39 protein-coding genes, 2 tRNA genes and 4 rRNA genes (1 of these 45 running past the window's edge) are annotated in these 44,191 nt (G+C 57.6%); 41 read left to right on the top strand and 4 right to left on the bottom strand.

Annotated elements, in window-relative coordinates:
- The 15 genes from AC07OE_RS18900 to AC07OE_RS18830 form a co-directional block, all read left to right on the top strand.
- Positions 1–1,276 (top strand): SPM autocatalytic domain-containing protein (locus AC07OE_RS18900; RefSeq protein ID WP_495072112.1); only part of this gene is annotated, 1,276 nt, incomplete at its 5' end.
- 115 nt (positions 1,277–1,391) lie between these two features.
- Entirely contained in the window at positions 1,392–3,398 is a 2,007-nt protein-coding gene (locus tag AC07OE_RS18895; protein ID WP_495072111.1) for an SPM autocatalytic domain-containing protein, read from the top strand.
- A 146-nt stretch (positions 3,399–3,544) separates the two neighbouring features.
- Positions 3,545–5,626 (top strand): peptidase domain-containing ABC transporter, encoded by a 2,082-nt coding sequence (locus AC07OE_RS18890; RefSeq protein WP_495072110.1) that lies wholly within the window; start codon positions 3,545–3,547, stop codon positions 5,624–5,626.
- Positions 5,623–6,981: an HlyD family type I secretion periplasmic adaptor subunit gene (locus tag AC07OE_RS18885; protein ID WP_495072109.1), complete on the top strand. Its 1,359-nt coding sequence runs from the start codon at positions 5,623–5,625 to the stop codon at positions 6,979–6,981. The genes AC07OE_RS18890 and AC07OE_RS18885 overlap by 4 nt, the downstream gene beginning before the upstream one ends.
- A 221-nt stretch (positions 6,982–7,202) precedes the next feature.
- Positions 7,203–8,357 (top strand): glycosyltransferase family 4 protein, encoded by a 1,155-nt coding sequence (locus AC07OE_RS18880; protein ID WP_495072108.1) that lies wholly within the window; start codon positions 7,203–7,205, stop codon positions 8,355–8,357.
- 18 nt (positions 8,358–8,375) lie between these two features.
- Positions 8,376–9,242 carry an O-fucosyltransferase family protein gene (locus AC07OE_RS18875; RefSeq protein WP_495072107.1) on the top strand — a complete coding sequence of 289 codons (867 nt, stop codon included), beginning with the start codon at positions 8,376–8,378 and terminating at the stop codon, positions 9,240–9,242.
- A 23-nt stretch (positions 9,243–9,265) separates the two neighbouring features.
- Entirely contained in the window at positions 9,266–10,039 is a 774-nt protein-coding gene (gene rfbF / locus AC07OE_RS18870; RefSeq protein WP_495072106.1) for a glucose-1-phosphate cytidylyltransferase, read from the top strand.
- The gene (gene rfbG / locus AC07OE_RS18865; protein WP_495072105.1) at positions 10,036–11,118 is read left to right on the top strand and encodes a CDP-glucose 4,6-dehydratase; all 1,083 of its coding nucleotides are present in this window, start codon (positions 10,036–10,038) and stop codon (positions 11,116–11,118) included. Before rfbF ends, rfbG begins: the two co-directional genes overlap by 4 nt.
- Positions 11,115–11,675, top strand: a complete 561-nt coding sequence (locus AC07OE_RS18860) for a dTDP-4-dehydrorhamnose 3,5-epimerase family protein (RefSeq protein WP_495072104.1) — start codon at positions 11,115–11,117, stop codon at positions 11,673–11,675. The genes rfbG and AC07OE_RS18860 overlap by 4 nt, the downstream gene beginning before the upstream one ends.
- Positions 11,672–12,895 carry a class I SAM-dependent methyltransferase gene (locus AC07OE_RS18855; RefSeq protein WP_495072103.1) on the top strand — a complete coding sequence of 408 codons (1,224 nt, stop codon included), beginning with the start codon at positions 11,672–11,674 and terminating at the stop codon, positions 12,893–12,895. Before AC07OE_RS18860 ends, AC07OE_RS18855 begins: the two co-directional genes overlap by 4 nt.
- Positions 12,892–13,722, top strand: a complete 831-nt coding sequence (locus AC07OE_RS18850; protein ID WP_495072102.1) for an NAD-dependent epimerase/dehydratase family protein — start codon at positions 12,892–12,894, stop codon at positions 13,720–13,722. The genes AC07OE_RS18855 and AC07OE_RS18850 overlap by 4 nt, the downstream gene beginning before the upstream one ends.
- 23 nt (positions 13,723–13,745) lie before the next feature.
- Entirely contained in the window at positions 13,746–14,405 is a 660-nt protein-coding gene (locus AC07OE_RS18845; protein WP_495072101.1) for an FkbM family methyltransferase, read from the top strand.
- Positions 14,406–14,450: 45 nt separating this feature from the next.
- Entirely contained in the window at positions 14,451–15,218 is a 768-nt protein-coding gene (locus tag AC07OE_RS18840; protein ID WP_495072100.1) for a cephalosporin hydroxylase family protein, read from the top strand.
- A 9-nt stretch (positions 15,219–15,227) separates the two neighbouring features.
- The gene (locus tag AC07OE_RS18835) at positions 15,228–16,202 is read left to right on the top strand and encodes a glycosyltransferase family 2 protein (RefSeq protein WP_495072099.1); all 975 of its coding nucleotides are present in this window, start codon (positions 15,228–15,230) and stop codon (positions 16,200–16,202) included.
- Between the two features lie 12 nt (positions 16,203–16,214).
- Positions 16,215–17,174, top strand: coding sequence for a glycosyltransferase family A protein (locus tag AC07OE_RS18830; RefSeq protein WP_495072098.1), 960 nt, complete (start codon positions 16,215–16,217; stop codon positions 17,172–17,174).
- Here the strand turns inward: AC07OE_RS18830 and AC07OE_RS18825 are convergent.
- Both AC07OE_RS18825 and fliE read right to left on the bottom strand, forming a co-directional pair.
- Entirely contained in the window at positions 17,171–17,986 is an 816-nt protein-coding gene (locus AC07OE_RS18825) for a class I SAM-dependent methyltransferase (RefSeq protein ID WP_495072097.1), read from the bottom strand. The two genes, AC07OE_RS18830 and AC07OE_RS18825, sit on opposite strands and share 4 nt — an antisense overlap.
- A gap of 133 nt (positions 17,987–18,119) precedes the next feature.
- A complete protein-coding gene (gene fliE, locus AC07OE_RS18820; protein WP_495072096.1) occupies positions 18,120–18,437 on the bottom strand; it encodes a flagellar hook-basal body complex protein FliE in 318 nt (105 codons plus the stop codon).
- A gap of 177 nt (positions 18,438–18,614) precedes the next feature.
- Here fliE and fliF point away from each other — a divergent pair, with 177 nt between their 5' ends.
- The 13 genes from fliF to fliR all read left to right on the top strand — a co-directional run bounded on the left by fliF (position 18,615) and on the right by fliR (position 29,359).
- On the top strand, positions 18,615–20,309 hold the full coding sequence (gene fliF, locus AC07OE_RS18815) for a flagellar basal-body MS-ring/collar protein FliF (RefSeq protein ID WP_495072095.1): 1,695 nt from the start codon (positions 18,615–18,617) through the stop codon (positions 20,307–20,309).
- Positions 20,310–20,330: 21 nt separating this feature from the next.
- Complete coding sequence (fliG, locus tag AC07OE_RS18810; protein WP_310346910.1) at positions 20,331–21,332, top strand: flagellar motor switch protein FliG; 1,002 nt, start codon at positions 20,331–20,333, stop codon at positions 21,330–21,332.
- Entirely contained in the window at positions 21,332–22,033 is a 702-nt protein-coding gene (locus tag AC07OE_RS18805) for a FliH/SctL family protein (protein ID WP_495072094.1), read from the top strand. The genes fliG and AC07OE_RS18805 overlap by 1 nt, the downstream gene beginning before the upstream one ends.
- Positions 22,020–23,441: a flagellar protein export ATPase FliI gene (gene fliI / locus AC07OE_RS18800; protein ID WP_495072093.1), complete on the top strand. Its 1,422-nt coding sequence runs from the start codon at positions 22,020–22,022 to the stop codon at positions 23,439–23,441. The genes AC07OE_RS18805 and fliI overlap by 14 nt, the downstream gene beginning before the upstream one ends.
- A complete protein-coding gene (fliJ, locus tag AC07OE_RS18795) occupies positions 23,438–23,896 on the top strand; it encodes a flagellar export protein FliJ (RefSeq protein WP_495072092.1) in 459 nt (152 codons plus the stop codon). Before fliI ends, fliJ begins: the two co-directional genes overlap by 4 nt.
- On the top strand, positions 23,893–25,023 hold the full coding sequence (locus AC07OE_RS18790) for a flagellar hook-length control protein FliK (RefSeq protein ID WP_495072091.1): 1,131 nt from the start codon (positions 23,893–23,895) through the stop codon (positions 25,021–25,023). The genes fliJ and AC07OE_RS18790 overlap by 4 nt, the downstream gene beginning before the upstream one ends.
- Positions 25,024–25,194: 171 nt before the next feature.
- Positions 25,195–25,713, top strand: coding sequence for a flagellar basal body-associated FliL family protein (locus AC07OE_RS18785; RefSeq protein WP_495072090.1), 519 nt, complete (start codon positions 25,195–25,197; stop codon positions 25,711–25,713).
- An 18-nt stretch (positions 25,714–25,731) separates the two neighbouring features.
- On the top strand, positions 25,732–26,736 hold the full coding sequence (gene fliM / locus AC07OE_RS18780; RefSeq protein WP_495072089.1) for a flagellar motor switch protein FliM: 1,005 nt from the start codon (positions 25,732–25,734) through the stop codon (positions 26,734–26,736).
- Positions 26,726–27,175, top strand: a complete 450-nt coding sequence (gene fliN, locus AC07OE_RS18775; RefSeq protein ID WP_495072088.1) for a flagellar motor switch protein FliN — start codon at positions 26,726–26,728, stop codon at positions 27,173–27,175. Before fliM ends, fliN begins: the two co-directional genes overlap by 11 nt.
- Before the next feature lie 13 nt (positions 27,176–27,188).
- Positions 27,189–27,506, top strand: coding sequence for a FliO/MopB family protein (locus AC07OE_RS18770; protein ID WP_495072087.1), 318 nt, complete (start codon positions 27,189–27,191; stop codon positions 27,504–27,506).
- A gap of 45 nt (positions 27,507–27,551) precedes the next feature.
- Positions 27,552–28,298, top strand: a complete 747-nt coding sequence (gene fliP / locus AC07OE_RS18765; RefSeq protein ID WP_495072200.1) for a flagellar type III secretion system pore protein FliP — start codon at positions 27,552–27,554, stop codon at positions 28,296–28,298.
- 11 nt (positions 28,299–28,309) lie between these two features.
- On the top strand, positions 28,310–28,579 hold the full coding sequence (gene fliQ, locus AC07OE_RS18760) for a flagellar biosynthesis protein FliQ (RefSeq protein WP_495072086.1): 270 nt from the start codon (positions 28,310–28,312) through the stop codon (positions 28,577–28,579).
- A 12-nt stretch (positions 28,580–28,591) separates the two neighbouring features.
- Complete coding sequence (gene fliR / locus AC07OE_RS18755; protein ID WP_495072085.1) at positions 28,592–29,359, top strand: flagellar biosynthetic protein FliR; 768 nt, start codon at positions 28,592–28,594, stop codon at positions 29,357–29,359.
- A 15-nt stretch (positions 29,360–29,374) separates the two neighbouring features.
- Here fliR and AC07OE_RS18750 read toward each other — a convergent pair whose 3' ends face one another.
- Both AC07OE_RS18750 and AC07OE_RS18745 read right to left on the bottom strand, forming a co-directional pair.
- Positions 29,375–30,004: a response regulator gene (locus tag AC07OE_RS18750; RefSeq protein WP_495072084.1), complete on the bottom strand. Its 630-nt coding sequence runs from the start codon at positions 30,002–30,004 to the stop codon at positions 29,375–29,377.
- The gene (locus AC07OE_RS18745; RefSeq protein ID WP_495072199.1) at positions 30,001–31,125 is read right to left on the bottom strand and encodes a sensor histidine kinase; all 1,125 of its coding nucleotides are present in this window, start codon (positions 31,123–31,125) and stop codon (positions 30,001–30,003) included. The genes AC07OE_RS18750 and AC07OE_RS18745 overlap by 4 nt, the downstream gene beginning before the upstream one ends.
- A gap of 181 nt (positions 31,126–31,306) precedes the next feature.
- On the opposite strand from AC07OE_RS18745, the gene AC07OE_RS18740 reads away from it, so the two are divergent.
- The 13 genes from AC07OE_RS18740 to AC07OE_RS18680 all read left to right on the top strand — a co-directional run.
- A complete protein-coding gene (locus AC07OE_RS18740; protein ID WP_495072083.1) occupies positions 31,307–31,750 on the top strand; it encodes a hypothetical protein in 444 nt (147 codons plus the stop codon).
- Between the two features lie 52 nt (positions 31,751–31,802).
- Positions 31,803–32,165 carry a response regulator gene (locus AC07OE_RS18735; protein WP_310346949.1) on the top strand — a complete coding sequence of 121 codons (363 nt, stop codon included), beginning with the start codon at positions 31,803–31,805 and terminating at the stop codon, positions 32,163–32,165.
- 38 nt (positions 32,166–32,203) lie between these two features.
- On the top strand, positions 32,204–34,324 hold the full coding sequence (locus tag AC07OE_RS18730) for a chemotaxis protein CheW (RefSeq protein WP_495072082.1): 2,121 nt from the start codon (positions 32,204–32,206) through the stop codon (positions 34,322–34,324).
- 20 nt (positions 34,325–34,344) lie between these two features.
- Complete coding sequence (locus tag AC07OE_RS18725) at positions 34,345–34,833, top strand: chemotaxis protein CheW (protein WP_495072081.1); 489 nt, start codon at positions 34,345–34,347, stop codon at positions 34,831–34,833.
- A gap of 36 nt (positions 34,834–34,869) precedes the next feature.
- Positions 34,870–35,745 carry a CheR family methyltransferase gene (locus AC07OE_RS18720; RefSeq protein WP_495072080.1) on the top strand — a complete coding sequence of 292 codons (876 nt, stop codon included), beginning with the start codon at positions 34,870–34,872 and terminating at the stop codon, positions 35,743–35,745.
- Positions 35,746–35,871: 126 nt separating this feature from the next.
- Positions 35,872–36,507, top strand: coding sequence for a chemoreceptor glutamine deamidase CheD (cheD, locus tag AC07OE_RS18715; protein WP_495072198.1), 636 nt, complete (start codon positions 35,872–35,874; stop codon positions 36,505–36,507).
- A gap of 7 nt (positions 36,508–36,514) precedes the next feature.
- Entirely contained in the window at positions 36,515–37,600 is a 1,086-nt protein-coding gene (locus AC07OE_RS18710) for a protein-glutamate methylesterase/protein-glutamine glutaminase (protein ID WP_495072079.1), read from the top strand.
- A 375-nt stretch (positions 37,601–37,975) separates the two neighbouring features.
- Positions 37,976–39,510 (top strand): 16S ribosomal RNA (locus tag AC07OE_RS18705).
- Positions 39,511–39,606: 96 nt separating this feature from the next.
- Positions 39,607–39,683: transfer RNA gene (locus tag AC07OE_RS18700), tRNA-Ile, on the top strand.
- 23 nt (positions 39,684–39,706) lie between these two features.
- Positions 39,707–39,782 (top strand) — tRNA-Ala (locus AC07OE_RS18695).
- A gap of 365 nt (positions 39,783–40,147) precedes the next feature.
- Positions 40,148–43,025 (top strand): 23S ribosomal RNA (locus AC07OE_RS18690).
- A 159-nt stretch (positions 43,026–43,184) separates the two neighbouring features.
- Positions 43,185–43,297: ribosomal RNA gene (rrf, locus tag AC07OE_RS18685) — 5S ribosomal RNA — on the top strand.
- A 350-nt stretch (positions 43,298–43,647) separates the two neighbouring features.
- Positions 43,648–44,191 (top strand): 16S ribosomal RNA (locus AC07OE_RS18680); it runs 991 nt beyond the window's last position.
- Together the 16S, 23S and 5S rRNA genes with 2 tRNA genes alongside form the textbook arrangement of a ribosomal RNA operon.

The following is a 44,191-nucleotide window of genomic DNA, read 5'->3' as shown; positions in this document are numbered from 1 at the left end:
CCAAGCCTTGAAGACCAGCCAGTTGGCAGGGCTTGCGACGAGCACCGTACAGGCGCTGACCACAGACCAGGTGGTTGCTTTGAGCACCTACCAGATTCAGGCGATTTCGACCGCCGGAATGAAGGCATTGACAACGAATCAAATCGTGGCGATTGAGACGACGGATATTGCGGTGTTGACGACACAGCAGTTGAGTGCGTTGACAACGAATCAAACCTACTCGTTCACTACGACGCAGGTTGAAGCGTTGCAGTCCAGCCAGATTGCTGCGTTTGGAACGCAGGCCTATCAATACCTGACGACGGGCACGCCCATCATTCTGGACCTGAACGGAGATGGTGTCAGAACGCAGAGTATCAATGCGGGGGTCAAGTTCGATCTGTTTGACGACGGAGCGGCGATCAACACAGGTTGGGTCAGTGGTAGTGACGGCTTGCTGGTACTGGACCGCAACCACGATGGACAAATCAACGATGGCTCCGAACTCTTTGGTTCAGCCACCCGACTGTCCAATGGCCAGAAGGCCTCCGATGGTTACGCCGCGCTGCGAGAACTGGACTCCAATGGTGATGGTGTGATCAGCCGTGATGATGCCATCTACGGTGACCTGAGGGTCTGGGTTGATAGCAACTCGGATGGTGTGAGTAGTGCAGGTGAGCTCAAGACACTGGCCGAGTTGGGCATTGCCAAGATCAACCTCAATGCGGTTGCAGGCACCGGCACCGACAACGGTAACACCTTGGGACTGACGTCGAGCTACGAAACCACCGATGGGGTCACCCACGACGCGGCTGACGTCTGGTTCCAGGCCAACAGGACGCCCGTTGCAACAGCGGCATCCGTGGACAGCGCAATTGCGGCACTGAACACGACAACACCTGTTCCCACCTTGGTGGCGGATCCGGTGGCCGTGCCGCAGACACAGACTGTTGCGACCATCCAGGCGCAGCCGGCAGTGGAGCCGCCCGTGCCATTGACCAGTGTGATGCGCGCGCAAGTGAGCAGCATGGCGCAGGCGATGGGATCCTTTGTAGATGCGGGCCTGTCGCAACCGAATGTGGCGGCCGCGCCGGCCGATGGTGCTGCGCCTGCACCGACGCTGAGTCCGGTGGCGTTGGCGGTGACCAGTCTGGCCGATGCGATGAAGCAGTTCGATGTGAATGGAACTGCCATGGGTAGCCCGTCAACGGCTGTGCCGACGACGACGACCCTGAAGCTCACTGGCATTCAAAACCCACCAGCGGGCGACATACTGACCACAGGGGGAAAGACCTGATTTGAAGTCTATGTGGCAAACCATCGGCGCTCTGGGGAACGTAATGCAAAGGATGGCGAAAGCTCCTTTCATGGCCAATCCAGGGGCTGATGCGCCATGACTAGGTCCATGAACTATGTGGTTTCTAACGCTACTGTTTGGATCACTGTTCGGAGATAAGCTATTTGGATCTTGGTCGGATAAGTTCTCTGATTTAGGGCATTGGCTGGACGATCTGTTTGGTATTTCCAGTGGAAATGCTCAGACAGTCACTACGACTGCTCCTGCAGCGTGGTCGTTGACCACGGCCCAAATTGCTGCATTGACTACAGCCGAGGTGCAGGCGCTTACGACTGCCCAAATTGCAAGCCTCTCTACGGCCCAGATACAAGCATTTACGACCACCGGAATCAGCGTTTTCCTCACTTCGCAGTTGCTTGCGTTGAATACCAGTGATGTTGCAGCTCTGACGACGGATCAGATCGTGGCGCTCACGACCTCTCAAGTGCCAGCATTTTCGACTGCCAGCGTAGCTGCGCTGACGACCCGCCAGATCGCGGCCATGGAGACTGCAGATGTTGCCAGTCTTACGCAGAATCAAGTGGTGGCCCTGACCACGGCGCAAATCGTGGCGCTGACTACGGACCAATTTCCGACGCTGTCGACCAATGAAATTGCTGCGTTGTCGACCACGCAGATTCGAGCTATCGAAACGCAGGACATCGCTATCTTGACTACAGATCAAGTTTCTGCGTTGACCACGAGCGAGTTAAGGGCATTCACGACTGCGCAAGCCACCGCGCTTACTTCCGCTCAACTGGCCGCTCTATCTCCAGCGCAGCTCACTGCGTTGAATTCATATGTTTCTGGGTTCACCACAACCCAGGTCGCTGCGTGGGGTTCGGCTGATATTCTGGCCCTCACCCCGAGTGATATCGCTGCGCTGTCGACTGCTCAGGTCATGGCTTTACGCACGGATGCTGTGCGGGCATTGACCACGGCACAGATGGTCGCATTTGAAACCCAAGACCTCATTGTTCTGTCTACTTATCAACTCTCCGCGATTACATCATTTCAAGTTGAAGTTATGAGTACGACCCAGTTGGAGTCGTTTACTTCGGCTCAAATCCCGGGGTTCACCACAGAGGCTACCTCTGCGTGGACGATGGGCACGCCCATCATTCTGGACCTGAACGGAGATGGTGTCAGAACGCAGAGTATCAATGCGGGGGTCAAGTTCGATCTGTTTGACGACGGAGCGGCGATCAACACAGGTTGGGTCAGTGGTAGTGACGGCTTGCTGGTACTGGACCGCAACCACGATGGACAAATCAACGATGGCTCCGAACTCTTTGGTTCAGCCACCCGACTGTCCAATGGCCAGAAGGCCTCCGATGGTTACGCCGCGCTGCGAGAACTGGACTCCAATGGTGATGGTGTGATCAGCCGTGATGATGCCATCTACGGTGACCTGAGGGTCTGGGTTGATAGCAACTCGGATGGTGTGAGTAGTGCAGGTGAGCTCAAGACACTGGCCGAGTTGGGCATTGCCAAGATCAACCTCAATGCGGTTGCAGGCACCGGCACCGACAACGGTAACACCTTGGGACTGACGTCGAGCTACGAAACCACCGATGGGGTCACCCACGACGCGGCTGACGTCTGGTTCCAGGCCAACAGGACGCCCGTTGCAACAGCGGCATCCGTGGACAGCGCAATTGCGGCACTGAACACGACAACACCTGTTCCCACCTTGGTGGCGGATCCGGTGGCCGTGCCGCAGACACAGACTGTTGCGACCATCCAGGCGCAGCCGGCAGTGGAGCCGCCCGTGCCATTGACCAGTGTGATGCGCGCGCAAGTGAGCAGCATGGCGCAGGCGATGGGATCCTTTGTAGATGCGGGCCTGTCGCAACCGAATGTGGCGGCCGCGCCGGCCGATGGTGCTGCGCCTGCACCGACGCTGAGTCCGGTGGCGTTGGCGGTGACCAGTCTGGCCGATGCGATGAAGCAGTTCGATGTGAATGGAACTGCCATGGGTAGCCCGTCAACGGCTGTGCCGACGACGACGACCCTGAAGCTCACTGGCATTCAAAACCCACCAGCGGGCGGAATGTTGCTGGCGGACCGTGACGCGAAATAGGCGCCATTTTCGCCCCAATTGAGGGGTTTGCAACCGCAGTGCCATGTTGAAATAGTTGATCCCAAGTTGGGCTATCAACAACAATGGCAGAACGCTTTCCTCATACGACCATCCAGTGCTTGGCGGCAGTAGCGCAGCACCACCGGTTGCCAATCAACCCTGAGCGACTCATCGAAGACTACGCTCTGGTGGGGGAAGAGCCGTCCGTTGCAACGGTATTGCGCATTGCAGCAGACATTGGGCTGAAAGCACGCGTGGACACGCTGAGCTGGGATTCCCTGTTGGCGCAGGGCGGGGTTTTCCCCGTCATTGCGCGGATGGCTGATGGGAACTGCGTGATTGTCATGGCGGCTACTCCCAACGAGGGCGGACAGGTCGCCATCTTGAACCCGCTGGCGGACAACCCGACCGCGGTGCTGATGGTCGGGCGCGAACCCTTCTGCGCCCAGTGGCGGGGGGAAGTGTTCTTCATGAAGCGGATCTTCGCTGCATCCGAGACCAGCCAGCCGTTTGGTTTTCGATGGTTTCTCCCCGAGATACTGAAGCAAAAAACGGCATTTCGTGACATCGCACTCGCCGCCATGGCCATGCACATTCTTGCGTTGGCATCACCTATGTTCTTCCAGCTGGTGATTGACAAGGTGCTGGTGCACCAGAGCATCTCCACGCTTTGGGTGTTGGGCGTCGGTGTGGTCATTGCCTTGGTTTTTGATTCGTTGTTGGGCTTTTTGCGGCAAATCCTGACGGTCTCAGCCTCGAACAAAATAGACATGCGATTGACGCGGCGGACATTTGCACATCTTTTGTCGCTGCCCATTGACTACTTTGAGACGACCACCGCAGGCGTGGTCACCCGGTACATGCAGCAGGTGGAGCGGATCCGAGCCTTCTTGACGGGGCGGATGTTCTTCACCGCACTGGATGCCACGTCGTTGATCATCTTCTTGCCGATTCTGTTCGCCTATTCGGTCAAGCTGGCACTGGTTACTTTGGTGTTCACCTTGATGATTGCTGGCGTGGTCATGGCGATGGTTCCCATTTTTCAGCGCCGGCTGAATGACCTGAACATTGCCGAGGGGCAACGGCAATCGATGCTGGTGGAAACCATTCACGGCATGCGCACAGTGAAGGCCTTGGCCATTGAGCCTGCACAGCGCCGCTTGTGGGACCAACGGTCTGCCCAGGCGATCAATATGCATTTCCGGGTCGGTAAGGTGGCCATCACCGGAAACTCCATCACCGACTTTCTCGGGAAGTTGTTGCCCGTCGTGATCATCGTGATCGGAACGCAGCAGGTGTTTGACCAAACGTTGTCCGTCGGGGCCTTGATAGGATTCCAGATGATCTCGGGGCGTGTCATTTCACCGCTGCTGGCGATCGTGTCGCTGGTGAATGAGTACCAGGAAGTCGCGCTTTCCGTGCGCATGTTGGGTGAGGTGATGAACCGACCTTCCGAAGGGCGGGCAGGTGCCGGTGGATTGCGTCCTGAGCTTGCCGGGGAAATCTCGTTTGAGGATGTGACGTTCCGCTACCCCGGTTCCAGCGTCACGGCACTGGACCGCGCAAGCCTGACCATTCAGGCGGGAACGGTCGTGGGGATTGTGGGGCGCAGTGGCTCTGGTAAGACTACCCTGACCAAATTGATCCAGGGCTTGTACAGCGTCCAAGAGGGCATTGTGCGGTTTGACCGGACGGATGCGCGTGAGATTGAGCTGGCACATTTGCGTCGCCAGATCGGCGTTGTGTTGCAAGAGAACTTCCTGTTCCGCGGCACAGTGCGTGAAAACATTGCGGCGGCAAAGCCGGAGGCCCCGTTTGAAGAGATCGTGGCCGCCGCGGATGCCGCGGGCGCCGCAGAATTCATTGAGCGCCTGCCCCAGGGTTACAACACCATGCTGGAAGAGAACGCGTCCAACCTGTCCGGTGGACAGAAGCAGCGACTCTCCATTGCACGCACCTTGCTCACCAAGCCCCGCATTCTGATCCTGGACGAAGCCGCGAGCGCGCTGGATCCCGAGAGCGAATCGATCTTCATCAACAACTTGTCGCGTATTGCCGTTGGGCGCACCGTGATCATGATCTCCCACCGGCTCTCCACCTTGGTCAACGCCAATGCGATTCTGGTGATGCAGCATGGCAAGTTGATGGACAGTGGCCGTCATCAGGAATTGCTGACCCGTTGCCAGACCTACCAGCAGCTCTGGAACCAACAGACTAGCCACCTATGAGCAAGTGGTTCTCCCGCGACAAGCCCAAAGCCCCCAAAGGCAAAACGGCGATCGAATACCTGCCAGATGCCGATGAGCTGGAGCGCAGCCCGGTGCCTCGTTGGGCACAGGTGACTTTGCGGGTGCTGTTGTTGGGTGTGATTTCCTTTGCAGTCTGGGCTTCGGTGTCGGAGTTGGAGCAAGTTGTGGTCGCGCGGGGAAGCCTGGTGAATCCGCTGCCCAATGTCGTGGTCCAGCCGTTGGAAACATCCATCGTGCAGAGCGTGGATGTACGGATTGGCCAATTGGTGAAAAAGGGGGATGCCCTCGCAACCCTGGATGCCACGTTCATCCAGGCCGATGAAAACGTGCTGCAGCTGCGGCTGGATAGCCTGGAAACCCAAGCCAAGGGCCTGGAGGAAGAGCTTTCCGGCCAGGTCGCAGAACGGCCCAAAACGGGAAGCACCGCGGACGACCAATTGCAGGCCGATCTGCTGACCGAGCGTCGCGCCAACTACAAGGCCCAGCAATTGAAGATTGCCGAGTCGGTGGGCCGGCTACGGGCTGCACTGGCCACCAATCGCCGGGATCAAAAGCTGGCGGCTGCCCGGCTGGCCTCACTCAAAAACATTGAGGCCATGCAGGAAAAGATGGTGGCCCAGAAATTCGGTGCGCCCATCCAGCTCATGGAGGCGCAAATCAAGAGCAAAGAGGTGGAACGGGACTTGGAGTCCGTCGCCAACCGGGAGCAGGAGATCGTGCGCGAGCTGGCGGCCGCTGAAGCGGAGAAGACCGCTTTTGAGAAGGGCTGGCGCCAGAAGACCATGGAGGACTTGCTCAATGTCACGCGCGAGCGTGATGCGGTTCGTGAGCAAATCCAGAAAGCCGACAAGCGCCGCCGCCTGGTCACCTTGGTGGCGCCGGTGGATGGGGTTGTGCTGGATATTGCCAAGCTGTCACCCGGATCCATCGTGCGCGAGGCCGAGACCTTTTTCACCCTGGTGCCCTCGAATGCCAAGTTGGAAGCCGAAGTTCAAATCGATTCCACCGATATTGGGTACGTCAAGGTCGGTGATGATGCCAAGCTCAAGCTGGATGCCTTTCCGTTCCAACGCCACGGAACTTTGGGGGCAAAGATCCGGACGCTGAGTGAGGACGCCTTCAGGAGGGACAGCTCCGCCAAGAGCAATGGGGATGTCTATTACGTGGCACGCATCACGCTGGACGGGGCCGCCCTTAAAAACATGCTCGACAGCGCCAGGCTTTTGCCCGGGATGACGCTGACCGCAGAGGTGATCGTGGGCAAGCGCACGGTCATGTCCTACCTGGCCTGGCCGCTGACCAAGGGCCTGGGAGAGGCCGCACGCGAACCTTAAGTTCTGGCACGCTTTACAGCGTACTGGCGCCAGCAAGAGACTGCAGTCGGCCGAATAAGATTTGCTTTACCCGGTATATCTGTGCAGTGCGAGCAAGTGGGCGCAGTAGGATGGCCGCATGCAGTTTCCGGGTGACTGGTCGCTATTTGCTATACATTGCATAGCTGTTGGCGCATATTCGACGGGGGCTAGAGCCCAATTTCTTTACTAATTTGCAGCACATGAATGCATCGCGACAAAAACTGGTTGTAGAAGGCTGGCGTGGTATCAACCACTCGTTTGCCTTGGTCAACCAGTTTCAGCTGCTTGAAATGATCCGTCGGCAGGATACCGATTTGCGACATGTCGATGCTCCTTTCCATTACCCGCACTGGAATCGTACGGTGAATGGCGCCGGGTTTCATGCTGCTGATGAGGCAGAGCTATCAAGCATCCCCCTTGCCCAGGCTGGGGAGCTTGCAGACTGGCAGTTCCGCATCTTTTCGCCCGTGGACCTGCGTCCGGCCCAACAGGCGCGTAGGTTGGCCGTCTTCGCAGTGACCGAGTGCGGGCTAGACGCGAAGTACTTTGCCCCAGGCAGCGATATCGTGCAGTTTGAGGCAAACGGAGGGGTGGTCGTCACGCCAAGCCGGTGGTCGCGTGACCGCATTGTTGAATTCGGTTTCCAGTCGGCTACCGTGCAAGTGGTGCCCCACGGTGCTAGCAGCGACTATTTCAGGCCCCTGCCGGCGGAAACCAATGCGGCCCAGCGTGCGGCCCTGGGTTTCCGGCCGGACGAGGTGCTGTTGCTGAACATAGGTGCCGCGATCTGGAACAAGGGCATTGATGTGCTGCTCAAAGGCTTTGCCTTGGCCCGCCAGACGCGCAAGGATCTGCGCTTGGTCTTCAAGGACCAACGCAATACCTATGGCATTTCAGGGGAGAGCTTTGTGCAGTCCACGCTGGCGGCAGCCGGCTTGTTGTCCAACGATGTGCTCAATGCCATCACCTTGATCCCGGCCAACCTGACCATGGACCAGATGAACAGCATGTACAACGTGTGTGACTGCTATGTATCACCGTACCGGGCCGAGGGATTCAATCTACCGGTGTACGAGGCCATGGTCTGCAATGTGCCCGTGATCGTGACCGAGGGCGGCGCCACGGACGACTTCGCTCAGGGGCCGGGAGCCCGGAAGATTCGCTCCACCCTGTACCGCAACGCCATGGTGCAAGACCGTCAAGTGGCGGGGTACTGCGAGCCTGATCTCGATCACTTGGTGGAACTGCTGGTGCAGACAGCCGCCAAGACAACCATGGCGAACGGTCTAGTGCCACCGCCCTCAATTCACGACTGGCGTGTTCCGGTTGACCAGCTTCTGACCCTGTTGCACTAACGGAGATGCCCTAGAACCATGCGCTCTATCCATATTTACTGTGACGGTGGCTTTGGCAACCGTTTCAATGGCTTGGTGGCCGGATTGGCCATTGCCGAGTTGGCTGGGTTTCACCCTATCGTTGTCTGGCCTTGCAACAACTGGTGCGGTGCCTCTTACGAAGAATTGATCGCTACACCGGCCCAGGTGGTGGAGCGGGAGCTTTCTTCCTATGCGCCGGAGAAAGACAAGTTTCTGTTTTTCACCATCGAAGACCATCTGGGCATGGGCTTTCCTTTCCAGTCGCCTCTGCAGATGCCCAGTCTGGATAGCGCGTTGGACTATCTGCGCTCTAGCGACAAGGATGTGCACTTCCACACACCACTGATTCCAGCATTTCTAGAAGCCAGTGTTGTACACGCCCAAGTGCGCGCGCTGCAGTTTCAGCAGGACTTGGTGGCTCGGGCTCAAGCGTTCATGGCAAGCCGCAATCTGTCCGAGTACTTTGGCATCCACATACGTAAGACCGACTTTGGCAGCAACGGCTCGGACGATACCAACCTCTATCAGTTAGTGCGGGATGTGCCGCACAAGCAGTTCTTCGTGTGTTCCGACGATAAGGATGTGGAGCAACGCTTCGGCGCCTTGCCCAATGTGGTGATGTACCCCAAGCGTGCCTATGTCGAAAAGCTGGTGGACGGCACCTGGAACACGCCGACGGCGGATCACAGTGGGCGGGTGTATGCCTGCAATGTGAACCGCAATGCCATCAGCGTGGAAGATGCATTGATTGACCTGTTGGTGCTCTCTCACTCGCAAATTGTCAGCACTTCCAACAGTACGTTTCGCAATACGGCGCTCTTGCTACAGTCCGTGCGGCGAGCTGCGGAAGCAGTGCCCCACTGAACCCCAGAAATCGGAGAAAAGTGATGAAAGCAGTACTACTGGCCGGCGGGTTGGGAAGTCGTATTTCGGAAGAAACCCACCTCAAGCCCAAACCAATGGTGCTGATCGGGGGCAAGCCCATCCTCTGGCACATCATGAAGATGTACTCCGCCCACGGCGTCAACGAGTTCGTGATCTGCTGCGGCTACAAGGGTTACGTCATCAAGGAATACTTCGCCAACTACTTCCTGCACATGTCGGACGTCACCTTTGACATGGCCGACAACCGCATGGAAGTGCACCAGCGCCATGCCGAACCCTGGCGTGTCACGCTGGTGGACACGGGCGAAGAGACGCTGACCGGTGGGCGCCTCAAGCGTGTGGCCAGCTACATCGAAGACGAAGAAGCCTTCTGCTTCACCTACGGCGACGGCGTGAGCGACGTCAACATCGGCGCCGCCATTGCCTTTCACCGCCAGCACGGCAAGTTTGCCACGGTCACCGCGGTGCAGCCCCCGGGCCGCTATGGTGCGCTCAACCGCGACGGCGACCAGGTCACGGGCTTTACCGAAAAACCGCGCGGCGAAGGCGGCCTCATCAACGGCGGCTTCTTCGTGCTTTCGCCCAAGGTGCTGCAGTACATCGAGGGCGACAGCACCAGCTGGGAAGCCACGCCGCTGGAACATCTGGCGGGTCTGGGCCAGATGATGGCCTACGAGCACAACGGCTTCTGGCAGCCCATGGACACGCTGCGCGAGAAGAACCTGCTCGAAGAACTCTGGGCCACGGGCAAGGCGCCCTGGAAAACCTGGCAATGAGCGCCTGGGCCAATCCCGATCCCGCGTTCTGGCAGGGCAAGCGTGTCCTGCTGACCGGCCATACGGGGTTCAAGGGCGCCTGGCTGGCGCTGTGGCTGCAGTGCCTGGGTGCCCAGGTGGTGGGCCTGGCACTGCCGCCGTCCACCGCGCCCAGCCTGTTTGGCCTGGCCCGGGTGGAGCAGGTCTGTGACAGCCATTTCTGCGATATCCGCGATGCCGCCGCACTGGCCGACCGGGTACGCGACAGCCAGGCCGACATCGTGTTTCACCTGGCCGCACAGGCCCTGGTGCGCGCCAGCTACCGCGACCCGCTGGCCACGTTCGCCAGCAATGTGATGGGTACCGCCAACACCCTGGATGCGGTTCGGCAGCTGTCTTCCGTGCGGGCGGTGGTGGTCATCACCACCGACAAGGTGTACCAGAACCTGGAACACGCGCTGCCCTACCGCGAGACCGATGCACTGGGCGGTCACGACCCCTACAGCGCCAGCAAGGCGGCGTCCGAGATTGTGATTGCGAGCTACCGCGATTCCTTCCTGACGGCGCAGGGCGTGGCCGTGGCCTCGGCCCGGGCCGGCAACGTCATCGGTGGTGGGGACTGGTCGGAAGACCGCCTCATCCCCGACGCCATGCGCGCCTGGAGCGCCGGGCACGGTTTGCAGATCCGCCGCCCCCAGTCGGTACGCCCCTGGCAGCACGTGCTCGAGCCCTTGTGCGGCTACCTGCGGCTGGCGGAACAGCTGTACCGCGAGCCGGCGCTGGCAGGTGCCTACAACTTCGGCCCCCAAACCCATGAAGCCGCCACCGTGCGCGAAGTGGTGGAGCTGGCCCAGACGGCCTACGGCCAAGGCGAAGTAGCCTGGGGCGACGGCAGCGAAGGCCCGCACGAAGCCGGCTGGCTGGCCCTGGAGGTTGCCAAGGCGCGCACGCTGCTCGGCGTGGCGCCGCGCTGGTCACTGGCCGAGTCGGTGCGTCGTACGGTGGGCTGGTACCGCCAGCAGCAGGACGGCCAGGACGCCGCAGCGATCTGCTCGGCAGACATCCAGGCCTTTGAAGCCGCCGCGGGGGAGGGCGCATGAGCCACTTCACCGTGACGGCGACCCCGCTGGCCGGCCTGGTGCGCCTAGACCGGCAGCTGCTGGGCGATGCCCGCGGCTTTCTGACACGCCTTTTTTGCGCGCAGGAGTTGTCGGCTGCCGGGTGGGACGGCCCCGTGGCCCAGGCCAACCATACGGCCACGGCCCAGCGCGGCACCGTCCGCGGCATGCACTTCCAGCACCCGCCGCATGCCGAGATCAAGCTGGTCACCTGTGTGCGCGGCGCGGTCTGGGACGTGGCGGTGGACCTGCGCGCGGGTTCACCCACCTTCCTGCAATGGCATGCCGAGGAACTGTCGGCCGAGAACCACCGCTCCCTGCTCATCCCCAAGGGCTTTGCCCACGGGTTTCAGACCCTGACGGATGACTGCGAGCTGGTCTATCTGCACTCCACGCCCTATGCGCCCGAGGCAGAGGCCGGCTTGCGCGCAGACGACCCCCGGTTGGCCATTGCCTGGCCCGCTCCCATCTCGCAGCGCTCTGCGCGCGATACCCAACACCCCTTGCTCCAAGCGCAATGGAAAGGTTTGACGCTATGAAGTGCCGTCACTGTGGCTCTCCGCTGGAACACACGTTTCTGGACCTGGGCTTTGCCCCGCCGTCCAACGCCTACCTCAAGCCCGCCGACCTGGCGCGGCCCGAGACCTACTACCCGCTCAAGATCAAGGTCTGCGACCGCTGCTGGCTGGTCCAGACCGAGGACTACACCGAGGCCGACGCCCTGTTCAGCCCCGAGTACGCCTATTTCTCCAGCACCTCCACCGGCTGGCTGGCCCATGCGGCGCACTACGCGGCGGACATGACGCAGCGCTTTGCGCTGGGCAAAGACAGCCTGGTCATCGAAGTCGCCTCCAACGACGGCTACCTGCTCAAGAACTTTGTGGCCGCCGGCATCCCTTGCCTGGGCATTGAGCCGACCGACAGCACGGCCGAGGCGGCCGAGGCGCTGGGCATTCCGGTGCTGCGCGAATTCTTTGGCGAAGCCTTGGGTAAGCAGCTAGCAGCCCAGGGCCAGCAGGCCGACCTGATTGCGGGCAACAACGTCTACGCCCATGTGCCCGACATCAACGACTTCACGCGCGGCCTGGTTGCCGCGCTCAAGCCCCAGGGCACCATCACGCTGGAGTTCCCGCACCTGCTGCAGCTGCTGGCCCACACCCAGTTCGACACGGTCTACCACGAGCATTTCTCCTACCTCTCGCTGACGGCCGTGCAGCGCATTTTTGCGGCAGCCGGTCTGCGCGTCTGGCAGGTGGAGACCCTGCCCACGCATGGCGGCAGCCTGCGCGTGTTTGGCTGCCACGTGGCCGACGCGCGCGCCACCACGGCCAGCGTGGCTGATATGCTGGCCGAGGAGGAACGCCAAGGCCTGCTCACACTCTCCACCTATCTGGGTTTCCAGGCGCGTGCCGATGAAGTGAAGAACGGCCTGCTGAGCTTTCTCATCGAGCAGAAACGCCTGGGCAAAAGCGTGGCCGCCTATGGCGCGGCCGCCAAGGGCAACACCTTGCTCAACTACGCCGGCGTCAAGCCCGATCTGCTGCCCTTTGTCTGCGATGCAGCAGCGGCCAAGCAGGGCAAGTACATGCCGGGCAGCCACATCCCCATCCTGCCGCCTGCCGCGCTGGCCGAGCGCCGGCCCGACTATGTGCTCATCCTGCCCTGGAACATCGCCGCCGAGGTGCGCGCGCAGAACGCAGCGCTGGCGGCCTTGGGAACGCGCTTTGTGACGGCCGTGCCGCAGCTGGAGATTGCATGAGCCAGCGCCTCGTGCTGCTCACCGGTGCCACCGGCTTTGTCGGCCGGCAGGTACGGCGCGCGCTGGCCGCGCAGGGCGTGGCCCTGCGCCTGGTGGTGCGCGCGGGCAGCGAGGCCCGGCTGGCGCCGCTGGCACCAAACGAGTCGGTATGGCCCACGCCAGATATGTTTGCCGAGGATGCTGATTGGTGGGCCCAGGCCTGCGCGGGTGTGGACACGGTGGTGCACGCGGCCTGGTATGCCGAGCCCGGGCTGTACCTGCAGTCGCCCAAGAACCTGGATTGCCTGCTGGGCACGCTGCAACTCGCCAAGGGTGCGGTGCGTGCCGGCGTGCGCCGCTTTGTCGGTGTGGGCACCTGCTTTGAATACGATCTCACGCCCGGCCATCTGTCCGTCGACACGCCACTCAAGCCGCTGACGCCCTATGCGGGTGCCAAGGCCGCGGCCTTTCTGGCGCTGTCGCAGGTGCTGCCGCAGGAAAAGCTGGAGTTCGCCTGGTGCCGTCTGTTCTACCTGTTTGGCGAGGGCGAGGACGCACGCCGCTTTGTGCCGTACCTGCGCAGCCGCCTCAGCGCTGGCCAGGCGGCCGAGCTGACCACGGGCGAGCAGGTGCGTGACTACCTCGATGTGGCCGAGGCCGGCGCGCAGATTGCCGGCCACGCGCTGGGTACGCTGCAAGGCCCCGTGAATGTGTGCTCGGGCCAGGGCATGACGATACGCGCGCTGGCCGAGCGCATTGGCGATGAATTTGGCCGGCGTGATTTGCTGAAGTTCGGCGCGCGCGCGGCCAATCTGGTGGACCCGCCGTGCGTGGTCGGTGTTCTGTAAGCCACCTTTGACGAGAACCAAGCATGAACCTCTTTGAATTGCTGAAATCGGTGAATCTGGAAGGCCCCAAAGGCATTCTGCAGGTGGGCGCCAGCTACGGCCAGGAACTCGACATGTTCCTCAACAACGGCGTGAAGGCCGGCGTGCTCATCGAGCCCCTGCCCGAGCCGTTTGCGCACATCGGCAATATCTGCAAGCAGATTCCGAACTTTGTCGCCATCAATACGCTGTGCACGGATGTATCGGGCGAGACGCACAAGTTCCATGTGGCCTCCAACGGTGGTATGAGCAGCAGCATCCTGAAGCCGACCGGGCACCTGAAGGAATTCGACTATGTGAAGTTCGAGCAGGATGTCGAGCTGGCTTCCTCCACGGTGGACGATGTGATGGCGTTCCTGGCCAGCAACGGTCATGCAGCGGTGACCAGCCAGATGGACACGCTGTACATGGACGTGCAGGGCGCAGAGTACAAGGTGCTGCTGGGTGCAGTGCGCACGCTGCGCAGCATTCGCTATATTTCCATGGAGTTCATCCGCGGCGACTTGTACGAGGGCGGCGAGACCATGCAGACCTATTGCGCCTTTCTCGAAGCCCAGGGCTTCACGCTGAACAACCTGAACTTCAACGAGCACCACCACGCGGACGCGCTATTCGTACGCAAGTCCATTCTCGGTCTGCACTAAGGCGACCACACTTTTACTTCCCCCTGACACTGACGAGGAGTTCCCATGAGTGATTTTCAACAAGAAGTTGCCGACCGTATCGCCGCGATTGCGGCCGAAAAGTCCTTTTGCGACAAGGGGCATGCCTTTCTGCAGGCCTCGGTGGAGCCCAAGTACTCCTACAACTTTGCCTGGCTGGGGCGTCCCATCATCCAGTATCCGCAAGACATCGTGGCCATGCAGGAGCTGATCTGGGCGGTCAAGCCTGATCTCATCATCGAGACAGGTATTGCCCACGGCGGCTCGCTGATCTTCAGCGCCTCCATGCTGGCGCAGCTCGACATGTGCGACGCCATCGAGCAGGGCGTGACGTTGGACCCCGCCAAGTCCAAGCGCAAGGTGCTGGGCGTGGACATCGACATCCGCGAGCACAACCGCAAGGCCATCGAGGCGCATCCCATGGCCTCGCGCATCCAGATGATCCAAGGCTCCAGCATCGATGCCGACATCATCAAGCAAGTGCACGAGATCGCGGCCAGCTACAAGCGCGTGCTGGTCTGCCTGGACAGCAACCACACGCATGACCATGCGCTGGCCGAGCTGCACGCCTATGCCTCGCTGACCTCCAAGGGCAGCTACTGCGTGGTGTTCGACACTCTCATCGAAGACATGCCCAAGGAGGTCTACCCCGACCGCCCCTGGGGACCCGGCAACAACCCCAAGACAGCGGTCTGGGAGTTCCTCAAGACCAACGCCGAATTCGAGATCGACAAGTCCATCCCGGACAAACTGCAGATCACCGTGGCCCCTGACGGTTACCTCAAGCGACGTTGAACCGGCAGCATGGGCAAGATCGCAGTATTCATTCCGGTCCACAACGAAGAAGCCTATATCGCCAAGACGCTGGACAGCCTGCTGGTGCAGGACTATCCGGATTTCGAGGTACTGGTTTCGGAGAACCATTCGACCGATGGCTCGCTGGACATACTGCGCGGGTACGAGGCGCGCGACCCGCGCGTGAAGGTGCTGCGACCCGAGCACAAGCTCAACTCGCACGGCAATATGTGCTTTCTGGCGGACCGGGTCAATGCCGGCGATTACGTTGCCAGCATGATGCTGGGTGGCCATGACCTGGTCTCGCACAACGTGCTGTCCACGGCGGCGCGCTACCTGGAGGCCAACCCCTCCTGTGCCATTGCCTACCAGCGCGCTTCCTTCGAGCTTGATGAGCAGGACAACCCGACCCGCCGCTGGCCCACTTGCCATGAGTCGGGCTTCATGAACACCAGCTTCGATGCGCTGCTCACGCTGCTCACGCTGATGTACAACACGCCCATCTTCGGGCTGTGGCGCCAGTCGGTGCGGCAGAAGGCTGCGTTTCGCTACCCCTGCGTGGGTGGCGACCATCTCTATGTGGCCGAGGCGGCACTGTACGGCAGCGTCACGCCCATCGATGGGGCGCAAATCTATCTGCGCCGCTCTCCCATCACGGCCAACTACCTGCAAAAGCACTTCACCGACCGTGCGGGTGACCAGGCGGCGGCGCAGGACATGTATGTGCAGTTGGGCTGGCTCTCCGACATCATTGACCAGGCCGCCACCGGCTACCCGCCGCATGCCTGTGAGTTGCTGCGCAGCAGCGCGTTCTCGCTCTACCTGCTGCGCTACAACCACCACTTCGACACCTTCCAGTCCACGCTCAACGCCTTTGCGGCCCAGCCCGATGTCCGCCCGCTGATCCAGGCGCAGGTGAGCCTGGGGGCGGCCTTCAAGGCCATGCTGCAATCCAAGAGCGAGGCGGCCGGGTCGGCTGCCTGAGCGCACCACACCATGCAAAAAGTTGCTTTCTGGATGCCCACTTTCAATGAGGCCAGGTTTCTGGCGCGCACCATTGAAACCGTGATGGCACAAACTCACCCGGGCGTGGACCTGATCATCTCGGACAACCATTCCACCGATGGCTCGCGCGAGATCATTGCGCAGTACATGGCGCGCTATCCGAACATCCAGCTCTGGTCGCCGCCCGAGCACTGTGCCGCGCTGGACCACTTCTTCTTCATGTGGGCCAAGCTCAAGCAGCTGGACTACGACTTCTTCATCCACACCGGTGGCCACGACTGGGTGGACCCGCGCTATGTGGAGCACCTGCTGCGCGCGCACCGCGCGCACCCCGATGCCTCCATCATCTGCGGGCGCGGCGCAGCCTTGGACAAGGAAGACCAGGTGCTGGGCGAGTATTCGGGCAAGACGCCCGGTCTGCAGGGGCCGTATACCCCCTACAACCCCTTCAGCATCATCCTCATGACCTCCAGCAACGTGGCCATCCACGGGCTGATGCCGGCGGCCACCGTGCGCCGGGTGGACTTCCGCTACAAATGCCCGGCGGTGGACGTGATGTTCATTGCCGAGGCGTCGACCTATGGCGATGTGATCTATGTGCCCGACGCGGTGTTCTACCAGCGCATTTCCGGTGCCAATACGGCGGGCTACCTGGACAAGCACATGGGGGTGTCCGACGAGGACGCCGCCGCCCTGGTGCGCATCATGAACATGCAGTTCCAGTACCTCAGCGAGGTGGCCGATATGGCCTGCGCGCGCCTGCCGGTGCAGTGCCGCGGGCTCTACAAATCAGCCTTGATGGGGGCGTATTACGTGAAGTGGTGCGCACCCGACCAGGCCAGCGGTGCACTGGCGCACATCGGCCCCGTGGTGGAGAAGTTCCTGGCCGACATGGACCGCTCCAGCAAGGATGTGGAGCAGGGCTTGCGCGCGTACTTCGAAAAGACTTAGCGCTTCACCGCAAAGAAGGTGTGGGAGTGGAAGCGCTGGTGCAGGCCACCGGTCTGGCCGTCTTCCACCACCTCGATGAGGTCTAGCCCGTGGCGGTCCAGCAGGCGCAGGATATGCTTCTGCGGCAGGCAATGCAGGCTCCAGCCTTCAAACTGCTCCTTCTCCAGCCCCAGGTGGTAGCCGACCTGGTAGCCATAGCCAGGGTTGAAGGTGGCGGTCTGGAAGAAGGCCACACCACCGGGCTGTAGCAGGCCCAGGATCCGGTCCAGCAGGTAGTACTGCACGGGCGGCGGGTTGTGCTGCAGCACGATGACCGAGACAAACGCATCGATCGGGCCGATGGTGCTAATTTGTTCGGGGGACTGCAGCAGCAAGGTCTGGACGTTCTGGATGTTGGCCTGCGCCAGGCGTTGCTGGCACTGGGCTAGGTTGCCGGGGGAAATGTCGGCACCCACCACACGTGCGAAATGTGCGGACAGGGGCTTGGTGATGCGGCCCACGCCACAACCCAATTCCAGACAGACCCCGGTGGGCAGCGCCACCTGGTTGCGCGCGGCCAGCACTTGCAGGCGCCGCACCACTTCCTGCCCCGAGGATTCGAGCAGATGCATGCTCTCGTCGATCTTGTCCTTGTGGAACTGGGGATTGGAGAGTACCGAGGCATAGGGCTCGCTCTCGCCATAGCTGGTCCACTGTGCCTGGATGCGGGCAAACAGCGCCTGGTGTTCGGCCTCGCTCATCTCCACCTGGAGGGGGCGGCCTTCGTGGTCAAAGCTGGTTGCCAGGAAGTTTTGAATCAGGGTTTCGGACATGGGCGGGTTCTCGGCAGGTGGCGCGGATGCCGTCAATTCTGTGGCACTTGTTCGCTATGAAAAATATAGCTTATCGCGCACATTCCATGAGGGCTGGGTCGCTATTTTGTTAGGAATGGTAAGGGGCGGTCCCTCACACTTGCATGTTCATGATGTCGGTATAGGCTTGTACCATGCGGTTGCGTACATGCAGGGTCGCCTGAAATCCAATCTGGGCCTTCTGGATGGCCACCATGGTTTCTTCCAGACTCACCTTGGGGTTTTCCATCTGCACTTCCTGCTGCAAGCGGGTGGATTCGTTCTGTGCGGCGCTGACCGATGTCAGCGCACTCTTCAGCGCCCCGGAAAAGCTGCCTCCCACCCCGTCCGACGCGGCAGACGCCGCTGGACGCACCCCGGTATTGGGGCGAATCGTGGTGGGCATTGTTACGGGGCTGAGTTTGAGGTCCATGCTGCTTCTCCCTTGGGGATTGGGGGTGCAGCGATCCTATAACTGGGGGTGACGCACCATTATTTTGAATTGGTGGGTAAAGCAGGCGCTTATCGTCCTAATGTTTTCAGGGGTGGGTCGAATAATCAAGCCCATTCAAGAGGCGAACTTGCGCCCCAACGAGCCGGAAACACCCACATGCCTGCAGTAGCCACCATCCCCGTCAACCCCACCATAGGCCAGCGCCTCGCAGCCTTGGACCAGGGGCAGCGGTTGCGTCTGGCGTTGGGGGTGGTGCTCTTTGTCGCCATCGGCGTTGTCGGACTGGTCATGGGCCGCCAGGCCGAATGGCGCGTGCTGTATTCCAATCTGGCGGACAAAGACGGCGGCGCTATCATTTCCCAGCTCACCACGCTCAACATTCCCTACAAATACACCGAAGGCGGTGGATCCATCCTGGTGCCGGCAGACCGGGTGCACGACGTACGCCTGAAACTCGCCTCCCTGGGCCTTCCCAAAGGCTCGGTCAACGGTTTTGAGATGATGGAAGCCAACCGATTTGGCATGACGCAGTTCCAGGAGCGCTTGACCTTCCAGCGCGGTCTGGAGGGTGAGCTGACCCGCTCCATCCAGGCCCTGTCTTCCGTGTCCAGTGCCCGTGTTCACTTGGCCCTGCCCAACCAAAACGGATTTTTCCGCGAACAGCAGAAACCCTCGGCCTCCGTGCTGCTGAGCCTGCACCCCGGCCGCACGCTGGACCGCACGCAGCTGGCCGGTATCGTGCACCTGGTGGCATCCAGTGTGCCGGAGATGAATCCTTCCGCTGTGAGCGTGCTGGATGACACGGGCAAGCTGCTCTCCCAGACCGATGGTTCAGGCCTGGCCGGCGTCGACGCAGAGCAACTGCAATACGTGCAGCAAATCGAGCAGCTCTACAGCCGCCGCATTCTCGACATGCTGGAGCCGCTGGTGGGCAAGCAGAACGTCAAGGCCCAGGTCACGGCCGAACTGGATTTCTCGCAGACCGAGTCCACCACCGAATCGCACAAACCGAATCAGTCACCTGACAGCAGCGCCGTGCGCAGCCAGCAGTTGGTGGAAAGCACTAATGGCGCCCAGTCCGGCCCGCCATCGGGCGTGCCGGGTGCGACCACGAACCAGCCACCAGCCCAACCTTCGGCCCCCATCAATGGGCAGCCTCAGACCGTGGCCGCCAATGGGCAGTCGGGTACGGGCGCGGGATCCGGTTCCTCCTCCAAGAAAGAGTCCATCATCAATTACGAGGTGGACAAGACGGTGCGCGTGGTCAAGGGCGCCACCGGTGTCATCAAGCGCATCAACGCCGCGGTCGTGGTGAACAACCAGAACACCACCGACGACAAGGGAAAAATCACCAGCACCCCGTTGACGGAGGCGCAGATCGAAAAAATGACCGCCCTGGTGCGCGAGTCCGTGGGCTTTAGCCAGGAACGTGGTGACTCGGTGAATGTCGTGAATGCTGCGTTTGCCGCGGACAAGGTGGACACGACCGACATTCCGCTGTGGCGCCAGCCTGAAGTGGTGGACCTGGCCCGGAGCATGGCCTGGCCGCTCGGCACCTTGGGCCTGGCCGCCCTGGTATTGCTGGGGGTGATCCGGCCCGCCATGAAGTCCTTGGCCCAGCCTCCGCGCGGTGCAGACATCGAACTGGAGCGCACCGGCCAGCTGGACGCGCTGGAAGCCGATCAGCCTGATCGCCCTCAATTGACAGGTTACGGCGCCACCTCGGCCGACTCCTCGCAAGCCACTGCAGCCGAACAGCGCCTCGAAGATGCCCGCAAGCTCACCCGCGACAACCCCGCGGCCGTGGCCAATATTGTCAAGGCATGGATGAGCGGAGAAGCACCGGCCTGACGGTCGGAGCAAAATACCACCATGGCAAACGACGACGGACTCCAAGACGCGGCAATTCTCATGATGTCTCTGGGCGAATCCGAGGCATCGGAGGTGTTCAAGCACCTGTCGCCCAAGGAAGTGCAGCGCCTGGGTGAGGCCATTGCCAAGACCACCCAGCTCTCACGCGAGCGCGTGGACGAGGTGGTGGAGAAATTCACCGGAGTGGCGGCGTCGCAGAGCCTGCTGGTGTCGAACTCGGGTGATTACGTCCGCTCGGTGCTCAAACTGGCTTTGGGTGATGACAAGGCCGCACTGCTGATTGACCGCATCTTGCAAGGTGGCGATGTTTCCGGCATTGAAAGCCTGAAGTGGATGGATCCGCTGTCGGTCGCCGAGCTACTGCGCAACGAGCATCCCCAAATCGTGGCCGCCATTCTGGTGCACCTGGATTACGACCAGGCCGCCGACGTGCTCAAGCACTTGACCGAGCGCCAGCGCAACGAGGTCATGCTGCGTGTGGCCACCATGGAGGGTATCCAGCCTACGGCCCTGAAGGACCTGAATGAGGTGCTGTTCAAGGTGCTGGCTGGTGGCGACAAGATCCGCAAGTCGTCGCTGGGTGGCATCAAGACGGCTGCAGAAATGATCAACCTGATGGGCACCGCCATCGAGGGCACGGTGATCGAATCCATCCGCAGCCACGATGCCGACCTGGCCCAGAAGATCATGGACAAGATGTTCGTGTTCGACGATGTGATCAAGCTGGACGACAAGGCCATCCAGATGGTGCTGAAGGAAGTGTCGTCCGACGTGCTCATCGTGGCGCTGAAAGGTGCGCAGCCCGAACTCAAGGAAAAGATTCTGTCCAATATGTCGTCCCGTGCGGCGGCAACCCTGCGCGAGGACCTGGAGTCGCGCGGCCCTATGCGTCTGTCCGAGGTCGAAGCACAGCAAAAGGAAATCCTCAAGACCGTGCGCCGTCTGGCGGACGAGGGACAAATTGTCATTGGCGGTGGAGGTGGCGACGACGCCATGGTCTGATGACACGCAGCCAACACGCCCGTTTTATTCCCGGCGAAGAACTCGGGACCGTGACCGAATGGGACTTTGGCGCGGTGGACCAGGCCTCGGTCCGGTTCGCGGCCAAGCTCAAGGCGCAAGCCTTGCTCGAAGAGCAGGCCAAAGAAGACAGTGTTCGCCAGGCTGGCTTCGCAGATGGCTATTCCCAGGGCTATGCCCAGGGGCATGCACAGGCCACCTTGGAAGGCCAGCGCCAGATCACCGAATACATCGCCACCCAGGGGCAGGAGACTGCCCGCACGTTTGGGCAGCTGTTTGAAACCGCGAGCGCCCAACTTGCCGAATCCGAGCAGGCACTGGCCAAGGGGGTGCTGGAGCTGGCATGCGAGGTGGCCCGGCAGGTGCTGCGCCACGAGATGTCTACCAACCCCAATGCCCTTCAGCCGGTGGTGCGCGAGGCGCTGAGTGTGCTGGCCATCGATAGCAAGGCGGCTCTGGTGCGGCTCAATCCACTGGACATGGAGGTCCTGGCGGATGTATTGCGACAGGAGTTTTCCAACCTGTCTTTGACCTTGCTGCCAGATTCCAGCATTACGCGGGGGGGCTGCTTGGTGGAGTCCGCTGGCACCGTGGTCGATGGCACGGTGGAAAAACGCTGGAAGCGCGCCGTTGCCAGCCTGGGCCTGGACGGCACGTGGGAGGACGACCATGACGCCGCATGAAGTCGCTGTGGGCAAGTGGCAGTCGTTTCTGGACGACGCCCGCGCCCAGGTGTCCCAAGACACGACGCTGGAGGTGCGCGGCACGCTGACGCGCCTGACTGGTCTGGTGCTGGAAGCCAGTGGCATCCGTGTGCCCGTGGGCTCCCAATGCGTGGTCACCATGAAGGCGCGTCCTTCCGTGCTGGCCGAGGTGGTCGGGTTCTCAGGCGACAAGGCCTTTCTGATGCCCGCTGGGGATGTGCACGGCCTCTCCAGTGGCGCTGGTGTGGCGCCTGCTGCGGCCTATGTCCCCGTACCTCGCCTGGGCGAGGCAGCGCTGCCCCCTGATCTGGCTGCGGCAGGCATGCTGCGCCTTCCATTGGGCGACGGTTTGCTGGGCCGTGTGGTGGACTCGCAGGGCAACCCCATGGACCGTTTGGGGCCTCTGGCGGAAGTGGCTTCCAAGCCGCTGGACCGCCGGCCCATCAACGCGATGGACCGGGCTCCGGTTCGGGAGTCGTTGGATACCGGAGTGCGGGCCATCAATGCGCTGCTGACGGTAGGCCGCGGGCAGCGACTGGGTCTGTTCGCCGGCTCCGGTGTTGGCAAGAGCGTGCTGCTGGGCATGATGGCGCGCTACACCCGGGCCGATGTGATCGTGGTGGGGCTGATCGGCGAGCGGGGCCGCGAAGTCAAAGAATTTATCGAGGATATTCTGGGGGCCGACGGGCGCGCGCGTTCTGTGGTGGTGGCGGCTCCGGCCGATGCCCCGCCGCTGTTGCGCATGCAGGGGGCATCTTACGCCACAGCCATTGCGGAGTATTTTCGTGACAAAGGGCAGCATGTGTTGCTGCTGATGGATTCGCTCACGCGCTATGCCATGGCCCAGCGCGAGATTGCGCTGGCCATTGGCGAGCCGCCCGCAACCAAGGGCTATCCACCTTCCTGCTTTGCCAAGCTGCCGCAGTTGGTGGAACGCAGCGGCAACGGCTTGCATGGCGTGGGCTCGATCACGGCCTTCTACACGGTCCTGTCGGAAGGGGACGACCAGCAGGACCCGATTGCCGATGCGGCGCGAGCCATTCTGGACGGACATATTGTGTTGTCGCGCAGCCTGGCAGAGGCGGGACATTACCCCGCAATCGATGTGGAGCAGTCTGCTTCGCGCGTGATGCACAACGTGGTGTCGCGCGAACACTTCGAGCTGGCACGGCGTTTTCGCAGCTTGTACTCCCGTTATGAAAAAGGCCGCGATCTCGTTCAAATTGGTGCCTATGCCCACGGCTCAGACCCGATGCTGGACGAGGCGATTGCCTTGCAACCCGGGATGCACCAGTTCCTGCAGCAAGACATGTTTGAAGCGGCATCCCTGGAGGATGCATGGCAAGACATGGCCGCTAGCACCTCTCTGGCACAGGTGGGCGCATGAAGGGCTTTCTTCTTGCCATTGAGCTGGCGGAACGCCAGCGCGACGAGCGTGCCAAACAATTGGCCGACGCGCAGCGCAACCTGATGTTCGGGCGCCAGCAGATGGCGCAGCTGCAGAACTATGCCTCCGACACCGATGCCCGCTGGACCGGAGCCGCTGCGGTGGTCCTGTCGGCTGAACTGGTGCGGCACCATTACCAGTTCATGGACCGGTTGCAGCAGGCGATTGGCATGCAGGAAGGTGCGATTGCCAATTTGGTGCATTTGGAGGGTGTTGCGAAGCAGGCTTTGTTGCAAGCAGAGTGCCGCGTGACGGGCCTCCAGCAAGTGTTGCGTAGGCGGCAGGCCCAGGCGGTCTTGCTGGAGCAGCGCCGCGAACAAGCGCGCATGGATGAGATGGCCACCCAAATGTATGCCAGAAACCGCAGTAACCCCGCTTTTGGAGAGACACGATGACCATTGAAATGAGCCCCAAGGCGAGCCCGGTAAAGCCACAGGCGCACTCCGCCAATGGAAAGCCGCGCGCGGCGGAAGGGGCGCAGGACGAAGGGGCCGAGAAGGGTTTTTCAGCGGTGCTGGCTGCAGCGGATGCGGATGATAAAACGGACTCTGCCGGAGCCGCCGCGGCAGGGCAAGATAATACCCCGTTGGGGGGCGCTGCTGTGCCCTTGGACAAGTTGGATCCTGGCGCAACGCCCGACGCGCCAGTCGTGGATGCCAGTGCCTTGTTGGCTCAGGCCTCGGCCCTGAATCCTGCCCAGCCCGAGGGTGTGGCGGCGCGAGCTGCTGGCAAGCATCCCGCGGCAGCCGGTTTGGCTGGAGTCGGTGACGTTGCGGGTGAAGGGCAACCGATCAACCCGTTTACAGCCCACAAAGCGGGCAAAGGGGTGAACGATCAGGCGTTGAAGCCGGTGGCGGGGGAAGGGGCTTCGTCCGCCTCAAACCAAGCGAATACCAAGTCGGTTGTTCAGGAGTTCAAAGAAGCTTCTCCGCACGACATGTTCAAAGCACTACAGACGGCGGTGGAGGCAGTGCCGGTGGCGGCCACCGCCACGCGGGAGAAAGCGCTGGCTGAGCCGGTACCCGCCAAATCGGCTCCTGGCGACGCCCTTTCCGTGGGTTTTGCATCCTCGTCGGGGCCTTTGGGGGCGGATGGGGTCGTTTCTGCACAACCGGCAACGACGGTGGAAGCCTTTGTGGCAGAGCAAGTCACCTATTGGATTGGACAGGACGTTCAGAAAGCCGAGATGAAGCTGGATGGTTTTGGCGTTGACCCCGTGGAGGTGAGCATCTCCATGCAAGGGAATGAAGCCCATGTGTCTTTCCGCACCGATGAATTGCAAGCGAGAGATGCCTTGGAAAATGCTTCCACACACCTCAAAGAACTGATGGGACGCCAAGGTGTGGTCCTGTCCGGGGTGTCTGTCGGTACTTCGCACGGGGGAGACGCCTCTATGGGTCAAGGGCAGCAACCGCGTCCTGAGGGGCGTCGCTCAACGGTCCGTACCCTCGAACCCGTGGCGGTGGAGGCCCATCGTGCTGCCCGCGTGCCCAATGGCCGAGCGGTTGATCTTTTCGTGTGACAACGGGAATGTGTCAATAATGGCGGGGGGACTTGAAATCCTCCTCTTTATTCGTGTTTCGCCCGTCTGGGGCCGATGAATAATGTTTTGAATTGTTGTAACTAAGGAATTGCTGTGTCAGCTAAACCCGAAGCGGCCGATGCCGGCAAAGCGCCGGCCAAGAGCAAAAAAATGCTGATCATCATCGTGGCGGCAGTGCTGGTGCTGGTCTTGGGGGGCGGAGCTGCCTTTTTTGTGATGAAGCAACGCGCTGCCGCAACTGATGATGGGGAGGAGGCAGCACCTGCCAAGGCCGCTGCCCATGTGGATCCCAAAGCCATCCCCGCGTATTTGCCGCTGGATGCGATGGTGGTGAATCTGGCAGATCCGGGCGGTGAGCGGGTTGCGCAAATCGGCATTACCCTGGAAGTGCAGGATGCGCACTCCTCCGACACGGTAAAAGCCTACCTGCCAGCCATTCGCAGCAGCATTTTGCTGCTGATCTCGCAGCGTACTGCGGAGGAGCTTCTGAAGCCTGAGGGCAAGGAAAAGTTGGCCAAGGATATTTTGCGGGAAGCGGCGGTTCCCTTTGGTGGTGGTGATGAGGAGCCAGAGGAAGACACTGCAAGTACCAAGAAAAAGAAGCGCAAGGTTGTCCATGTGGAATATCCCGTCAAAGGGGTGTTGTTCTCCAGTTTCATTGTTCAGTAGGGTGTCAGAGGACGTTGTATGAGTGAATCATTTCTTTCCCAGGAAGAAGTTGACGCACTCCTCGAAGGCGTTACAGGCGAAAGCCAAAAGACGGTAGAGGAGGCGGCAGAGCACGGGGAAGTCCGTGCTTACAACATTTCCAGCCAGGAAAGAATTGTCCGTGGCCGCATGCCGACGATGGAAATCGTCAATGAGCGCTTTGCGCGGAATTTGCGGGTGGGGTTGTTCAACTTCATTCGTCGCAGTCCCGAAATATCCGTTGGCCCCGTTGCGGTACAGCGCTACAGCGCTTTTTTGCGAGAGCTGGCTGTCCCTACCAACTTCAATATTGTGGCGATTCGCCCGTTGCGCGGTAGCGGGTTGATCGTATGTGAGCCCGCGCTGGTGTTTGGTGTGATCGACACTTTGTATGGCGGCATTGGCAAGTTCCAGACCCGAATCGAAGGCCGGGACTTCTCCGCCACCGAGCAACGCGTCATCAACCGCTTGGTGGACGTCATCACCACGGAGTACAAAAAAGCGTGGAAGGGCATCTATCCGCTGGAGCTGGACTACCAGCGTTCAGAAATGCAGCCCCAGTTCGCCAATATCGCGACGCCCAGTGAGATTGTCATTTCAACCTCGTTCCAGCTGGAAATTGGAGATATCACGGGGGCGATTCATTTCAGTTTTCCGTATTCCACGCTGGAGCCCATTCGTGATGTGCTGTACTCTTCAACCCAAGGCGACTCTATCGAGGTAGACCGGCGTTGGGTGAATGTGCTGACCCGGGAAATCCAAGCGGCCGAAGTCACCATGGTGGCCGAGCTGGCCCGCGCAGACGCGACGGTGGAGCAGCTGTTGGCGATGAAAAAGGGGGACTTTATCGAGTTGGACAGACAGCCGAAAATCCAGGCTACGGTTGATGGAGTTCCGATTTTTGAATGCCAGTACGGCACTCACAATTCCAAGTACGCGATTCGCATAGACAAAGCGCTGCGAGGCAATGACCAAAACTGGTTGGGAGAACGAAATGGCATCTGAAGACAAACCCGACGAAAACGCAGCCCCCGCAGACGATGGCATGGCAGACTGGGCAGAAGCCTTGTTGGAACAAAAGGCGACAGACTCTGGCGGTGGCGATGCCTCTTCGGGAGGCCCTTTGTTCGGCGAGACCCCCAAGCCGTTTTCATCCTCTTCCGGTGCGGATGGGCATGCGAATGACATCAATATGGTGCTGGACATCCCCGTGCAGCTTTCGGTTGAACTGGGGCGTACCAAGGTGCCTATCAAGCACATTTTGCAGCTGGGCCAGGGTTCTGTTGTGGAGCTGGATGCTTTGGCTGGGGAGCCCATGGATGTGCTGGTCAACGGCTACTTGATCGCCCAGGGTGAAGTGGTGGTGGTCAACGATAAGTTCGGTATTCGTCTTACTGACGTGGTGACTCCCTCTGAACGCCTGCGTCGGGTCAGCAAAAACTAATGATGGCTTGGCAATGACGCAGCAATTGCTTCTTGTTGGTGCGTTTCTCGTTCTGTTGGCGTGTCTTCCTTGGGCGCTGCGCAGATTCAAAATGCGATCAGGATTGTCCAGTGCGGATGCTGCGGGCCAATCCCGCTTTATTTCTGCCGTCGCGGTGGGCCCGCACCAGCGGGTGGTAACGATCGAGGTGGGGCCTGAGAATGCGCGCGTTTGGTTAACCTTGGGCGTTACAGCGCAAGCAATTCATTGTTTGCATTCCGCGCCTGCCGCAGTGCAGAGTCATGAGGTTGGGCACGATACAGAACCCACCGTGCCCAGAGTACGGAACTAGCATGCTTGTTGCCTTGTATATTTTGGTGGAGGTCGTTTGACCAAAATGGGCGGGTTTCTGAAATGTGTATTGGGCTTGCTGGCCCTAGGCCTGATTGGCGAGGCGTGCGCGCAGACGCCAGGGCAGTTGCCGTTGCTGGTGGGCACTGGCGAGGGGGGGCTGAGTTTTTCGGTGCCTATCCAAACGCTGCTTTTTTTTACAGCGCTCTCGTTCATCCCCGCCATTTTGTTGATGATGACGGGATTTACCCGTATCGTGATCGTGTTGTCTCTATTGCGGCAAGCACTGGGAACGCAGTCGGCGCCTCCGAATCAGGTCGTAGTGGGTCTGTCTTTGTTTCTGACCCTGTTTGTCATGGGGCCGACATTCGATCGTATTTATGCCGATGCATATGAACCTTACAGCCGAGGCGCGATGTCGTTTGAGCAGGCATTGGCCAAGGCCGAGGTTCCCATTCGCAGCTTCATGGTGAAGCAGACTCGCCAGTCAGACTTTTCGCTGTTTGCCAAGTTGGCCAAGTTGGGGCCCGATGTCAACGCGGACAATGCGCCAATCCGTGTGCTAGTGCCTGCGTTCGTAATTAGCGAGTTGAAATCGGCGTTTCAGATTGGGTTCATGATATTTATCCCCTTTTTGGTGATCGACATCGTCGTTGCGTCGGTGCTGATGTCTTTGGGGATGATGATGTTATCGCCGGTCTTGGTGGCGCTACCCTTCAAGCTGATGCTGTTCGTCTTGGCAGATGGCTGGAATTTGCTGATCGGTTCCTTGGCCGCCAGTTTTGTAACTTAGAAGGCGTTGCAATGAATGCGCAGATGGTGTTGTCGATGGGGCAAGAGGCATTGCTGATGCTTTTAATGGTCTCTTCCCCGGTGCTGGGCGCCGCATTGCTGGTTGGCCTGCTGGTTAGTTTGTTCCAGGCTGTCACGCAAATTCACGAGGCGACCCTTGCATTTGTGCCGAAGTTGGTGGCCGTGATTGCCGTGTTTGCCATTGCTGGGCCGTGGATGTTGACCATGTTGGTGGAATACATTCGACGCATGTTCGAAGCCATTCCCGGCTCAGTTGTCTAGCGAAATGCTGTTGTGATTTCCTTCACAGAGGCTCAGATCGCGGCCTGGATTTCACCGATTCTTTGGCCCTTTTTGAGGGTTCTTGCCGTATTCACGTCGGCGCCGGTGTTTTCATCCAGGGCGTTTCCCATGCGCGCCAAGATTGCGCTGGCTATGTTTGTTGCAGTGGCATGCCAAGCCAGTGTTCCCGAGGGCGTGGTGTACAGCGTTAATTCGCCGGAAGCGTTGGGCGTCGTCGTGCAGCAAGTGGTCATCGGCTTGGCCATTGGTTTTGCCGTCCGCTTGGTCTTTGCCGCAGTGGAGCTGGCTGGAGAGGTTGTGGGATTTCAGATGGGGCTGAACTTTGCGGCCTTCTTTGACCCTTCACTCAACTCTCAGTCCAGCGCCGTTGCGCGTTTTTTTGGGCAAATGGCCTCGTTGCTGTTCGTCGTGATGAACGGGCATCTCATGGTTTTGATGGCGGTAAGCAAGAGTTTTGAAGCCTTTCCCGTGGGGCCTCATTTTTTGGACGCACTGGCTTCCATGCATCTCTACCGTCTGGGGACCGAGTTGTTCGCAAGTGCTTTGTGGATGGCGTTGCCTATGGTGGGGATGCTGATGTTTGCCAACTTGGCGCTGGGGATCATTTCCAGAGTTGCACCTCAAATCAATATTTTTGCGGTTGGGTTTCCCATTACGCTGGTAGTTGGGATTGTTGGCATTGCCATGACGCTGCCCATGCTGGATCAGCCGTTTGTCGCACTGATGTCACATACTGTGGACATATTCTCTGGCTCTTGAAAAGGGTGCAGCCAATTAAACCAGCTCGTTTCGGATAGCGTAGACCGTAAGCTCGGCATTGTTGGTGAGTCCCAGCTTTTCCAACAGCCTTGCGCGGTAGACACTCACGGTTTTGGGGCTGAGCATCAGTTCTTCTGCAATATCCGACAGGCGCTTACCCGACGCGATTTTCAGTAAGGTTTGTAGTTCGCGCTCCGATAGTCTGTCATGCAGCGCCTCACTGCTGGGGGCTGAGAGCTGATCAACCAGCATGTCGGAGACGCTGGCGGTCACGTACTTGCGCCCGCGGGCCACGGCCCGCACGGCTTCGACCAGCTCTGTCGGATCTCCGGCTTTGTTGAGGTAGCCATGTGCTCCAGCGCGCAGGCAGCGGATGGCATATTGGTCCTCGGAGAACATGGAAACCACCAGAACCCGGATGGGCGACTCACTCTCACGAAGCGTGGCCAACACCTCCAGGCCGCTGCGCCCCGGCAAATTGATATCCAGAATCAATACGTCACAGGCGGTCGTACGCAGGTGTTCTTTCAATTCGGCGTAGTTGCCAGATTCCCCGACGACCTGCATGTCGACACAGTCGGCCAATGTATCCCGGATGCCGCGTCGCACCATGGCATGGTCATCGCACAACAGGACACGGATCATTCTGTTGACTCCTGGGGGGCGGTATGGCTTTGATCCAATGGCACGGTGAGTGTGATGGATGTGCCGCTACCGACGCTTGAGCTGATGTCCAGCCAACCGTTCACGGTCTTGGCGCGCTCTTGCAGTCCACGCAGACCAAATGACTGATCTTTTTGCAATGCAGTATGGGCCAGTCCGGGGCCTGTGTCGCTGACCTCCACGGTTAAAACATCACCCTGATCTGAAATTTCAATGCGAACAGCGCTTCCCTCTGCATGCTTGACAATATTTGTTAGTGACTCCTGCACGGTGCGGTAAGCCGTTAGCAGAACCGGCGGCGCCAGGCGCATGGTGTCGCTATGTGCCGTGAACTGGACTCTGGAGTTTGTGCGTTGCTCAAAGCCTTGGATCAACCATTGCACGGAGGCGAGCAATCCCTGGTCGAGGATGGCCGGCCGCATATTGAGCATGATCCGCTGACTGGCCTCAATGGCGTGTTGGATCATTTCGGTAGCGGTGGCGATGTGGTTTTGCAGGCTTGGCTCCTGGCTGTGGCGCGAAAGCCATGCTAGATCGAGGCGGGCCGCGGCCAAGGCGCCACCAATGTCATCATGAATCTCGCGTGCAATGGCGGCCCGCTCTTGTTCTATGGCCAGCTGCAAATGGTGCGCAAATTCGGTGATACGTCTTTCGGATGCGGCAAGTTCTTTGTCGGTTTTTTCCTTGGCGACTTTGATGGATTGCATCTCCAGGGCACGACGAATGACGCGATCCAAAGACTGCAGGTTATCTTTGTGCAGGTAATCGCTAATTCCTCGCTGCACCGCATCGACTGCAGCTGCTTCCCCGATGGCCCCCGATAACAAGATAAACGGTGTGACCGTGCCTCGATCCTGCAGCAGCGCCCAAGCGTCCAGCGCGGTGAATCCAGGGAGGCGATAGTCTGCAAGAATGACATGGTATTCGCAGGCGTCAACGAGTGTTTTGAACGCTTCCAGCGTATCCGCACGGTCTACCTCTAACGACAATCCTGCCTTCTTCAGTGCTCGACAGGTAAGGTTGTGATCGGGTATCGAATCCTCTAGATGCAGAATTCTGACGGGGCAATCGGGGCTGCCAAGGGCAGTGCTGGGCGCTATCATCTTTGCAATTATGAAGGCGCTTGTTGTAAGCCAAGCCAACCACTTCAAAGAGCCTTACTCTCGGCAGCTAATGTTTGCCAAATCTGGAAGAATCCTGCTACCCTAGGCACATAAATGAGCCTTCGTGATTCACAATCATGTGACAGATTGGTATAAAGACAGGCCTAGAGGAAGAATGACAATGGAATCATCGTTGACGACGCCTGCCGCTCCCGCTGTTCAGCTCCCTGTCATGCTGGTTGCGGAAGTTCAAGACTCCTTGCTGGTCGTTGTGCACGATTTGACAAGGCTGGATGGCTTGTTGGCCCACACCATGGAAAATCTCATGGAGCGCTTCACAACCGCCAGTGCCAATCTTGCTTCACCTACTTTGGCCGACTCGCAAGAGCTGGAACTGGTCCGCAATACGTTGCGTGCGGCGGTTACTGAGTTGCAGTTCCAGGATATGGCGTCTCAACTTATCGTGCATACCTCCAAAATTCTTCAGGGTTGTGCGTACCGGTTGGCGTCGGAGTCCATGGGTTCAGAGGATGGCGAGGCTGTGCCATTTGTGGAAGAGGTCCCTGAACGGCCCAATCCAGTAACTCAGGATGAGATGGACGCTGGGTCCATTGAGCTTTTTTAAATCCTTCCCGCCCGATTACTTTATTCATTAACAGGACATTCTGGAGTTCCCCATGCCTTTAATTCTTGCTGTTGATGATTCGCCCTCGATGCGCAAAATGGTTTCGTTCACTTTGACTGGCGCAGGCTACCAGGTTGTCGAGGCGGTAGACGGTCAGGATGCCTATGAGAAGGCGCAGGCGCAGACTTTTGATTTGGTTCTGACAGATCAGAACATGCCTCGCTTGGACGGTTTGGGTTTAACTCGCAAACTGCGTGATCACCCTCAGTTCAAAACAATCCCTATCCTGATGTTGACCACCGAGTCGAGTGACCTGATGAAGCAGGCTGGCCGTGCTGCGGGCGCGACTGGGTGGCTTGTGAAGCCGTTTGATCCAGCGAGACTTTTGGATGTCATCAAAAAAGTTATCCGGTAACCCCCGTCCAATTGTTGACATAAAAACAGGAGATCGACATGGCTGAGACCCATCAAGACAGCGGCGGAGCGGGCGGAGATTTTGACCTAAGTCAGTTTTACCAGATCTTCTTTGAAGAAGCTGGCGAAAACCTAGATCAGATGGAGCAGATGCTGCTCAATCTGAATCTGGAAACAGCGGATGATGAGGAGCTAAACGGTATCTTCCGATGTGCACACTCGGTGAAAGGCGGGGCAGCGACGTTCGGATTTGCTGATGTTGCTGAACTGACCCACCAAATGGAGTCGTTGTTGGATCGGTTGCGTCGTCACGAATTGCAGCCCAATGCTGCCATGGTGGACGTTCTTTTGGAGTCTGCAGACGCCTCACGGAGTTTGTTGGCGCGTCATCAAGCTGGAGATGAGGGTGAGGCAATGCCCACCAGTGATTTGGTGCGCAGAATTAGTGAGCTGGCAGCGGGTGGGGCTCCAGCGCCAAAAATGGTGCAGGCCCCAGCTGCGGTTGCGAAGCCCATCCAGCAGGCCCCATCGGTGGCATCCCCGTCCTCCGGAGCAGGAAGACGCATCGAAATTAAGATTGGTCCATTGGAGAAGCCCGAGCAGGCAGATGCTATCCAGGAGCTATTCCGGGATATTCCGGGGCTGGGACAGATCAGTGCCTTACCGAGTGATCGCGCAGATTGCCGCGTCTTTGCCGTTGAAACAAATTCAACCGATGAGGATTTGCTGGATCTGTTTGCTTTTCACGTCTCTCGTGAGAAAGTTGTAATCTCTGCCGCCGGTGGCAGTGCGGCTGATGCCCCAGTGGTTCAGGCTTCAGCGCAGCCCATGGAGCATGGGCAGGCAGAAGGAACGGCCTTCGGATTCTTCGATGGGTCCCCTGGTGCACCGCAGCAATTGGTCGTTCCAGAGCCCTCAGTGGGAGCCATTGCCGTTGAATCGCTCGCCACCCAGAAAGCAGCGCCCAAAGCGCAGGCCGCTGCAGCTGCGCAACCGGAGGCTGCGACCATCCGGGTTGCGATCAGCAAGGTAGACCAGTTAATCAATCTGGTCGGAGAATTGGTAATTACCCAGGCCATGCTGGCGCAAAACAGCCGAGCGCTGGACCCCGCTGTTTACCAGCAATTGCTGACAGGACTGGCAGATTTGGACCGCAATACACGCGACTTGCAAGAGTCTGTGATGTCCATCCGCATGATTCCCATGTCTATCGTGTTCAGCCGGTTCCCGCGCATGTTGCGTGATTTGGCCGGGAAGCTAGGTAAAAAGGTCGACTTTGTAACGCAGGGTGAGGCTACGGAGCTGGACAAGGGGTTGGTCGAAAAAATCACCGACCCACTGACCCACTTGGTGAGAAACAGTTGTGATCACGGCGTTGAGATGCCAAGTGACCGTATCGCCGCGGGAAAATCCGAAACGGGAACCATCACCTTGTCTGCTTCGCACCAGGGTGGGTCAATTGTGATTGAGGTGCGAGACGATGGGCGGGGTTTATCCAGAACCAAAATACTGAGCAAAGCCAAAGAACGAGGATTGGATGTTTCTGACCAGATGTCGGACGCTGAAGTGTGGCAACTGATCTTTGCACCGGGATTCTCAACTGCAGCCGTTGTAACAGATGTCTCCGGGCGCGGCGTTGGGATGGACGTGGTCAAGCGGAACATTGCTGCGCTGAACGGGACTGTGGAAATTGACTCTGCAGAGGGTTATGGCATGAAGGTGTCGGTGCGTTTACCGCTGACACTTGCCATCATGGATGGTATGTCCGTCGGGGTTGGCGAAGAGGTCTATATTCTCCCGCTGTCTTCAGTGGTGGAGTCCTTCCAGGTGAAAGCTGATGCCGTGAGCACGGTTGGTCAAGGCTCGCAGCTGGTGAAAGTCCGTGATGAATATATGCCTGTGATTGAGCTGGAGAAAGTCTTTCAAATTCCCCGTTTCGATTTTGAAAAATCCAGCGACATCATGGTTGTTGTTGAAGCCGACGGCAGCAGAGTCGCCCTGCTTGTGGATGAATTATTGGGGCAGCAACAGGTGGTTGTGAAGAACTTGGAATCCAACTATCGCAAGGTCCCCAACGTGTCTGGTGCCACCATTCTTGGGGATGGGAAGGTTGCGTTGATTCTGGATACAGGTGCTCTCGTGCGCCGGTCGCGGCACTAAGCTCAAAAAAGGAGTTCGTCATGGGCATGATGGAAAAACTGAATGAACTGACCTCTTCGGGAGCGCGGGAGTACTTGACCTTTCGGTTGGATCAAGAGGAATACGGCATTGACATACTGAAGGTTCAGGAGATCAGGGGGTACGAGCCTCCGACCAGAGTTGCTAACGCTCCAAATTTTATAAAAGGCGTGGTGAACCTGCGGGGGACAATCGTTCCCATTGTTGACATGCGTCTTAAGTTCAACTGCTCCAAGGCGGAGTACAACTCGTTCACGGTCGTGATTGTGTTGAATCTTCGCAGCCGTATTGTCGGAATCGTGGTGGATTCCGTGAGCGACGTGATGGAGCTTCCGCCGGAAAATTTGAAGTCTGCGCCGGATATTGACAGTGTGATCGACAGTGCGGCTGTTTTGGGCTTGGGTTCACTGGGAGACCGCATGCTGATCCTGTTGGACATAGAGCGGTTGATGTCTGCGCCTGAGATGGGGTTGGTCAGCGCTGTTGATTGAGCCTTATTTTGATGTGCTCTGCTTTGATTGACGAATATGGCAAGGACATCTGTGCGCGAAAGTCGAGTTGATCAATCGCCCGCCTTATCTGCTGCAGAGATGCAAGGCAGGGAGTTCGCATGGACCAATGCTGACTTTGATCAGGTCCAGAAGCTGATCTACCAACGAGCCGGCATAAGTCTCCACGACGGAAAGCACGCCATGGTCTATAGCCGCCTGTCGCGGCGGCTGCGAGACACGGGGTATCAGAGCTTCCGTGAGTACTTGAGTTGGCTGGAGTCCACGGATGGCCCTGAATGGCAGGAGTTCATCAATGCGTTGACAACTAACTTGACGTCCTTTTTTCGTGAGCACCATCACTTTGAGATTTTTGCCGACTATTTGAAAACGAAGTCTGGCGGCTCTGGTGTTCGTGTGTGGTGCAGCGCCGCCTCCACGGGGGAAGAGCCGTACTCCATCGCAATGACGGCAATGGATGTTCTCGGCAAAGGAAAGTTTTCCTTAACCGCGAGCGACATCGACTCCAAGGTATTGGCAACCGCTTCCCAAGGGGTCTACCGGCTAGAGGCTATGAAAGGCGTTTCTGCTGAATTGGCGCGGAAGTTTTTCATGCGGGGCAAGGGGGGGAATGCAGGGTTGGTGCGCGTGAAGCCCGAATTGCGCCAGTCAATTGATTTCATCATCGTAAATTTAATCAAAGACGATTGGCCTTTTAAAGAGCCGTTTGATGCAGTTTTTTGCCGCAACGTCATGATCTACTTTGATGCTCCTACGCAGCGACGGGTGCTTGAAAAAATATACCGTGTGATGAAGCCAGGGGCATTGCTTTTCGTTGGCCACGCAGAGAATTTCAGTGATTCGAAAGATTTGTTTGTTTTGAAAGGGAAGACTGTTTACGAACGCTGCCGCTAGTTGTATTGGCATTGGAATCTTCCAATTTCAAATGCCCAGATTAAATCCATTTATCAAATGAACCTTCCTCAAAACGCAACAATTGCGAGCGGAGCCCGCTCCCTAGTGGGTACGGTTGCTCCCAAAATGCTAGCAAATGGCCGTATTTCGAAGGTTGATCAGCTCAAGTCCCAGCCACGGAAGCCTGGTGAAGCGTCTTTCTTCTATGCGGACCATCATTTTCAGTACGATGCTGTGAAGGTCTTGCCGGGCGAGTATTTCGTGGCGAACGAAGATCTGGTCATCATGACCGTCCTGGGATCATGTATCGCAGCGTGTATTTGGGATGGAAAGGCCAGAACGGGCGGGATGAACCACTTCATGCTGCCTGATGGCGATAGCGCAGACGGTTCTGGACGCTATGGGTCTTATGCCATGGAGTTGCTGATCAATGAGATGCTGAAGCTGGGTGCTCGTCGCGAGAGTATGCAGGCTAAAATTTTTGGGGGCGCGCAAGTCATGGCAGGCTTCACCACGATGAATGTGGGCGAGCGCAACACCAAATTTGTGTTGGACTACTTGGCAACCGAACGGATTCCCGTGGTGTCGCAAGATGTATTGGACATTCATCCACGCAAGGTGTGCTTCTTTCCCGTAAGCGGCAAGGCTTTGGTGAAGAGGCTGGCGCATTCTCATCCCGAGACGTTGGCTGTGGAGGAGCGCAAGGGAAATGCGCTATCCGTCGCGAAATCCACTGCAGGTGGATCTGTTGATCTGTTTTGAATAGCCAATGAAGAAAATTAAGGTTGTGGTTGTTGATGACTCTGCGCTTGTCAGAAGTTTGTTGGCAGAGATCATCAATAAGCAGGCTGACATGGTTTGCGTGGGGGCGGCGAATGATCCTTTGATCGCCCGTGAAATGATTCGCGACCTGAATCCGGATGTCATTACCTTGGACATAGAAATGCCCAAGATGGATGGCCTGGACTTTCTGGGGCGTCTTATGCGGTTGCGCCCTATGCCTGTTGTCATGATCTCCACGTTGACGGAGCGCGGCGCGGAGGTGACGATGCGTGCTCTCGAGTTGGGGGCGATTGATTTTGTCGCCAAACCTAGGATCGGTTTGACAGATGGGCTGAAAGAATTGTCAGCCAACATTGTTGAAAAAATTCGGGTTGCCGCGGCTGCGCAAGTCAAACGAGCTCTACCTCTTCCCACAGGCTCAAAGCCAGATGCTCAGTCTGGCGCAGTCGCGCCGCTCAATGCTCCCATTGGGCGTATCTCTACAGAGAAGTTGGTGTGTATTGGCGCCTCTACGGGGGGGACCGAAGCAATCAAAGAGGTCCTTACACGGCTACCAGCCGATGCCCCGGGCGTTGTCATCACGCAGCACATGCCGCCTGGATTTACGACCAGTTTTGCTGCAAGGCTGAACAGTCTGTGCCAAATTACTGTACAGGAGGCTGTCCACGGCGCACGCATCCTTCCCGGGCACGCTTACATAGCGCCTGGCGGCAAGCACTTCCGCATTGACCGAAGCGGTGCCAACTATGTTTGTGTGGTCGAAGACGGGGAGTTGGTAAATCGTCACAGGCCCTCGGTTGAGGTGCTATTTAAATCCGCTGCAAAAGTCGCCGGTAAAAACGCCTATGGAATCATGCTCACTGGCATGGGGGGCGATGGTGCCAAAGCGATGAAGGAAATGAAGGACGCTGGCAGCTACAACTATGTACAGGATGAGGCTTCGTGCATTGTGTTTGGAATGCCCAGGGAAGCCATCTTGTGTGGCGCAGCAGATGAGGTTCTGCCTTTGCTTGAGATAGCCCCTGCGTTGCTTCAGCGCCTAAAGGGCGCCTCTGATCGTTATAGGGTGTAGCCCCGTCCTGTTGCGGTGTTTTTTCGTGCTATAATCGAGAGCTTCGAGTAAAGGCGTTAGAGATTTTTAGAGCTGCTGAGCAGTTCTAAAAAAAGCAAAAATCTTTTGCTTGATTTGACAGTGCTTCAAAAAGTGTGTCATAATTCAAGGCTTCGCTGATCACAGCAAAGCAAGCGAAACAAGGTAAAAACTGTTTCGGATCATTAAAAATTTACAGCCGATAAGCGTGGGCGTTTGAAGGTAATTGCCAAGTTCTTTGGAACTAAGTCGCAAGACTTTAAACGCTCATGAAGTAAAAAAGATGTGAAAGTCGTCAAAGACATTCACGTTGATTCCAATTTATGAGTTGCTCGAAAGAGCGAAAAATTCAAGATCGAACTATAGAGTTTGATCCTGGCTCAGATTGAACGCTGGCGGCATGCCTTACACATGCAAGTCGAACGGCAGCACGGGAGCAATCCTGGTGGCGAGTGGCGAACGGGTGAGTAATATATCGGAACGTGCCCAGTCGTGGGGGATAACGCAGCGAAAGCTGTGCTAATACCGCATACGATCTACGGATGAAAGCGGGGGATCGCAAGACCTCGCGCGATTGGAGCGGCCGATATCAGATTAGCTAGTTGGTGGGGTAAAGGCCCACCAAGGCGACGATCTGTAGCTGGTCTGAGAGGACGACCAGCCACACTGGAACTGAGACACGGTCCAGACTCCTACGGGAGGCAGCAGTGGGGAATTTTGGACAATGGGCGCAAGCCTGATCCAGCAATGCCGCGTGCAGGATGAAGGCCTTCGGGTTGTAAACTGCTTTTGTACGGAACGAAACGGCGAACTCTAATAAAGTTTGCTAATGACGGTACCGTAAGAATAAGCACCGGCTAACTACGTGCCAGCAGCCGCGGTAATACGTAGGGTGCGAGCGTTAATCGGAATTACTGGGCGTAAAGCGTGCGCAGGCGGTTATATAAGACAGATGTGAAATCCCCGGGCTCAACCTGGGACCTGCATTTGTGACTGTATAGCTAGAGTACGGTAGAGGGGGATGGAATTCCGCGTGTAGCAGTGAAATGCGTAGATATGCGGAGGAACACCGATGGCGAAGGCAATCCCCTGGACCTGTACTGACGCTCATGCACGAAAGCGTGGGGAGCAAACAGGATTAGATACCCTGGTAGTCCACGCCCTAAACGATGTCAACTGGTTGTTGGGTCTTCACTGACTCAGTAACGAAGCTAACGCGTGAAGTTGACCGCCTGGGGAGTACGGCCGCAAGGTTGAAACTCAAAGGAATTGACGGGGACCCGCACAAGCGGTGGATGATGTGGTTTAATTCGATGCAACGCGAAAAACCTTACCCACCTTTGACATGTACGGAATTCGCCAGAGATGGCTTAGTGCTCGAAAGAGAGCCGTAACACAGGTGCTGCATGGCTGTCGTCAGCTCGTGTCGTGAGATGTTGGGTTAAGTCCCGCAACGAGCGCAACCCTTGTCATTAGTTGCTACATTCAGTTGGGCACTCTAATGAGACTGCCGGTGACAAACCGGAGGAAGGTGGGGATGACGTCAAGTCCTCATGGCCCTTATAGGTGGGGCTACACACGTCATACAATGGCTGGTACAAAGGGTTGCCAACCCGCGAGGGGGAGCTAATCCCACAAAGCCAGTCGTAGTCCGGATCGTAGTCTGCAACTCGACTACGTGAAGTCGGAATCGCTAGTAATCGTGGATCAGAATGTCACGGTGAATACGTTCCCGGGTCTTGTACACACCGCCCGTCACACCATGGGAGCGGGTTCTGCCAGAAGTAGTTAGCCTAACCGCAAGGAGGGCGATTACCACGGCAGGGTTCGTGACTGGGGTGAAGTCGTAACAAGGTAGCCGTATCGGAAGGTGCGGCTGGATCACCTCCTTTCTGGAAAATTGCAATTTAATTTGAACGCTCACACTTATCGGTTGTTGGAAGGTTGTCGCTAACGATCAGGCTTGCTTGATTTGAAGTGACCGGCTTGGGTCTGTAGCTCAGTTGGTTAGAGCACCGTCTTGATAAGGCGGGGGTCGTTGGTTCGAGACCAACCAGACCCACCATCCCGTCCAATAGTCTTTGACATGGGGGATTAGCTCAGCTGGGAGAGCACCTGCTTTGCAAGCAGGGGGTCGTCGGTTCGATCCCGTCATCCTCCACCATTCAAACGATACTTATCAAGTCAACACCAAAGTTGCTTTGAATTCTTCGGAAGGAAGAGGCTACTTTGTTGTTGATCAAGATCTCTTGATCAATCGGCTGTTCTTTAACAATTTATAGAGTTTAATCAGCGTTGCTAACATATAAGCTGCGTGAGGAACCTGCACATTCGTAAAGGTTTAGTGCAGACCGTGCCTTGCGTGGTGGTTAGTAACAAATTTTGATTGCGTCAAAATGAATATCAAACTTCACGTTTGAATTCGAGTTATTCAAGTTAAATTGAATACGGCATAACGCGTCAGGTGAAAGACCTGACAAGCATTCCTTGAAGATGCTTTGGCTCTCGCAAGAGATGTCAAAGTTATAGGGTCAAGTGAATAAGAGCATGTGGTGGATGCCTTGGCAATGATAGGCGACGAAGGACGTGATAGCCTGCGATAAGCTTCGGGGAGCTGGCAAATTAGCTTTGATCCGGAGATTTCCGAATGGGGAAACCCACCCTTTGGGGTATCGCATACTGAATACATAGGTATGCGAGGCGAACCGGGTGAACTGAAACATCTCAGTAGCTCGAGGAAAATACATCAACCGAGATTCCGAAAGTAGTGGCGAGCGAAATCGGAGAAGCCTGTTAGTGATAGCACAAGACTTAACGGAACACTCTGGAAAGGGTGGCCATAGCGGGTGATAGCCCCGTACGTGAAAAGACCTGTGTGGTACTGAGCTAACGAAAAGTAGGGCGGGACACGAGAAATCCTGTCTGAATATGGGGGGACCATCCTCCAAGGCTAAATACTCATCATTGACCGATAGTGAACTAGTACCGTGAGGGAAAGGCGAAAAGAACCCCGGGAGGGGAGTGAAATAGATCCTGAAACCGCATGCTTACAAAAAGTAGGAGCCCGCAAGGGTGACTGCGTACCTTTTGTATAATGGGTCAGCGACTTACATTCAGTGGCAAGGTTAACCGAATAGGGAAGCCGTAGAGAAATCGAGTCCGAATAGGGCGTCTAGTCGCTGGGTGTAGACCCGAAACCAAGTGATCTATCCATGGCCAGGATGAAGGTGCCGTAACAGGTACTGGAGGTCCGAACCGACTAGTGTTGCAAAACTAGCGGATGAGCTGTGGATAGGGGTGAAAGGCTAAACAAACTTGGAAATAGCTGGTTCTCTCCGAAAACTATTTAGGTAGTGCCTCAAGTATTACCTGCGGGGGTAGAGCACTGTTTTGGCTAGGGGGTCATGGCGACTTACCAAACCAATGCAAACTCCGAATACCGCAGAGTACAGCTTGGGAGACAGAGCACCGGGTGCTAACGTCCGGACTCAAGAGGGAAACAACCCAGACCGCCAGCTAAGGTCCCTAAAATTGGCTAAGTGGGAAACGAAGTGGGAAGGCTAAAACAGTCAGGATGTTGGCTTAGAAGCAGCCATCATTTAAAGAAAGCGTAATAGCTCACTGATCGAGTCGTCCTGCGCGGAAGATGTAACGGGGCTAAGCCAGTTACCGAAGCTGCGGATTTGCAATTTATTGCAAGTGGTAGGAGAGCGTTCTGTAAGCCTGTGAAGGTGCGTTGTAAAGCGTGCTGGAGGTATCAGAAGTGCGAATGCTGACATGAGTAGCGTTAAAGGGGGTGAAAAGCCCCCTCGCCGTAAGCGCAAGGTTTTCTACGCAACGTTCATCGGCGTAGAGTGAGTCGGCCCCTAAGGCGAGGCAGAGATGCGTAGCTGATGGGAAACAGGTCAATATTCCTGTACCGATGTGTAGTGCGATGTGGGGACGGAGAAGGTTAACTCAGCCAACTGTTGGACATGTTGGTTCAAGCTTGTAGTCGTGCCTGGTAGGCAAATCCGCCGGGCTTAGATGAGGAGTGATAACGAGAGTGCTTGCACTCGAAGTGAGTGATACCCTGCTTCCAGGAAAAGCCACTAAGCTTCAGCTACACACGACCGTACCGCAAACCGACACTGGTGCGCGAGATGAGTATTCTAAGGCGCTTGAGAGAACTCAGGAGAAGGAACTCGGCAAATTGACACCGTAACTTCGGAAGAAGGTGTGCCTTTAGTAGGTGAAGTCCCTCGCGGATGGAGCCCAATGAGGTTGCAAAAAATCGGTGGCTGCGACTGTTTATTAAAAACACAGCACTCTGCAAACACGAAAGTGGACGTATAGGGTGTGACGCCTGCCCGGTGCTGGAAGATTAAATGATGGGGTGCAAGCTCTTGATTGAAGTCCCAGTAAACGGCGGCCGTAACTATAACGGTCCTAAGGTAGCGAAATTCCTTGTCGGGTAAGTTCCGACCTGCACGAATGGCGTAACGATGGCCACACTGTCTCCTCCTGAGACTCAGCGAAGTTGAAATGTTTGTGATGATGCAATCTCCCCGCGGAAAGACGGAAAGACCCCATGAACCTTTACTGTAGCTTTGTATTGGACTTTGAACAGATCTGTGTAGGATAGGTGGGAGGCTTTGAAGCGGTGCCGCTAGGTATCGTGGAGCCAACGTTGAAATACCACCCTGGTGTGTTTGAGGTTCTAACCTAGGTCCATTATCTGGATCGGGGACAGTGCATGGTAGGCAGTTTGACTGGGGCGGTCTCCTCCCAAAGCGTAACGGAGGAGTTCGAAGGTACGCTAGTTACGGTCGGACATCGTGATGATAGTGCAATGGCATAAGCGTGCTTAACTGCGAGACTGACAAGTCGAGCAGATGCGAAAGCAGGACATAGTGATCCGGTGGTTCTGTATGGAAGGGCCATCGCTCAACGGATAAAAGGTACTCTGGGGATAACAGGCTGATACCGCCCAAGAGTTCATATCGACGGCGGTGTTTGGCACCTCGATGTCGGCTCATCTCATCCTGGGGCTGTAGCCGGTCCCAAGGGTATGGCTGTTCGCCATTTAAAGAGGTACGTGAGCTGGGTTTAAAACGTCGTGAGACAGTTTGGTCCCTATCTTCCGTGGGCGCTGCAGATTTGAGGAAGCCTGCTCCTAGTACGAGAGGACCGGAGTGGACACACCTCTGGTGTATCGGTTGTCACGCCAGTGGCATTGCCGAGTAGCTAAGTGTGGAAGAGATAACCGCTGAAAGCATCTAAGCGGGAAACTCGTTTCAAGATGAGATCTGCCGGGGCCTTGAGCCCCCTAAAGAGTCGTTCAAGACCAGGACGTTGATAGGTCAGGTGTGGAAGCGCAGTAATGCGTTAAGCTAACTGATACTAATTGCTCGTGCGGCTTGACCCTATAACTTTGATTCACGATAAGTGTCTCAAGGAAGTTATGCCAAGTTGACGCATTCAAAATCCTGCCCGTGTACAGCACACCGGCAGGTGTCGTAAAAGACAAGCTGATTAGCTCTATAAATTGGTTGCCCAGACCTAGTCTGGGTGACAAAAAGTTATGCCTGACGACCATAGCGACTTGGTACCACTCCTTCCCATCCCGAACAGGACAGTGAAACGAGTCAGCGCCGATGATAGTGCGGATTCCCGTGTGAAAGTAGGTCATCGTCAGGCTATTACAGCGAAACACCCCGTCATTCGGCGGGGTGTTTTTTTTAGAGCTGCTGAGCAGTTCTAAAAAAAGCAAAAATCTTTTGCTTGATTTGACAGTGCTTCAAAAAGTGTGTCATAATTCAAGGCTTCGCTGATCACAGCAAAGCAAGCGAAACAAGGTAAAAACTGTTTCGGATCATTAAAAATTTACAGCCGATAAGCGTGGGCGTTTGAAGGTAATTGCCAAGTTCTTTGGAACTAAGTCGCAAGACTTTAAACGCTCATGAAGTAAAAAAGATGTGAAAGTCGTCAAAGACATTCACGTTGATTCCAATTTATGAGTTGCTCGAAAGAGCGAAAAATTCAAGATCGAACTATAGAGTTTGATCCTGGCTCAGATTGAACGCTGGCGGCATGCCTTACACATGCAAGTCGAACGGCAGCACGGGAGCAATCCTGGTGGCGAGTGGCGAACGGGTGAGTAATATATCGGAACGTGCCCAGTCGTGGGGGATAACGCAGCGAAAGCTGTGCTAATACCGCATACGATCTACGGATGAAAGCGGGGGATCGCAAGACCTCGCGCGATTGGAGCGGCCGATATCAGATTAGCTAGTTGGTGGGGTAAAGGCCCACCAAGGCGACGATCTGTAGCTGGTCTGAGAGGACGACCAGCCACACTGGAACTGAGACACGGTCCAGACTCCTACGGGAGGCAGCAGTGGGGAATTTTGGACAATGGGCGCAAGCCTGATCCAGCAATGCCGCGTGCAGGATGAAGGCCTTCGGGTTGTAAACTGCTTTTGTACGGAACGAAACGGCGAACTCTAATAAAGTTTGCTAATGACGGTACCGTAAGAATAAGCACCGGCTAACTACGTGCCAGCAGCCGCGGTAATACGTAGGGTGCGAGCG

The organism is Rhodoferax sp. GW821-FHT09E07, from assembly GCF_059416145.1.
This window is presented reverse-complemented; position numbering and strand designations above follow the sequence as displayed.

What these genes read in the sequence shown, in the direction of transcription:
- AC07OE_RS18895 (WP_495072111.1), top strand. Translation starts at nt 1,392, where the DNA reads ATGTGGTTTCTAACGCTACTGTTTGGATCACTGTTCGGAGATAAGCTA.
- AC07OE_RS18885 (WP_495072109.1), top strand. Translation starts at nt 5,623, where the DNA reads ATGAGCAAGTGGTTCTCCCGCGACAAGCCCAAAGCCCCCAAAGGCAAA.
- AC07OE_RS18880 (WP_495072108.1), top strand. Translation starts at nt 7,203, where the DNA reads ATGAATGCATCGCGACAAAAACTGGTTGTAGAAGGCTGGCGTGGTATC.
- AC07OE_RS18875 (WP_495072107.1), top strand. Translation starts at nt 8,376, where the DNA reads ATGCGCTCTATCCATATTTACTGTGACGGTGGCTTTGGCAACCGTTTC.
- rfbF (WP_495072106.1), top strand. Translation starts at nt 9,266, where the DNA reads ATGAAAGCAGTACTACTGGCCGGCGGGTTGGGAAGTCGTATTTCGGAA.
- rfbG (WP_495072105.1), top strand. Translation starts at nt 10,036, where the DNA reads ATGAGCGCCTGGGCCAATCCCGATCCCGCGTTCTGGCAGGGCAAGCGT.
- AC07OE_RS18860 (WP_495072104.1), top strand. Translation starts at nt 11,115, where the DNA reads ATGAGCCACTTCACCGTGACGGCGACCCCGCTGGCCGGCCTGGTGCGC.
- AC07OE_RS18855 (WP_495072103.1), top strand. Translation starts at nt 11,672, where the DNA reads ATGAAGTGCCGTCACTGTGGCTCTCCGCTGGAACACACGTTTCTGGAC.
- AC07OE_RS18850 (WP_495072102.1), top strand. Translation starts at nt 12,892, where the DNA reads ATGAGCCAGCGCCTCGTGCTGCTCACCGGTGCCACCGGCTTTGTCGGC.
- AC07OE_RS18845 (WP_495072101.1), top strand. Translation starts at nt 13,746, where the DNA reads ATGAACCTCTTTGAATTGCTGAAATCGGTGAATCTGGAAGGCCCCAAA.
- AC07OE_RS18840 (WP_495072100.1), top strand. Translation starts at nt 14,451, where the DNA reads ATGAGTGATTTTCAACAAGAAGTTGCCGACCGTATCGCCGCGATTGCG.
- AC07OE_RS18835 (WP_495072099.1), top strand. Translation starts at nt 15,228, where the DNA reads ATGGGCAAGATCGCAGTATTCATTCCGGTCCACAACGAAGAAGCCTAT.
- AC07OE_RS18830 (WP_495072098.1), top strand. Translation starts at nt 16,215, where the DNA reads ATGCAAAAAGTTGCTTTCTGGATGCCCACTTTCAATGAGGCCAGGTTT.
- AC07OE_RS18825 (WP_495072097.1), bottom strand. Translation starts at nt 17,986, where the DNA reads ATGTCCGAAACCCTGATTCAAAACTTCCTGGCAACCAGCTTTGACCAC.
- fliE (WP_495072096.1), bottom strand. Translation starts at nt 18,437, where the DNA reads ATGGACCTCAAACTCAGCCCCGTAACAATGCCCACCACGATTCGCCCC.
- fliF (WP_495072095.1), top strand. Translation starts at nt 18,615, where the DNA reads ATGCCTGCAGTAGCCACCATCCCCGTCAACCCCACCATAGGCCAGCGC.
- fliG (WP_310346910.1), top strand. Translation starts at nt 20,331, where the DNA reads ATGGCAAACGACGACGGACTCCAAGACGCGGCAATTCTCATGATGTCT.
- AC07OE_RS18805 (WP_495072094.1), top strand. Translation starts at nt 21,332, where the DNA reads ATGACACGCAGCCAACACGCCCGTTTTATTCCCGGCGAAGAACTCGGG.
- fliI (WP_495072093.1), top strand. Translation starts at nt 22,020, where the DNA reads ATGACGCCGCATGAAGTCGCTGTGGGCAAGTGGCAGTCGTTTCTGGAC.
- fliJ (WP_495072092.1), top strand. Translation starts at nt 23,438, where the DNA reads ATGAAGGGCTTTCTTCTTGCCATTGAGCTGGCGGAACGCCAGCGCGAC.
- AC07OE_RS18790 (WP_495072091.1), top strand. Translation starts at nt 23,893, where the DNA reads ATGACCATTGAAATGAGCCCCAAGGCGAGCCCGGTAAAGCCACAGGCG.
- AC07OE_RS18785 (WP_495072090.1), top strand. Translation starts at nt 25,195, where the DNA reads ATGCTGATCATCATCGTGGCGGCAGTGCTGGTGCTGGTCTTGGGGGGC.
- fliM (WP_495072089.1), top strand. Translation starts at nt 25,732, where the DNA reads ATGAGTGAATCATTTCTTTCCCAGGAAGAAGTTGACGCACTCCTCGAA.
- fliN (WP_495072088.1), top strand. Translation starts at nt 26,726, where the DNA reads ATGGCATCTGAAGACAAACCCGACGAAAACGCAGCCCCCGCAGACGAT.
- AC07OE_RS18770 (WP_495072087.1), top strand. Translation starts at nt 27,189, where the DNA reads ATGACGCAGCAATTGCTTCTTGTTGGTGCGTTTCTCGTTCTGTTGGCG.
- fliP (WP_495072200.1), top strand. Translation starts at nt 27,552, where the DNA reads ATGGGCGGGTTTCTGAAATGTGTATTGGGCTTGCTGGCCCTAGGCCTG.
- fliQ (WP_495072086.1), top strand. Translation starts at nt 28,310, where the DNA reads ATGAATGCGCAGATGGTGTTGTCGATGGGGCAAGAGGCATTGCTGATG.
- AC07OE_RS18750 (WP_495072084.1), bottom strand. Translation starts at nt 30,004, where the DNA reads ATGATCCGTGTCCTGTTGTGCGATGACCATGCCATGGTGCGACGCGGC.
- AC07OE_RS18745 (WP_495072199.1), bottom strand. Translation starts at nt 31,125, where the DNA reads ATGATAGCGCCCAGCACTGCCCTTGGCAGCCCCGATTGCCCCGTCAGA.
- AC07OE_RS18740 (WP_495072083.1), top strand. Translation starts at nt 31,307, where the DNA reads ATGGAATCATCGTTGACGACGCCTGCCGCTCCCGCTGTTCAGCTCCCT.
- AC07OE_RS18735 (WP_310346949.1), top strand. Translation starts at nt 31,803, where the DNA reads ATGCCTTTAATTCTTGCTGTTGATGATTCGCCCTCGATGCGCAAAATG.
- AC07OE_RS18730 (WP_495072082.1), top strand. Translation starts at nt 32,204, where the DNA reads ATGGCTGAGACCCATCAAGACAGCGGCGGAGCGGGCGGAGATTTTGAC.
- AC07OE_RS18725 (WP_495072081.1), top strand. Translation starts at nt 34,345, where the DNA reads ATGGGCATGATGGAAAAACTGAATGAACTGACCTCTTCGGGAGCGCGG.
- AC07OE_RS18720 (WP_495072080.1), top strand. Translation starts at nt 34,870, where the DNA reads ATGGCAAGGACATCTGTGCGCGAAAGTCGAGTTGATCAATCGCCCGCC.
- cheD (WP_495072198.1), top strand. Translation starts at nt 35,872, where the DNA reads ATGCTAGCAAATGGCCGTATTTCGAAGGTTGATCAGCTCAAGTCCCAG.
- AC07OE_RS18710 (WP_495072079.1), top strand. Translation starts at nt 36,515, where the DNA reads ATGAAGAAAATTAAGGTTGTGGTTGTTGATGACTCTGCGCTTGTCAGA.